At 73.2% G+C, this 57,671-nt stretch carries 48 protein-coding genes (2 of these 48 only partly in view); 35 read left to right on the forward strand and 13 right to left on the reverse strand.

The features are described from left to right. The 3 genes from H1226_RS06825 to H1226_RS06835 form a co-directional block, all read left to right on the forward strand. Positions 1-8 carry the 3' end of a hypothetical protein gene (locus H1226_RS06825; protein ID WP_258347928.1) on the forward strand. It extends 1,837 nt beyond the left edge of the window, so 8 of the gene's 1,845 nt are visible here — the last part of the coding sequence; its start codon lies off the left edge, out of view; it ends in the stop codon at positions 6-8. 194 nt (positions 9-202) lie between these two features. Continuing rightward, a complete protein-coding gene (locus tag H1226_RS06830) occupies positions 203-832 on the forward strand; it encodes a methyltransferase domain-containing protein (protein WP_258347930.1) in 630 nt (209 codons plus the stop codon). A 364-nt stretch (positions 833-1,196) separates the two neighbouring features. After that, complete coding sequence (locus H1226_RS06835; RefSeq protein ID WP_258347931.1) at positions 1,197-1,937, forward strand: hypothetical protein; 741 nt, start codon at positions 1,197-1,199, stop codon at positions 1,935-1,937. Positions 1,938-1,993: 56 nt separating this feature from the next. Here H1226_RS06835 and H1226_RS06840 read toward each other — a convergent pair whose 3' ends face one another. After that, a complete protein-coding gene (locus H1226_RS06840; protein ID WP_258347933.1) occupies positions 1,994-3,577 on the reverse strand; it encodes an alpha/beta hydrolase in 1,584 nt (527 codons plus the stop codon). A 145-nt stretch (positions 3,578-3,722) separates the two neighbouring features. Continuing rightward, on the reverse strand, positions 3,723-4,466 hold the full coding sequence (locus tag H1226_RS06845; RefSeq protein WP_224959824.1) for a lysophospholipid acyltransferase family protein: 744 nt from the start codon (positions 4,464-4,466) through the stop codon (positions 3,723-3,725). Between the two features lie 236 nt (positions 4,467-4,702). Between H1226_RS06845 and H1226_RS06850 the strand changes: the two genes are divergently transcribed. Then, positions 4,703-7,189, forward strand: coding sequence for a DNA translocase FtsK (locus H1226_RS06850; protein WP_258347935.1), 2,487 nt, complete (start codon positions 4,703-4,705; stop codon positions 7,187-7,189). A 143-nt stretch (positions 7,190-7,332) separates the two neighbouring features. Beyond that, positions 7,333-8,664, forward strand: coding sequence for a sialidase family protein (locus H1226_RS06855; RefSeq protein WP_258347937.1), 1,332 nt, complete (start codon positions 7,333-7,335; stop codon positions 8,662-8,664). 253 nt (positions 8,665-8,917) lie between these two features. Here the strand turns inward: H1226_RS06855 and H1226_RS06860 are convergent, their stop codons facing one another. From H1226_RS06860 to H1226_RS06870, 3 genes are all read right to left on the reverse strand, one after another. Then, the gene (locus H1226_RS06860; RefSeq protein ID WP_258347938.1) at positions 8,918-10,132 is read right to left on the reverse strand and encodes an alpha-hydroxy acid oxidase; all 1,215 of its coding nucleotides are present in this window, start codon (positions 10,130-10,132) and stop codon (positions 8,918-8,920) included. 190 nt (positions 10,133-10,322) lie between these two features. Next, positions 10,323-10,889: a phospholipase gene (locus H1226_RS06865; RefSeq protein WP_258347939.1), complete on the reverse strand. Its 567-nt coding sequence runs from the start codon at positions 10,887-10,889 to the stop codon at positions 10,323-10,325. 280 nt (positions 10,890-11,169) lie between these two features. Next, a complete protein-coding gene (locus H1226_RS06870; protein WP_224961162.1) occupies positions 11,170-11,703 on the reverse strand; it encodes an amino-acid N-acetyltransferase in 534 nt (177 codons plus the stop codon). A gap of 207 nt (positions 11,704-11,910) precedes the next feature. Here H1226_RS06870 and rimO point away from each other — a divergent pair, with 207 nt between their 5' ends. The 7 genes from rimO (at position 11,911) to H1226_RS06905 (ending at position 18,632) form a co-directional block, all read left to right on the forward strand. Next, positions 11,911-13,350 (forward strand): 30S ribosomal protein S12 methylthiotransferase RimO, encoded by a 1,440-nt coding sequence (gene rimO / locus H1226_RS06875; protein WP_258347942.1) that lies wholly within the window; start codon positions 11,911-11,913, stop codon positions 13,348-13,350. Continuing rightward, positions 13,347-13,964: a CDP-diacylglycerol--glycerol-3-phosphate 3-phosphatidyltransferase gene (gene pgsA, locus H1226_RS06880; protein ID WP_258347943.1), complete on the forward strand. Its 618-nt coding sequence runs from the start codon at positions 13,347-13,349 to the stop codon at positions 13,962-13,964. Before rimO ends, pgsA begins: the two co-directional genes overlap by 4 nt. After that, on the forward strand, positions 13,961-14,425 hold the full coding sequence (locus H1226_RS06885) for a CinA family protein (protein WP_224961168.1): 465 nt from the start codon (positions 13,961-13,963) through the stop codon (positions 14,423-14,425). The genes pgsA and H1226_RS06885 overlap by 4 nt, the downstream gene beginning before the upstream one ends. A 190-nt stretch (positions 14,426-14,615) precedes the next feature. Then, positions 14,616-15,110, forward strand: a complete 495-nt coding sequence (locus H1226_RS06890; protein ID WP_224961170.1) for a helix-turn-helix domain-containing protein — start codon at positions 14,616-14,618, stop codon at positions 15,108-15,110. 358 nt (positions 15,111-15,468) lie between these two features. Further along, entirely contained in the window at positions 15,469-16,287 is an 819-nt protein-coding gene (locus H1226_RS06895; protein ID WP_258347944.1) for a PspA/IM30 family protein, read from the forward strand. 12 nt (positions 16,288-16,299) lie between these two features. Continuing rightward, entirely contained in the window at positions 16,300-17,139 is an 840-nt protein-coding gene (gene pspM, locus H1226_RS06900) for a phage shock envelope stress response protein PspM (protein WP_258347945.1), read from the forward strand. Positions 17,140-17,318: 179 nt separating this feature from the next. Then, positions 17,319-18,632, forward strand: coding sequence for a uracil-xanthine permease family protein (locus H1226_RS06905; RefSeq protein WP_258347946.1), 1,314 nt, complete (start codon positions 17,319-17,321; stop codon positions 18,630-18,632). Here the strand turns inward: H1226_RS06905 and H1226_RS06910 are convergent. Next, positions 18,593-19,372 carry an Fpg/Nei family DNA glycosylase gene (locus tag H1226_RS06910; RefSeq protein WP_258347947.1) on the reverse strand — a complete coding sequence of 260 codons (780 nt, stop codon included), beginning with the start codon at positions 19,370-19,372 and terminating at the stop codon, positions 18,593-18,595. The two genes, H1226_RS06905 and H1226_RS06910, sit on opposite strands and share 40 nt — an antisense overlap. After that, positions 19,372-20,253, reverse strand: coding sequence for a ParA family protein (locus H1226_RS06915; protein WP_224961178.1), 882 nt, complete (start codon positions 20,251-20,253; stop codon positions 19,372-19,374). The genes H1226_RS06910 and H1226_RS06915 overlap by 1 nt, the downstream gene beginning before the upstream one ends. Positions 20,254-20,355: 102 nt before the next feature. Here H1226_RS06915 and H1226_RS06920 point away from each other — a divergent pair, with 102 nt between their 5' ends. Continuing rightward, positions 20,356-21,081 carry a class I SAM-dependent methyltransferase gene (locus H1226_RS06920; protein WP_224961180.1) on the forward strand — a complete coding sequence of 242 codons (726 nt, stop codon included), beginning with the start codon at positions 20,356-20,358 and terminating at the stop codon, positions 21,079-21,081. A gap of 222 nt (positions 21,082-21,303) precedes the next feature. Further along, positions 21,304-21,723, forward strand: coding sequence for a DUF3040 domain-containing protein (locus H1226_RS06925; RefSeq protein ID WP_224961181.1), 420 nt, complete (start codon positions 21,304-21,306; stop codon positions 21,721-21,723). 350 nt (positions 21,724-22,073) lie between these two features. Here the strand turns inward: H1226_RS06925 and H1226_RS28085 are convergent, their stop codons facing one another. From H1226_RS28085 to H1226_RS06945, 3 genes are read right to left on the reverse strand one after another with little or no spacing between them, the layout of a single operon-like run. After that, positions 22,074-24,332 (reverse strand): transglutaminase family protein, encoded by a 2,259-nt coding sequence (locus H1226_RS28085; protein ID WP_309148786.1) that lies wholly within the window; start codon positions 24,330-24,332, stop codon positions 22,074-22,076. After that, positions 24,329-25,579: a DUF58 domain-containing protein gene (locus tag H1226_RS06940; protein ID WP_224961185.1), complete on the reverse strand. Its 1,251-nt coding sequence runs from the start codon at positions 25,577-25,579 to the stop codon at positions 24,329-24,331. Before H1226_RS06940 ends, H1226_RS28085 begins: the two co-directional genes overlap by 4 nt. A 4-nt stretch (positions 25,580-25,583) precedes the next feature. After that, complete coding sequence (locus H1226_RS06945) at positions 25,584-26,648, reverse strand: AAA family ATPase (protein ID WP_309148787.1); 1,065 nt, start codon at positions 26,646-26,648, stop codon at positions 25,584-25,586. A 523-nt stretch (positions 26,649-27,171) separates the two neighbouring features. On the opposite strand from H1226_RS06945, the gene mraZ reads away from it, so the two are divergent. The 4 genes from mraZ (at position 27,172) to H1226_RS06965 (ending at position 31,558) form a co-directional block, all read left to right on the forward strand. Next, positions 27,172-27,603, forward strand: coding sequence for a division/cell wall cluster transcriptional repressor MraZ (gene mraZ, locus H1226_RS06950; RefSeq protein WP_224963322.1), 432 nt, complete (start codon positions 27,172-27,174; stop codon positions 27,601-27,603). A gap of 336 nt (positions 27,604-27,939) precedes the next feature. Continuing rightward, a complete protein-coding gene (gene rsmH / locus H1226_RS06955) occupies positions 27,940-28,932 on the forward strand; it encodes a 16S rRNA (cytosine(1402)-N(4))-methyltransferase RsmH (RefSeq protein WP_258347948.1) in 993 nt (330 codons plus the stop codon). Beyond that, on the forward strand, positions 28,929-29,717 hold the full coding sequence (locus H1226_RS06960) for a hypothetical protein (RefSeq protein ID WP_258347949.1): 789 nt from the start codon (positions 28,929-28,931) through the stop codon (positions 29,715-29,717). Before rsmH ends, H1226_RS06960 begins: the two co-directional genes overlap by 4 nt. Continuing rightward, positions 29,717-31,558, forward strand: coding sequence for a peptidoglycan D,D-transpeptidase FtsI family protein (locus H1226_RS06965; RefSeq protein WP_258347951.1), 1,842 nt, complete (start codon positions 29,717-29,719; stop codon positions 31,556-31,558). The genes H1226_RS06960 and H1226_RS06965 overlap by 1 nt, the downstream gene beginning before the upstream one ends. Before the next feature lie 58 nt (positions 31,559-31,616). Here H1226_RS06965 and eccCb read toward each other — a convergent pair whose 3' ends face one another. Both eccCb and H1226_RS06975 read right to left on the reverse strand, forming a co-directional pair. Continuing rightward, positions 31,617-35,777, reverse strand: a complete 4,161-nt coding sequence (gene eccCb / locus H1226_RS06970; protein ID WP_258347953.1) for a type VII secretion protein EccCb — start codon at positions 35,775-35,777, stop codon at positions 31,617-31,619. A gap of 6 nt (positions 35,778-35,783) precedes the next feature. Next, entirely contained in the window at positions 35,784-36,161 is a 378-nt protein-coding gene (locus H1226_RS06975) for a hypothetical protein (RefSeq protein WP_258347954.1), read from the reverse strand. Between the two features lie 906 nt (positions 36,162-37,067). On the opposite strand from H1226_RS06975, the gene H1226_RS06980 reads away from it, so the two are divergent. The 16 genes from H1226_RS06980 to H1226_RS07055 all read left to right on the forward strand — a co-directional run bounded on the left by H1226_RS06980 (position 37,068) and on the right by H1226_RS07055 (position 55,704). Continuing rightward, a complete protein-coding gene (locus H1226_RS06980; RefSeq protein WP_258347956.1) occupies positions 37,068-38,678 on the forward strand; it encodes a UDP-N-acetylmuramoyl-L-alanyl-D-glutamate--2,6-diaminopimelate ligase in 1,611 nt (536 codons plus the stop codon). Further along, positions 38,675-40,189 (forward strand): UDP-N-acetylmuramoyl-tripeptide--D-alanyl-D-alanine ligase, encoded by a 1,515-nt coding sequence (locus tag H1226_RS06985; protein WP_258347957.1) that lies wholly within the window; start codon positions 38,675-38,677, stop codon positions 40,187-40,189. Before H1226_RS06980 ends, H1226_RS06985 begins: the two co-directional genes overlap by 4 nt. After that, positions 40,186-41,262, forward strand: coding sequence for a phospho-N-acetylmuramoyl-pentapeptide-transferase (gene mraY / locus H1226_RS06990; protein WP_224959306.1), 1,077 nt, complete (start codon positions 40,186-40,188; stop codon positions 41,260-41,262). The genes H1226_RS06985 and mraY overlap by 4 nt, the downstream gene beginning before the upstream one ends. Positions 41,263-41,303: 41 nt before the next feature. Next, on the forward strand, positions 41,304-42,698 hold the full coding sequence (gene murD / locus H1226_RS06995) for a UDP-N-acetylmuramoyl-L-alanine--D-glutamate ligase (protein WP_258347958.1): 1,395 nt from the start codon (positions 41,304-41,306) through the stop codon (positions 42,696-42,698). 5 nt (positions 42,699-42,703) lie between these two features. After that, positions 42,704-44,128 carry a putative lipid II flippase FtsW gene (gene ftsW / locus H1226_RS07000; RefSeq protein WP_373690023.1) on the forward strand — a complete coding sequence of 475 codons (1,425 nt, stop codon included), beginning with the start codon at positions 42,704-42,706 and terminating at the stop codon, positions 44,126-44,128. Further along, a complete protein-coding gene (gene murG, locus H1226_RS07005) occupies positions 44,125-45,246 on the forward strand; it encodes an undecaprenyldiphospho-muramoylpentapeptide beta-N-acetylglucosaminyltransferase (RefSeq protein WP_224959311.1) in 1,122 nt (373 codons plus the stop codon). Before ftsW ends, murG begins: the two co-directional genes overlap by 4 nt. Continuing rightward, positions 45,243-46,697, forward strand: a complete 1,455-nt coding sequence (gene murC, locus H1226_RS07010) for a UDP-N-acetylmuramate--L-alanine ligase (RefSeq protein WP_224959313.1) — start codon at positions 45,243-45,245, stop codon at positions 46,695-46,697. The genes murG and murC overlap by 4 nt, the downstream gene beginning before the upstream one ends. After that, positions 46,694-47,437, forward strand: coding sequence for a cell division protein FtsQ/DivIB (locus H1226_RS07015; RefSeq protein WP_258347959.1), 744 nt, complete (start codon positions 46,694-46,696; stop codon positions 47,435-47,437). The genes murC and H1226_RS07015 overlap by 4 nt, the downstream gene beginning before the upstream one ends. A gap of 405 nt (positions 47,438-47,842) precedes the next feature. Next, entirely contained in the window at positions 47,843-48,274 is a 432-nt protein-coding gene (locus tag H1226_RS07020; RefSeq protein WP_258347960.1) for a hypothetical protein, read from the forward strand. Further along, on the forward strand, positions 48,271-48,804 hold the full coding sequence (locus H1226_RS07025) for a DUF3558 domain-containing protein (RefSeq protein ID WP_258347961.1): 534 nt from the start codon (positions 48,271-48,273) through the stop codon (positions 48,802-48,804). The genes H1226_RS07020 and H1226_RS07025 overlap by 4 nt, the downstream gene beginning before the upstream one ends. 65 nt (positions 48,805-48,869) lie before the next feature. After that, entirely contained in the window at positions 48,870-50,303 is a 1,434-nt protein-coding gene (locus tag H1226_RS07030; RefSeq protein WP_258347962.1) for a PPE family protein, read from the forward strand. 419 nt (positions 50,304-50,722) lie between these two features. Next, positions 50,723-51,535 carry an ESX secretion-associated protein EspG gene (locus H1226_RS07035; RefSeq protein ID WP_258347963.1) on the forward strand — a complete coding sequence of 271 codons (813 nt, stop codon included), beginning with the start codon at positions 50,723-50,725 and terminating at the stop codon, positions 51,533-51,535. Positions 51,536-51,620: 85 nt separating this feature from the next. After that, the gene (locus H1226_RS07040; RefSeq protein ID WP_224977793.1) at positions 51,621-52,946 is read left to right on the forward strand and encodes an ABC transporter substrate-binding protein; all 1,326 of its coding nucleotides are present in this window, start codon (positions 51,621-51,623) and stop codon (positions 52,944-52,946) included. Then, complete coding sequence (locus H1226_RS07045) at positions 52,943-53,827, forward strand: carbohydrate ABC transporter permease (RefSeq protein WP_258347964.1); 885 nt, start codon at positions 52,943-52,945, stop codon at positions 53,825-53,827. The genes H1226_RS07040 and H1226_RS07045 overlap by 4 nt, the downstream gene beginning before the upstream one ends. Next, positions 53,820-54,623, forward strand: a complete 804-nt coding sequence (locus H1226_RS07050) for a carbohydrate ABC transporter permease (protein WP_258347965.1) — start codon at positions 53,820-53,822, stop codon at positions 54,621-54,623. The genes H1226_RS07045 and H1226_RS07050 overlap by 8 nt, the downstream gene beginning before the upstream one ends. 55 nt (positions 54,624-54,678) lie before the next feature. Next, on the forward strand, positions 54,679-55,704 hold the full coding sequence (locus H1226_RS07055) for a helix-turn-helix transcriptional regulator (protein WP_258347966.1): 1,026 nt from the start codon (positions 54,679-54,681) through the stop codon (positions 55,702-55,704). On the opposite strand, the gene H1226_RS07060 is transcribed toward H1226_RS07055, so the two are convergent. Beyond that, positions 55,647-56,555 (reverse strand): SDR family oxidoreductase, encoded by a 909-nt coding sequence (locus tag H1226_RS07060; protein WP_258347967.1) that lies wholly within the window; start codon positions 56,553-56,555, stop codon positions 55,647-55,649. The two genes, H1226_RS07055 and H1226_RS07060, sit on opposite strands and share 58 nt — an antisense overlap. 442 nt (positions 56,556-56,997) lie before the next feature. Here H1226_RS07060 and ftsZ point away from each other — a divergent pair, with 442 nt between their 5' ends. Further along, positions 56,998-57,671, forward strand: the start of a protein-coding gene (gene ftsZ / locus H1226_RS07065) for a cell division protein FtsZ (RefSeq protein WP_224959325.1). 691 nt of this gene lie beyond the right edge of the window; the window shows 674 of its 1,365 coding nt (coding positions 1-674); the start codon lies at positions 56,998-57,000; its stop codon lies off the right edge, out of view.

A 57,671-nucleotide genomic window follows, 5' to 3' on the forward strand; every position in this document is an offset into this window, starting at 1 on the left:
CGAACTGAGATGAACCTTGCGGCGAACGGTCCGTCGACTCTCATGGCGAGCGGGCCGGTCGCACCCAGGTGAGCGGCCCGCCAGCCCGACCTCGCTGGGCGAGTGGGCCGCTCACCTGGAGGGAATTTGCTGGAACGGCAAGGTTTCGTGCGGGTTTTGCGCGGCTGGGGTGAGACTGGCGCTCACCGACGAAAGGGCACCGATGAGCAGCACTGAAGCGCACGCGTTCTGGGACGACGTGTACGCCGCGCGAGCCGAGCAGCAGCAGCCGAAGCCGAACCAGCGGCTCACCGAGATCGTTCCCGGGCAGGCACCCGGCGACGCGCTGGACCTCGGGTGCGGAGGCGGCGGCGACGCGCTGTGGCTCGCCGAGCAGGGCTGGCGGGTCACCGCCGTGGACATCTCGGCCGTCGCCGCCGACCGGCTCACCGCGCTGGCGAACGCGCGCGGGCTCGGCGACCGGATCACCGCCGCTCGGCACGACCTCGGCGCCGGATTGCCTGCGGGCGAGTTCGACCTGGTCTGCGCGCACTACCTGCACACCCCGTTCGACCTCGACCGGGCGAGCGTGCTGCGCGCCGCCGCGCACGCGCTGCGCGCAGGCGGGCGGCTGGTGGTCGTCGACCACGGATCGATCGCGCCGTGGTCCTGGGACCAGAACCCGGACCTGCGCCACCCGCCGCCGCAGGAGGTCGCCGCCGACCTCGCCCTCGACCCGCGGGCCTGGGCGGTCGAGCGCGCCGACTCGCCGCGGCGCACCGCCACCGGGCCGGACGGCAGCACCGCCGAACTCACCGACCACGTGCTGGTCATCCGCCGCGCCGACGGCTGAACCGGGCAGGGACACCGGTGTCGGGGCCGTCCTCGCGAGGGAGCCGCGGAGAACCCGCGGGTGGGTTGATCGGGTGGTCGTCGGCTCAGCGGTTCCGCCGCTGACGAGCCGCGGACACGACCCGCGGCTCAACTTCCACGACGGACCGCGAGCGCGGAGCAGCGCACTGGGCCGAACGCGGCGGAACCGACCCGCCGCACGGCCCCGTGCGCTGCTCTTTTCGTGTCATGACGGGGAAAAGTGGTGATCTCCGCAGCCCGCCCCCGGAACAGTGAGCGCCGCGCTCCCGCGAGCACCGAGCGGGAGCACCGGATCTCGCCGACGCCGCCCGGAGATCCAGCGAGCGGCACACCGAGGGGTGCTCATGTTCCGACCCGGCAGGGCGCTGCCCGCACTCGCGGCAGCCGGACTGCTCGCCGCAACCGCGTGCGGCGACGTCGACGTTCCACCGCGCGAGCGGGACGGACTGCTGCTGCGGATCCGCACCGAACCGCCCGGACCCGGCAGCACGTCCGTCCCCGACTACAGCCTCTACGGCGACGGCACCGTGATCACACCGGGCGAACCGGTCGGATCGCTGCGCCCCTTCGCGGTCACCCGCCTCCGCGACACCGAGGTGGACCAGCGGTACCGGGCCGCGCACGAAGCGGGCCTCGCCGCCGACGAGACGCACGGCGACGCCGCCGTCCCCGGCGCCACCAGCATCCGCGTCGACCTCCGCTCCGGCGGCGAGGAACACCGCACCGAACTGGTCTTCACCGACCGGCCCGCCGGGCCACCGGAGCTCGTCGACTTCGTGCAGCGGCTCCGCACCGCGCCGCCCGCCGGCGCCGAACCGGCCGCGGACCGGATGGCCGTCATCGCCCACGACACCGACAGCGCGCCGGGCGGACGACCGTGGCCGTTCCCGTCCCCGGCGGCCGGATCGCGGGTGCCCGGCGGTCGCTGCACCGTGCTCACCGGTGGCGACGCGGCCACCGCCGCGACCTGGGCGCGCGAGACCGATCCCGGCACGCGGTGGGGGAGCGGCGGCGTCGGCTTCCGGCTGGTGTTCCGGCCGCTGCTGCCCGACGAAACCGGCTGCGCCGACCTCGACCCGCGCTGACCCGGAGGCGGACGCGCCCTCCGTCCGATGTGGACGGAGGGCGCGCGGTCACCGGATCAGCGCCAGTGGCGCAAGGCGTCCTGCAGGATCCGCGGCTGCTCCGGGCGCTCCGGGGCGATCGTCTCCGCACCCTCCGGCGTCGGCTGCGGCAGCGGTTCGCAGGTGACGTCCGGGCCCGCGCCGGGCTTGCGCTCCGGGAGCGCACCGGTCGTCAGGTACTCGGCGATGCGGTCGTCCACGCAGGCGTTGCCGGACAGCGAACCCGAATGCGTCGTGCCACCCGGCAGGCTGATCAAGCTCGCGCCGGGGAAGCGCTTCCGGGCCTCCAGCGCGCCGGGGAACGGGGTCGCCGCGTCCAGTTCCTCGCTGATCAGCAGCGCGCTGTCGACCTCCCCGCCGTCCACGTCCACCGGCTTCCCGGCGGGTGCGGGCCAGTTCCGGCAGGAGGCGTTGTACCAGGCGTTCGCCCACGTCTCGAACGGCGCCTGCGCGTGCGTCACCCAGTTGTCCGCGCGCCAGCGGCCCCACTCCCGCGGCCACTGCACGTCGGTGCACTGCACCGCGTTGTACACCGCGAAACCGTTGTCGTCGCCGGGAGTGTTGCTCGCGTCGTAGATGTCCACCAGCGGCTGCCACTCGCCGCGGTGCACCCAGCCCGCGAACGCCTTCGCCCGCTTGTCCCAGCCGGTCTGCCCGTAGCCCGCCGCCAGGAACAGGTCCGTCCACTCCGAGGAACCGATCTCCCCGCCCGCGGGCTGCGCCTCCAGCTTCGCGCGCTGCTCGTAGAACAGCCGCTCCACCTGATCACCCGTGGTGCCCAGGTGGTACACCGAGTCGTAGCGGGCCACCCAGTCGAAGAAGATGCCGATGTTGCGGTCGAACGCCACGTCCTGGTTCAGGTTCGCCCGGTACCAGACGTCCTCCGCGTTCACCACGCCGTCCAGCACCACGCGGCGCAACCGCTCCGGGTGCAGCGTGCCGTACACCTGCGCCAGGTAGGTGCCGTAGGAGAAGCCGTAGTAGTTCAGCCGCTCCTGGCCGAGCGCCTTGCGGATGCTCTCCATGTCCTCGACGGAATCCGTCGTGCGCATGTGGTCCAGCAGCTCGCCGCCGGTGTTCCCGCACGCCGCCGCGTAACCGTCGGTGCGGGACAACCACTCCCGCTCCTTCTCCGGCGTCGTCGGCAGGTAGTCCGGCCGGTCGTGCGCGAAGTAGTCCGGGTCGCAGGACAGCGCCGGAACGCTCGACCCGACCCCGCGCGGATCGAAACCGACCCAGTCGTAGGCCGCGCCCGCCCCGTGCGGCACCGACTCGCCCAAGCCCGCCAGGTACAGGCCGGAACCACCGGGCCCGCCCGGGTTCAGCAGCATCACGCCCTGGTACTGGTTCTCGGGCACGGTGTGCCGCACCCGGGACACCGCCAGCGAGATGTGCTCCCCGCCGGGATTCGCGTAATCCAGCGGAACGTCGAGCATTCCGCATTCCGCGCCGGCCTCCTGCAAGGACTCGTCCTCGCACGGGCCCCAGGAAACGGGTGCGGGTTCGAACGGGGGATTCGGTGCGGCGGAAGCCGCCGGTGCGCACAGCAGGCTCGCGGCCAGCAGGCCGGTCACCGCGGTCGCGGTCGCTGATTTCTGCACTTCGGTCCTCGATGTCCGTTTCCGGCGTCCGCTGCGGATCGCCGATCGGGCCAGTCTGCTCAGCGGACTCGCATTCCACCAGCGGTTTCCCGTATCCGCACGATTGCGTCCATTCCCAGTTGAACGGAATCCGGTGGGAAAGGGCTCACGGCCGCCAGGGGCTGCGCTGGTCGGTGATCGGGCGGGTGGGGTCCTCGTGGCTCGGGACGTCCGGCTCGTCCGCGCGCAGCGGGACCAGGCCCGCGGTGATCGCGCGCATGATGCGGTCGCGGGCGCGGCGGGCGTCACCGGGCCGGTGCGCGGACAGGTCGCTCAGGTCCACCGGGTCGCCGAAGTGCACCCGCAGCACCGGGCGCCGCCGGATCGCCGCGAACCAGGAGGACAGCAGCACCCGCACGTCCCGGAAGCCCTCGATGCGCAGCATCCCGTAGCACATCGCCTCGTGCGCACCCCACTGGCTGACCGGGATCACCGGTGCCGTCGAAGCCAGCGCCATCCGCGCCACACCGGTCTTGCCGCGCTCCGGCCACAGACCGGGCTCCAGGCTCAACCGGCCCTCCGGGTACACCAGCACCGGCCGCGGGTCCTCCTCCAAGGAGCGCACCACGTCGTCCAGCGCCTCCGCCGCGTTCGCCTTGCCGCGGTTCGCGCGGAGGTGCCCGCAGCGCCGCAGCACCGGACCCAGCACCGGCGCGTCGAACAGGCCGCCCGTCGCCAGGAACCGCAGCGCCAGCCGCCTGCGCCCGCACGCCGCCATCAGCACCAGCGCGTCGATGTTGCCGATGTGGTTCGCCGCCAGCAGCAGCGGCCCGCCGCGCAGCTCGTCCGGCACGTCGCCCGTGACCCGCAGGCGACCCGTCAGCAGGATCAGCGCCCGGTCGATCCGCAGCAGCACCCGCCACAGCAGCGGTGCCTGCGCGAACGAGCGCGCCCGGGACCGCCGGGACGCGCGCGGGGCACGAGGACTCGGCTCCAGAGGGCCAACGGGCTGGGCGACCATGACGACAGAGGATCGCACAAGCACCACCGGCACGAGCGCGGGACGTGAACATCCGAGGCAGATCGCCCGCGTGACCCCTGTGCCGCTTGTGACGCGAGGGGCACCGTCGAGATAACGTGAGACCCATGGCGGGCCGGACCACGAGCGGTGCCCAGCGCAAGAACCAGTCACAACAAGGTTCGAGGAGCCGGGCCCAGAGCTCACGACGAAGCTCAAGCGGCACCACGGGTGCGAAGAGCCGCAAGACCACCTCCGGCGGAGGCGGGCGCGGCTCCACCCACGCGCCGCGCCGCACCCCGGCGAAGAAGAGCACCCAGCCCCGGGTCGGCGGCGTGCTCAGCCGCGCCAAGGACATCGACCCGGCGCACGGCCGGACCGGGCTCGCGATCATCGCGCTCGCCGCCGCCGTCATCACCGCCGCCGGGATCTGGTGGCACGCGGGCGGACCCGTCGGGCAGTGGCTCGACTGGGGGCTGCGCTTCGTCATCGGTGACGCCGTGCTGGTGCTGCCGGTCGTCGTCGCCGGTGTCGCCGTGTTCTTCGCGAGCACCGACCACAACCCGGAGGCGCGGCCGCGCGTCGTGCTCGGGTCCGTGCTGCTCGGCTGGAGCGCGCTCGGCGTGCTGCACATCGCCGAAGGCGCGCCCGGCGACTGGCTGGTCTGGCCGGAGGCCGGGGGAGTGCTCGGGTTCCTCGCGGGCGGGCCGCTCGCGCAGGGCCTCACCGGCTGGGTCGCGGTGCCCGTGCTGGTGCTCGTCGGCCTGTTCGGGCTGATGCTGCTCACCGACACCACGCTCGCCACCGTCCGCACCAAGCTGCTCGGCAGGCCCGTCGAGGACGGCGAACCGCTCACCGAAGAGGTCCAGCCGGAGACGGTGAAGCTGCGCCGCCCCTCCCGCCGCCGCCAGAGCTCCACGCCCGTCGACGACGAGGACACCGCCGCCGCCCCCAAGAAGGGCAAGGGCGGGACGAAGAAGATGGAGCAGCTGTCCCTCGACGACGTGCCCGAGGAAGCGCCCACGAAACCGCGCGGCAAGAAGGCCGCCGAAGTCCCCGCCGCCGCCGAAGCACCCGAAGAGCCGCCCGCCGACAACGGCAAGCTCACCATCAGCCGCGCCGTCGAAGGCGACTACAAGCTGCCGCCGCTGGACGCGCTCACCGGCGGCGACGCGCCCAAGACCCGCAGCAAGGCCAACGACTCCATGATCGAGGCCATCACCGCGGTCCTGGAGCAGTTCAACATCGACGCGCAGGTCACCGGCTTCGTCCGCGGGCCCACCGTCACCCGCTACGAGGTCGAGCTCGGGCCCGGCGTGAAGGTCGAGAAGATCACCGCGCTGACCAAGAACATCGCCTACGCCGCCGCCACCGACAACGTGCGGCTGCTCGCGCCCATCCCCGGCAAGTCCGCCGTCGGCATCGAGGTGCCCAACAGCGACCGGGAGATGGTGCGGCTGGGCGACGTGCTGCGCTCCACCACCGCCTCCGGTGACGAGCACCCGCTGGTGATGGGGCTGGGCAAGGACATCGAAGGCCACATGGTCACCGCGAACCTGGCGAAGATGCCGCACCTGCTGTGCGCGGGCTCCACCGGCTCCGGCAAGTCCAGCTTCGTCAACTCGATGCTGGTGTCGCTGCTGGCGCGGGCCACGCCGCAAGAGGTCCGGATGATCCTCATCGACCCGAAGATGGTCGAGCTCACCCCCTACGAGGGCATCCCGCACCTGATCACGCCCATCATCACCCAGCCGAAGAAGGCCGCGGCCGCGCTCGGCTGGCTGGTGGACGAGATGGAACAGCGCTACCAGGACATGCAGGCCAACCGGGTGCGCCACATCGACGACTTCAACGCGAAGGTCCGCTCCGGCGACATCACCGCCCCGCCCGGCAGCGAACGCGAGTACCGGCCGTACCCGTACATCCTCGCCATCGTCGACGAGCTCGCCGACCTGATGATGACCGCGCCGCGCGACGTGGAGGACGCGATCGTGCGGATCACGCAGAAGGCGCGCGCCGCGGGCATCCACCTGGTGCTGGCCACCCAGCGGCCCTCGGTGGACGTCGTCACCGGCCTGATCAAGACGAACGTGCCCTCGCGGCTCGCGTTCGCCACGTCCTCGCTCACCGACTCGCGGGTCATCCTCGACCAGCCCGGCGCGGAGAAGCTGATCGGCATGGGCGACGCCCTGTACCTGCCGATGGGCGCCGGACGGCCGCAGCGCGTGCAGGGCTCCTTCGTCAGCGACGAGGAGATCCACCGCGTCGTCTCCTACACCAAGGAGCAGGCCGAACCGGACTACACCGACGGCGTGACCGCCGCGAAGCCGGGCGAGCAGAAGGAGGTCGACTCCGACATCGGCGACGACCTCGACGTGCTGCTGCAGGCGACCGAACTCGTCGTCACCAGCCAGTTCGGGTCCACCTCCATGCTGCAGCGCAAGCTGCGCGTCGGGTTCGCCAAGGCCGGGCGGCTCATGGACCTGCTCGAATCGCGCAACGTCGTCGGGCCGTCCGAGGGGTCGAAGGCGCGCGACGTGCTCGTGAAACCCGACGAACTCGAAAACGCGCTGTACTCGATTCGTGGCGGACCGCCACCGGATTCCGAGGAGTGAGCGACGGCCCCGCCGAATTCCGGCGGGGCCGTCGTCGTTCCAGCGGTGATCTTCCTCTCCGAAATGGTCCCGACGTGTGCTTTTCACCGGCACGACACCGCCGTTCAGGGGAGTGGTGGAAATGTGCCAACGGGGTTCACGTCGTGATCACCGTCGGATATGTTCTGCGCCGCTCCTCGATCGAAGGGTTCGCGATGAACGGCAAGAAAGCACGAGCCGGTGCCGCCACCGCGCTGTCGGTGCTGCTGCTCGCCGGCTGGTACCAGGCGAGCGCCTGGGCAGACCCGCCGGCCACCGACCCGGTGCCGATGGACGTCTCGAAGGGCGAGATGTTCCGGCAGGGCGGCAGCAGCTACCCGCGGCTGGTCCGGCTGGAGAACGGCGGCCTGGCGAACGGCCGCGTCCTGGCCAGCATGACGACCTACGTGGACAACGCCGGACGTGCGGTGATCTACGAGAGCACCGATGACGGGAAGTCCTTCCAGCCCGTCGGCGAGATCCGCGATCCGGCGGGCGAGAACGCCAAGGGCATGTGCTGCTCGACCCTCTACGAGCTGCCCCGCCAGGTCGGGGACATGCCCGCGGGAACCCTGCTGTGGGCGGGCACCGCGGGCGTCGGCGACGACGAGGAGACCCGCACCAGCAGCGTCCGGCTGTGGCGCAGCGACGACCACGGCCGGAACTGGACCTTCATGTCCGACGTCGTGGCCAAACCGCCGGGTCCGGGAATCTGGGAACCGGAGTTCACCGTCTCCGCGGAAGGCGATCTGGTCGCCTTCTACTCGGACGACATGGACCCGGCGCACGATCAGAAAATGGTGCAGGTCCGGTCGAAGGACGGCATCACCTGGACCGACGAACGCGATGCGATCAAGCAGGACGAATTCCGGGTCCGGCCGGGCATGGCGGGCGTTCGGCAATTGCCGGACGGCACCTACGTGATGACCTACGAGATGTGCAACTTCGACCCGGTGCACACCTGCACGGTGTGGATGCGGACCTCGCCGGACGGCTGGGACTGGGGCGACCCCTACGACCCCGGTACCGAGATCGTCTCGGACACGGGTGGGCAGCCGCTCGGCACGCCGACGATCACCTGGGCGCCGGGCGACGACCCGAACGGCAGGCTCGTCCTCGCCTACCAGATGCTCGGCGGGGACGAAGGCGGCTGGGCGCCCGGCAACGGCCGCACCCTGATGGTCAACGACCACCCGTCCGACCTGTCCACCGGCTGGCGCGAGATCGACGCCCCGGTGCACATCGACCACAACCAGGGCAGCACCTGCCGCGGGTTCAGCCCGTCCGTCCTCCCCACCGAGGACGGGAAGTCGCTGATCCACGTCGTCACGGACTTCGAGAAGTACATCGGCGGGCCGTGCGAGGCGTTCTTCGGCACCGGGCCGATCGACGGCGACGGCGACGCGGCCACCGCGAACACCGGCCGCACCCCGCTGGACCCGCGCCCCGGGCGCTGAGTTCTCCGGTATCCCCGCCTGTTGCGTGGTGCGCGGGTGGCGGAACCTCGGCGGTTCCCCCGCTGCGGGATCGTTTTCACCGGTGGCTCCGCCACAGGCGAAAACGCTGTCCCCGCGGGGGAACCGCCGAGAACCCGCGGGCGGTCCGGTTGCTTTGGTGGTCGCTGCTCAGCGGCGTCGCCGCTGACAGGAGAACGACGCTCCCGCAGCGCAGGGGCGAGGGCCGGTGCGTCCACCCGGAACCCCGCTGCGATCAGGTGCGCAGCGTCGCGTGGGACTCGGTCAGCTCGGACAGCGAGGTGACGCCGAGCAGCCGCATCGTGCGCTCCACCTCGGTGCGCAGGATGTCCACCGCGCGCTGCGCGCCGCGCTCCCCGCCGGCCATCAAGCCGTACAGGTAGGCCCGCCCCACCAGGCAGGAGTCCGCGCCCCGCGCCACCGCGGCGACCACGTCCGCACCGCTGAGGATCCCGGTGTCCAGCAGGATCTCCGCGCGGTCCCCGACGGCCTCCCGCACCCGCGGCAGCAGCTCCAGCATCGTCGGCGCCCGGTCCAGCTGGCGGCCGCCGTGGTTGGACAGCACCACCGCGTCCGCGCCCAGCTCCACGACCTTCGCCGCGTCGGCCGCGTTCTGCAGGCCCTTGATGACCAGCGGTCCGTCCCACAGCTCCCGCAGCCACTCGACGTCGGCGAAGCTCAACGAGGGGTCGAACATCTCGTTGATCAGCTCGGCGACGGTGCCCTCCCAGCGGTGGAAGGAGGCGAACGACAGCGGTTCGGTGGTGAGCAGGTTGATCCACCACGCCGGGTGCAGCGCCCCGTCCGCGATCGTTTTCACCGTCAGCGACGGCGGGATCGTCAACCCGTTGCGCACGTCCCGCAGCCGCGCGCCCGCCACCGCGGTGTCCACGGTGAGCATCAGGGCCTCGTATCCGGCGGCCTGCGCGCGCTGCACCAGGTCGCGGCTGGCCGCGCGGTCCCGCCACACGTACAGCTGGAACCACTTGCGGGCGCGCGGCGCGGCGGCGGCGAGGTCCTCGACGGAGGTGGTGCCCATCGTCGACAGGGCGTACGGGATGCCCGCGCGCTCGGCGACCCGCGCCACCGCGGGCTCGCCCTCGTGGTTCATCATCCGGGTGAAACCGGTCGGGGCCAGCGAGAACGGCAGCGCGGAGCGCTCGCCCAGCACCGTCGTGCTCGTGTCCACCGTGGACACGTCGCGGAGCACGGAGGGGTGGAACTCGACGTCGTGGAACGCGCGCCGGGCCCGCCGCAGGCTCGTCTCGCTCTCGGCGGCGCCGTCGGTGTAGTCGAAGACCGCGCGCGGGGTGCGGCGCCGCGCGATGGCGCGCAGGTCCGCGATGGTGTGCGCGTTCGACAGCCGCCGCTCGGTGGGGTTCAGCTTCGGCGGCTCCACCCGCAGCAGCGGGCGCAACTCTGACCAGCGGGGGATCTGCCGCCGCACCATCGGGCACCGTCCTTCCACGTCGTCGTGATCGACGTGGCCGACCCTATCCGGCGGCAGCGCCCGGAGGCACCGCCGAAGACGAGCGGGCGCGGCCACCTGGTGACCGCGCCCGCTCCTCGCCCGGGCCTCGATCAGCACCGCCGATCGAACCTCGATCAGCTTGCCGACCAGGTCCCGGGCCACCCGCCGATCAGGCCTGGAACAGCACCCGCTCGCCGCTGCGCGTCTTCGACTCGAAGCCGATGACGCGCCCGGAGTCGGCCTGCACCGGGGTGATCTCGGCCTGCTCGACCGCGTCCGCGGTGGAGGTGCCCGCGCCGCCGAACTGGCGCACCGCCGCGTAGTAGACGTTCGCGGCCGCCTTGCACAGCCCGTCGTCGGCGCAGACCGAGTACATGTCCGCCTTGAAGTTGTCGTCGACGCGCAGCCGGCCGTCGTCGGTGAACCGGTCCTGCGCCTTGTAGTTGCGGTAGCCGAAGTCGTGCCGGTCGCAGCTGGTGGAGAAGTCGAAGCCCAGCGGCTCGTCCGGCGAGTAGGAACAGCTGTCCGAGGACCAGTCCAGCTGGTCGGCGTGCGGCTGCTCGGACCGCAGGTCGACGAAGTCGTCCAGCGAGGTCTCGAACAGGTACTGGTCGGTGATCTGCCGCAGCTCGCCGTCGGACAGGTCCGCGTGCGCGGTACCTGCGGACAGCAGCAGCACGGCGCCCGCGGCAGCGGAAGCGACGAGGCCGCGGCGGATTCGTGCGGAACGGAACACGAGAGCTCCTCGGGTCAGGGTGGGGCCTGCACAGATCACCCAGTGTTATAGCGGTTGCACGCGGTGCGCGCGGGACTGATCGGGTTTTCAGCAGGTGAACCGGGGATGTCGCGACGGCCGGAGCGGCCCGGCCGGCGGTCGACGACTTCGCCGCGGACCTGGCCGACGCGCTGCCGACCGGGCTGGACGTGCTGACCGGCCACTCGCTGGGCGGCGCGCCACGGCTGGGACGTCCGCCGCCTTTCCGGCCTCACCCACGAGCTCTGGCTGGAAGCTGGGGTCAGCGGGGGAGTTCGAGGAGCATCCGGGTGTTGCCGAGGGTGTTGGGCTTGACGTAGGGGAGGTCGAGGAATTCGGCGACGCCTTCGTCGGCGGAGCGGCGCATCTCGTCGTAGACGTCGGGGGAGACCGGGGCGCCGTCGATCGGGCGGAAGCCGTGGCGGCCGAAGAACGAGGTCTCGAAGGTGAGCACGAAGACCCGGGCCAGCCCGAGCTCGCGCGCCAGGCCGACGAGCCTGCCGACGACCTGGTGGCCGACGCCGCGGCCGCGGGCCAGCGGGTCGACGGCGACGGTGCGGATCTCGGCCAGGTCCTCCCACAGCACGTGCAGCGCCCCGCAGCCCACCAGGCGGGGCGCCCCGGCCTCGCCGGCCAGTTCGGCGACCCAGAACTCCTGGACGTGCTCGTAGAGCGTCACGAGTTCCTTGGCCAGCAGCACCTTGCCCGCGTACGAGTCGACCAGGGCCTTGATCCCCCGGACGTCGTCGACCCGAGCACGCCGAATCGATATCGCCCCAGTCGCATAGTCATGCATGGCGGGAATGCTACCTTTCCCGCGCCACGCGGGTCGACGCTCCGCGACGAACGCGACGCGACCGCACACCGGCCCGCCGCGGGGCGAGGTCATCACCCGGCGTGAACCCGATCCCGGGCCGCCGCCCGCCGGTGCGCTCAGCGGACCTGCAGGCCGCTCGCCGGGCGCGGGCGCAGGGCCGCCGGACCCGGCGGCTAACCTCGGGTCATGCCAGCAGGGTCCACACCGCGCCGAGTGTCCATGGTCACTCTGGGTTGCGCGCGCAACGAAGTCGATTCCGAAGAGCTCGCGGGAACCCTGCACGAGCACGGGTGGGACCTCGTCGACGGCGCCGACTCCGCGGACGTCGTGGTCGTCAACACCTGCGGATTCGTCGAATCCGCCAAGAAGGACTCGGTGGACACGCTGCTGGCCGCCTCCGACACCGGCGCGAAGGTCGTCGCCGTCGGCTGCATGGCCGAGCGCTACGGGCAGGAGCTCGCCGAGCAGATGCCGGAAGCCGACGCGGTGCTCGGCTTCGACCACTACGGGCAGCTCGCCGAACGGCTCGACGACGTGATCGAGGGCAAGCCCCTCGCCTCGCACCAGCCGCGGGATCGCCGCACCATGCTGCCGATCACCCCGGTCGCGCGGCCCGCCGCCGCCACCGAGGTCGCCGTGCCGGGCCATGGCTGGGTGCCTTCCACCCGGGTGAGCAGGCGCAGGCTGGACAACGCGCCGGTCGCCTCGCTCAAGCTCGCCTCCGGCTGCGACCGGCGGTGCACCTTCTGCGCCATCCCCGCCTTCCGCGGTTCCTTCCTGTCCCGCAAGCCCGACGAGATCCTCGGCGAGGCGGCTTGGCTGGCCACCCAGGGCGTGCGGGAGCTGTTCCTGGTCAGCGAGAACTCCACCTCCTACGGCAAGGACCTCGCCGACCCGCGCGCGCTGGAGGCGCTGCTGCCGCGACTCGCCGGGATCGAGGGCATCGACCGGGTGCGGGTGTCCTACCTGCAACCCGCCGAGACCCGGCCCGGGCTGGTCCGCACCATCGCCACCACGCCCGGCGTCACCCCCTACTTCGACCTGTCCTTCCAGCACGCCAGCGAGACCGTGCTGCGGCGGATGCGGCGCTTCGGCTCCACCGAGTCCTTCCTCGGGCTCATCGAGCAGATCCGGGAGCTCGCGCCCGAAGCGGGCATCCGCAGCAACGTGATCGTCGGGTTCCCCGGCGAGACCGAGGAGGACTACGCGGAACTGCGCGACTTCCTCACCAGGGCCCGGCTGGACGCCGTCGGCGTGTTCGGCTACTCCGACGAGGACGGCACCGAGGCCGAGGGCTTCGACGGCAAGCTCGACGAGGACGTCATCGCCGAACGCGTCACCGAGCTGTCCGCGCTCGTCGACGAGCTCACCGACCAGCGCGCCGAAGACCGCATCGGCGAGCAGGTGCGGGTCCTGGTCGAGCGCGGCGCCGACCACGAGGACGGCTGTGCGGGCCGCGCGGAGCACCAGGGGCCCGAGGTGGACGGCGAATGCCTCGTCGTCGATCCTGGGAACGTCGTCGTCGGCGACGTGCTCCGCTGCGAAGTGGTCGGCAGCGAAGGCGTGGACCTCGTGGTCCGCCCGACCGGCGACGCCGAACGGCAACCGTCCGGGGGAACGACATGAGCGCCGACGGCGCGGCTTCGGGAGCGGCGCCCGACACCCGTCCGGTGCCGCTGCTCAACATCGCCAACGTGCTCACCGTGTCCCGGCTGCTGCTGGTCCCGGTGTTCCTGGTGGCGTTGCTGCGGGAGGACGGCCACCAGCCGCTGTGGCGCTGGGTGGCGCTGGCGGTGTTCCTCGTCGCCGCCATCACCGACCGCATCGACGGCGAGCTCGCCCGCAGGCGCGGCCTCATCACCGACTTCGGCAAGATCGCCGACCCGATCGCGGACAAGGCGCTGACCGGAGCCGCCCTGGTCGGGCTCAGCCTCGTCGGCGACCTGCCGTGGTGGGTCACGCTGTTGATCATCGCACGTGAGCTCTTCGTCACACTGCTGCGGTTCTGGGTGATCCGGCACGGCGTGATCCCGGCCAGCCGCGGCGGCAAGCTCAAGACGCTGCTGCAGGCCATCGCGATCGTCGCCTACCTGCTGCCGCTGGGTGAGCTGATCGACCCGCTGCGCTGGGTCATCATGGGCGCCGCGGTGCTGGTCACGGTCGTGACCGGGCTCGACTACGCGGTGCGGGCCTGGCGGCTGCGCGCGCTGGGCAGGCGCACCGGGGGCGCGGGCTCGTGAACGCCGCCGCCGAACTCCTCGGCCTCCTCCGCGACCGCGGGGAGACCGTCGCCACCGCCGAATCGCTCACCGCGGGCCTGCTCGCGGTCACACTCACCGACGTGCCCGGCGCCAGCGACGTGGTGCGCGGCGGGCTGATCGTCTACGCCACCGACCTCAAGGAACGGCTCGCCGGGGTGGACGCGGAACTGCTGGCCCGCGGCGGTGCCGTGCAGCCCGCCGTCGCCGAACAGCTGGCCACCGGCGCCCGCGAGCGCTGCGCCGCGACCTGGGGCGTCGGCCTCACCGGAGTCGCCGGGCCCGATCCGCAGGACGGCGCGGAACCCGGCACCGTGCACCTCGGATTCGCCGGCCCGAACGGGACGAACGTGCTGTCCACCAAGCTCGCCGGTGATCGCGCCGGAGTGCGGGCGGCGGCCGTTCGAGTGGCGTTGGAACACTTCACGACAGTGCTGCGTTGAACGTCCCGGACGTGTCCGCGCGCCCCAGCGCTGCGGAATCGTCGCCGAACCGCGCACGCGTGGTGACGCCGAGAACGTTCGCCCTCGGCGGATTGGCGGATGATCGCTCTCGCGACGGCGTTGCGATGAGTAACGTAGGGGGCGTTGACGCGTAGCGCACGATGTAAGCGACGAAGGAGGGAGGCGCGCGATGACCGTGTTGTTGCGGGAAGCAGTCGGTGAAAGGCTGCGCCGCGCCCGGACCGCTCAATCTCGTACGCTGCGAGATGTCTCGCGCGCCGCCCGGGTGAGCCTCGGCTACCTCTCGGAAGTGGAGCGGGGACGCAAGGAGGCTTCGAGCGAACTGCTGGCCTCGATCTGCGGCGCATTGGACCTGCCGCTGCCCGAACTGCTCGTCACGGTCGCGGGTGACCTCGACGGGTCGGGCACCGTGCTCACCCCGGCGATGGTCGAACAGCGCGGCGCCGCCGACTTCGACGGTGGCCGCCTGGTGCCGAGCCTGATGGGTGCCGACCTCGCCGACACCGAGCTGTCCGGTGCCGACTTCGCCGACGCCGAAACCGCGGGCGTCGAGGCGCAGCTCTCCAGCGAGGACCTCACCGAGGAGCACCGCCTGCAGCCGGTGCTCAGCCAGCGGATCAGCGCACCGGTGCGCAGTTCCGGTGGCGTGGTCGTCGCCGCCTGACATCCGTGGTCGCGCGGGGTGGTGCACCCCACCGCCCCGCGCGCGGCGGAACCTCCTCGCGCCCTCGTGCGTTGATCGGGTGGACCGCGTGGAACCGCGGCCGCGACCCGGGCGCGGGCCCGGTCGGCGGTGCTGGTTCGATCATGGCGTGACCGCTCGGGGGTCACCGGGGGAAAATCCCGGAGATCTTCGCATCCTGGTGGAACCGGACACCGCGCCCTGACACGATGGGTTCGGCGGCACCATGAGAATGGGACACGACACGGCTGGGACCGGCACGCGCCGGGCATCGGGTCGAGGTCCGCGGTCGCGACACGCGCACGGGCAGCACCGGCAGGAGAGAAGGCAGGCGGAGGAGATGGCCAATCCGTTCGTGAAGTTCTGGAAGTACCTGATGGCGTCGTTCTCGTCGAAGATCGACGAGAACGCCGATCCGAAGGTGCAGATCCAGCAGGCCATCGAGGATGCGCAGCGCCAGCACCAGGCACTCTCCCAGCAGGCGGCCTCGGTGATCGGCAACCAGCGGCAGCTCGAGATGAAGCTCAACCGCCAGCTCGGCGAAGTCGAGAAGCTGCAGTCCTCGGCCAGGCAGGCCCTGGTCATGGCTGACCAGGCGCGCGCCGAAGGCGACCCGGCCAAGGCGCAGAAGTACGAGGAGACCGCCACGCAGCTGGCCAGCCAGCTGGTCACCGCCGAACAGGGCGTGGAAGACCTCAAGACCCTGCACGACCAGTCCCTGCAGGCGGCCGAGCAGGCCAAGCAGGCGGTGGACCGCAACTCCCAGATGCTCCAGCAGAAGATCGCCGAGCGCACCAAGCTGCTCAGCCAGTTGGAGCAGGCCAAGATGCAGGAGCAGGCGTCCAACTCGCTCAAGCAGATGAGCGATCTCGCCGCCCCCGGCAACACGCCCTCGCTGGACGAGGTGCGGGACAAGATCGAGCGGCGCTACACCACCGCGCTCGGCGAGGCGGAGCTGGCGCAGAACAGCGTGCAGGGCCGGATGATGGAGGTCCAGCAGGCCTCCCTCGACGCCGCGGGCTCGAACCGGCTGGAGCAGCTGCGCGCCTCCATGGGCGGTGGCCAGCAGCAGGTCACCAGTGGCGAGCAGGCGGGCGGCCAGACCGCGGAACCGGCGACCCGGCCGCAGCAGCAGAACCCGCAGACCGGGCAAGCCTGATCGAGCCGGACGATGCCACCGCGGAAGAACGAGCTCGCGGCATGGGGCGAGGCCGCGCTGCGCGAGCTGCGCGGCCCCGTCGTCGGTGAAGTGCGCCGCAAGCTCGCGCAGTGGCGCGACCCGCGCGCGCGGCTGCTGCGCAAGCGCAAGCGGGCGAAGCAGAACGCCACCGCGGGCACCGTCGGCACCGGAGTGCTCGGCGTCGGCGCGTACGGGGCGTACGCGCCGCACGCGTTCGGCCTCCCCGTCGGCGCGGGCGCGCTGGAGACGATGCTCGACGTCGCCGCGTTCGGCGTCGGCGGAGTCGCCGTCGCCGCGGCGTTCGGCACCGTCGCCGAATGGCGGCGCTACCGGCGGCTGCTCCGGACCCCGTTGCCCGAAGCCGCCCCGGAACCGGTGGAGCTGCCGCCGAACGGCTCGCAGGCCCGGGAACCGATGCGGCTGCTGCGCGACGCCGAGCAGAGCCTGCACCAGGCGTTGACGCAGCTCGGCGGCGGCGGGTTCGAGGAAGCCACCGACGCGCGGGCCACCGCGGACCGCGCCGCGACCGCGCTGCGCGAAGTCGCCTCCCGCCTCCAGGCGGTCGAAGCGGCGTTGCCGCACGTACCCGCCACCGAGCAGGCCGACCTGCGCGCGGACGTGCGGCGGCTGCGCGCCGAACTCGACGAGGGCGTCGAGGGCTACCGCTACCTGGTCGCCGCCGCCGGGCGGGCCGTCGCCGCGAGCGGCGCCCCCGAGCAGCGCCACGCCGTGCAGGACGCCACCGACCGGCTCGCCGGGCTCGCCACCGCGCTGCACGAACTCGGCTGGGGCAGCGGAACCGCCGGATCGGCGGACCAACCTCGCACCTGAGCGGCGAAACCGCAGGTCGCGAACCCGGACGATGACTCCACGTGGCCCCGGGTGACTCATCTCTTCACCCGGATGACCCCGTTACGGGTTGATTATGTGATGCCGAATAGTAATCTTCCCAGCGTCGCTACGTTACGTGGCGGCGATCCCCGCGGGTGGGGACAGTCGGGGAGGGCGATGTGGCGTTGTGGACCGTGCACGGCAACGGTCGTCAGCTGGTCGACGACGCGGTCGTGGGGTCCGGTGAACGGCTCAGCTGGCCGTTGACCTTCGGGTTCGGGTTCCAGCACCTGATCGCCATGTTCGGCACCACGACCCTCGTCCCGCTGCTCACCGGTTTCCCCGCCTCCACCACGCTGCTGCTGTCCGGCCTCGGCACGCTGCTGTTCCTGCTCGTCACCCGCAACCGGGTGCCCGCGTACCTCGGCGCCTCGGCGGCCTTCGTCGTCCCGATGGGCGCGGCCGTCGACCACGGCGGAGCCACCCCGGGCGCGCTGCTCGGCGCGATCATGATCGTGGGCCTGGTGGTGTTCACCTTCGGGGTCGCGGTCAAAGCGCTCGGCGTGCGGCTGCTCGAATCCGCGATGCCCCCGGTGGTCACCGGGGGCATCGTGCTGATGATCGGGCTCAGCCTCGCGCCGCAGACGGTGAGCTCGTTCAGCGCGCAGCCCGTGCCCGCCGCGATCACCCTCGCCGTCGTCGTGCTCGCCACCGTGCTCAGCCGCGGCATGCTGCGGCGGCTCGCCGTGCTGCTCGGCGTGCTCGCCGGCTGGACCTGCGCCGCGCTGCTCGGCCAGGTCGACCCGGCTCGGCTGGACGCCGTCGCCCGCGCCCCCTGGTTCGGGACGCCGGAGTTCGTCACCCCGCAGATGCACCTGTCCGCGGTGCCGTTCGTGGCGCCCATGGTGCTGGTGGTGCTCGTCGAACTCGTCGGCAACGTGAAGGCCGTCGGGGCGATGAGCGGGCGCAACCTGGACGGCCAGGTCGGGGACGCGCTCATCGGCGGTGGGCTCGCCACGGCGCTCTCCGGAGCGGGCGGCGGTTCGGCGCTCAGCAGCCACGCTCCGAACGTGGGGGTGATGGCCGCGGCCCGCGTGTACTCCACCGCCGCGTGCATGATCGCCGCGGTCGCCGCCGTGGTGCTCGCGTTCTGCCCGAAGTTCGGGGCACTGCTCGGCACCATCCCGGTAGGCGTGCTCGGCGGCGCGCTGCTCGTCGTCGTGGGCGTGCTCGCGCTCGTGGGGGTGCGGATCTGGAGCGAGGCGGGCGTGGACTTCGCCGATCCGGTGAACCTCGCGGTGCTCGGGACGGCCCTCGTCGCCGGGGTCGGCGACCTGACGCTGTCGCTGGGGGCGCTGCGCTTCACCGGGCTGGTGTGGGGTTCCATCGGCATCGTGCTCGTGTACCCGGTGCTGCGGGGACTCGCCGACGCGGTCTCCGCGCGCCGGGATGCTCAGCGGCCGGGGAGGGGCTGGCAGCGGGGGCAGTGGTAGGTGACCCGCTCCGCACCGCCATCGCGGTGGACCGGGCCGCCGCAGCGCAGGCAGGTCCGGCGGCCGTACACCCAGTGGCGGGCGTCCCGGCGGAGGTCGCCCGTGGTGGACCGCTCCGGGCTCCACGCGTTGCGCAGCAGCAGGTCCCGGCACAACCGCACCGCCCGCTCCGCGTCGACCTCCGCCACCGGGGAGTGCGGGGAGCGGCGCAGCAGGAAGCACACCTCGGTCCGGTAGATGTTGCCGACACCGGCCAGCACCGACTGGTCCAGCAGCGCCGCACCGATCTCGCGCGCCGGGTCCGCGGTGAGCCGCCGCACCGCCTCCGCCGCCGACTCCGGACCCCACTCCGGTGACAGCAGGTCCGGGCCCAGGTGGCCGACCAGCGAGTCCTCGTCGGCGGTGCGCACCCAGCGCATCCCGCGCAGGTCGAACCCCACCGCGGTCCGGCCCGGTACCTCCAGCACCGCGCGCGCCCGGTGCGCCGGGCGGCGCCATCGGCCACCCGGCGAGTACAGGTGCCACGCGCCGTCCATGCCCAGGTGGCTGTGCAACGTCCGCTCACCGGTGAAGCGGATCAGCAGGTGCTTGCCGACCGGGCGCGCCTCGCGCACCACCCGGCCGCGCAGCTCGACCTCGGCCAGGCGCGGATGGCGCAGCTCGCCGCGCACCACCTCGGCCCCCGCCAGCGCCTCGTCGAGGCGCCGGCAGGTCAAGAACACCGTGTCGCCCTCCGGCATCAGGCTCCCGGCCGGGCGTCGCCGTCGAACTCGTCCAGGTCCTGATCGCCCGGGTCGTCGTCGAACGAGTCGTCCGGCAGCGGATCCCGGCGGCGGCCGGCGCGCAACGTGCGGGCCAGCAGCAGGTTGAAGCCCAGCGCCACCTCCCGGGCACCCGGCGTCCCCCACTGGTGGATCGGCATGCACGCGCCCTGCGCCTGCTGCACCGCGAGCCGGTCCGGCAGCGCCACCGGCATCACCAGCGGACCGAAGATCTCCCGCAGCTCCTCGATGCGGAACTGGTGCTCGTGCGACCGCGGCCGCACCCGGTTCACCACCACGCCCAGCGGTTGCAGGCGCGGGTTGTTCTCGGCCCGCTCCGCCTGCACCGCCTCGAACGCGCGCTGCACCCCGGACACCGCGAAGATCGTCGGCTCGGTCACCAGCAGCGCCCGGTCCGCCGCGATCAGCGCCGACCGGGTCAACCGGCCCAGCGACGGCGGGCAGTCCAGCAGCACCAGCTGGTACGGCAGCTCGCCCTCCGCGATCAACGCGTCCAGCGTCGACAGCGCCTCGGTGAGCTTCGCCAGATCGCCCCCGCCGTCGTGCGGACCGCCGTTGTGCAGCTCGGCGTCCTCCGACCCGACCAGGACGTCGACCTCCGCGCCCCACCCGCTCGGCGCCACCGCCGCGCGCAGCACCTCCGCCCGCGGATCGGACAGCACGTCGCTGAGGCCCAGCCGGGTCTCGTCCGGCTCCAGCGCGGCCGTCGCGTTGCACTGCGGATCCAGGTCCACCACCAGCGTCCGAGCGCCGCGGCGCATGGCCGCCGAAGCGAGCCCGAGCACCACGGTCGTCTTCCCGACACCGCCCTTGAGGCTGAGCACTGCCACCGTTTGCACGCCCGTAGCCTACGGAACCGGACCGATCACGTGTGCTGCTGCGCCCACCGTCCCGCCCCGCCGGTGCGTCGCCCGGTCTGACCCGCCATTACGCTGCTGGCCATGAGATCCGACGCCGTCGACCGGGTGCTGGAAGAAGAGATCACCGAAGCCCGAACGCGCCGGGACGGCCGCCCGCCCCGAGTCCTCGACGTGGGCGGCGGCAGCGGGGTGTGGGCGGTGCCGCTGGCGAGCGCGGGCTGCGAGGTGACCGTCGTCGACCCCAGTCCCAACGCGCTCGCCACCCTGCAGCGCCGCGCCGCCGACGCGGGCGTCGACCGGCTCATCACCGCGTTGCAGGGGGACACCGAGGCGCTGCACGCCTTCGCGCCGCCCGGTGGGGCGGACCTGGTGCTCGGCCACGGCCTGCTCGAATACGTCGACGACGTCGCCGGATCGCTGGCCTCGCTCACCGCGGCCACCGCGCCCGGTGGAGCGGTGTCGGTGCTCGTGTCCAACCGGTACGCCGCGGTCCTCGCCAGCGCTCTCGCCGGGCGGCCGGCCGACGCGCTGCACGTGCTCCGCGACCCGGACGGCCGGTACCGGGGCGGCGGCGACACCGTGCTGCGCCGCTTCGACGGCGACGAGCTCGCCCGGCGGATGCGCGAGGCGGGGCTCGACGTGGAACTGGTCCAGGGGCAGGGGGTCTTCACCGACCTCGTGCCGGGGTCCGTCGCCGAGGGGCAGGGTGCCGACGCGCTCGCCGAACTGGAACGCGCCGCCGCGGCCACGCCACCGCTGCGGGACGTCGCCACCCGGCTGCACGCCGTCGGACGGCTCCGCGGCTGACCCCGAAATCCCACGTCGCACCGGGGGATTGCGCCGATCGGTTGATCCGACGGGATGATGTCGGCAACCTCCGAGGCGCGACCTGACCCCTGCGGGTAGTCGTGACGTCGCCGGAACCGTATCCTCGACGGTGACGCCCCCAAGCGTTCGCCGGGTTCCCACTCCGGAGGCCTGTCCTCCGGGTTCCGGCGCCACTGAGTTACCTGTGCCGGAGGAGGAGCCATGCCACTCTCCGAGCACGAGCAGCGACTGCTCGACCAGATCGAGCGCGCGCTCTACGCCGAGGATCCGAAGTTCGTCTCCACCGTGCGTGGCGGCCGGTTGCACCGACCGTCGCGGCGGCGTCGCCTGCAAGGGATCGCCGTGTTCGTGCTGGGGTTGATCCTGCTGGTGCTCGGCGTGGTGATACCGGTCAAACCGGCCGATATCCCCGTGGTGAGCGTGGTCGGCTTCCTCGTGATGTTCGGCGGAGCAGTTCTGGTGCTGTCCGCGATGCGTGGTGGCAGCCAGGAAGCGGAATCCGAGGGGGAGGGGAGCGCAGGCCCGGCGTCCGGTGGAGACCGGAAGAAGTCCGAGCCGCGAGCGCGCGGTTCCTTCGCCCAGCGGATGGAAGAACGCTTCCGGAAGCGGTTCGAGCAGTAGTCCCGACAGGGACGGCGGAGGCCGGAGATCGTCGACCTCAGGGTCGGCGATCCGTCCTCATCACCTAGCCCGATGGTCCTTCGACCGTCGGGCTGGTTTCGTTTCCGGGGGTGTTCGGGAGCCGTCGCCGGGGCTTGGCTCCAGGCGAGGGGTCCGCAGCGGGTGGCCGGGAGCCGGGCGATCGCCGCGTCCGCTCCGGACATCGGCCTGATCACCCGGCGGATCGAGGTTCGGTCGATCAGGTTCGTGGCCTGATCCGGAGCCCTCGATCAGGGTCTCCGCTCGGTCGGGGCAGTGATCGGTCAGGGAGTGACCGGTCAGCGAAGTGGTCGGTCAGGACTCCGGCCCGATCAGGACTCCGCCCGATCGCGGCGGGCCGCCGGCAACACCGACCGCGGGACCAGGCGGTGCCGCCAGGGGAGCGGCGCACCGTCCCGCAGCGCCGCCAACGCCCGCGGGAGCGCCTCGGCGGGCGCGGCGACCCCGGTGACCACCGAGTGCCCGGCCGGGGCGTACCACTCGTGCTCCACCGCCGTCACCAGGTCGTGGATCGAGCGCGCCGCGTCCTCCGGCAGCTCCGCCGACTCGACGAGCGAGGTGGCGGTGGAGCGGACGGTGCCGGAGGCGTCCGGGCGGTGTCCGCTGCGGTCGGTGTGCTCGTCGAGCAGCTCGTCCCACGCCGCGCTCGCCGCACCGGCGGCACCCGCCCGCACCACGGCGAGCCGCCGCCTGCGGCGGAACTCGCGCAGCGCCAGCGGAGCCGCGCCCAGCGCCAGCACCGCCAGCAGCACCGCGCCCACCGCGATCCACGCGCCGGACCCGCCGGGCCGGTCCGCCTCCGGAGCGGGCGGCTGCTCCGCGTCGCCGGGGGCGGGGGTCTGCGACGGGGCCGTCGAGGGCTCCGGGGACGGCTGCTGGGACTCGCCGGGCGCCGGGGCCGGGGACGGTGCGGGCGCGGGCGGGCTCAGGTACTCCGGCAGTGCGGTGCGGCCGTCGGCCAGCGGCGTCGGGTCGAACGTCACCCAGCCGTAGCGGGGGAAGAACGCCTCCACCCACGCGTGCGCGTCGTTCGTGGTGATCACGCGCTCGTCGCCGTCCCGGTGGCCGGGGGTGAAGCCCACCGCGACCCGAGCCGGAACGCCCACCGACCGCAGCAGCACGCCCATCGACGAGGCGTACTGCTCGCAGAAGCCCCGCTTGCCGCGGAACAGGAAGTCCTCCAGCGCGTTCCCGCTCGTCGACGGCGCCGTGCTCAGGTCGTACCGGAACCCGTTGGACCGGTCCGTGAAGAACCGCTGCAGGGCCGCGGCCTTGTCGAAGTCCGTCGGGGCGTCCGCGGTGATCCGGCGGGCCAGGTCCGCGATGCGCGGCGACACCCCGCTCGCGTCCGAGTAGGCCGGGTCGACCGACGCCGGGCCGCTCGCCGCGCGCAGCTGCTGCGGCGACGGGGACGGCAGCGCCACGTCCTCCACGTAGGGCCTGCTCTCCTGCCGGACCTGGGTGAACACCACGCCGCTCGTCGGGTCGTAGTTCCACTGCAGGCCCATGCCGGTCACCCCGCGCGGCACCCCGAAGATCGGCAGCCACGGGTCGCGGTAGCCGACCGGGTCGATCCGCACCGTCGCGGACGGGCCCGCCGCCAGCGTCTCGGTGCCGTCCGGCAGCGGCAGCGGGTGCTGCCCGGCGTCCACGCCCGAGGTCAGCTTGCCCAGCTCCCAGCCGCGGCCCGGGTCGAAATGCTGCAAGGTCATGGCCCGCAGGTAGGTGGGCTGCGGCAATCCGCTCACCCGGAACAGGTCCACCGGGTCGTCCCGGTCCAGCTGCCCGCGCAGCGACGTGAACGGCCGCAAGCCGATGCCGCCGTTCGCCGAGCCGTAGCCGGTGGACGCCCCACCCGGCAGCCGGCCCTCGGTGCCGACCCCGGTGAACACCACCCCGCTCAGCACCGCCAGCACCCCGGCGGCCGCCACCAGCACCACGCCCCGGTGGTCGAACCGAGCCAGCGGCGAGGAGGCCGACGCGGCCTGCCGGTGGCTGCCCGCGCACGCCAGCAGCAGCGCGAAACCCGCCGCACCGGCCGCGAACGTCCACCACGGCAGCATGTTCGGCGCCAGCGAAGCCGGGATGGCCACCACGCACAGCAGCACCAGGCCGGCCACCGCGGGCACTCCCGCGGCCACCGCGATCACGTCCACCAGCAGCGCGACCACACCGAGGCCGAGGCACAGCAGCGCCTGCAGCGGGGGCTCCGCCGGAACCGGCGGCACGCCCTCCCTGGCCACCTGCATCGCCTGCCCCAGCAGGCCGGACAGCTCGCCGAACGCCGCCGGTCCGGGCAGGAACCCGAGCACCGCCTGCCCGGTGAACAGCGCCGAGAGCAGCACCACCAGCGCGCACAGCTGCGCGAGCACCACCAGCGGCGGCCACCAGCGCAACGTGCGGCCCAGCAGACCGACACCGGCCACCACGGCCACCGCCAGCGCCACGGGCAGCACCCAGCGCGCATCGCTCACGATCCCGGTGAACCCCGTGGACACCGCCAGCGAGGACACCGCGGCGGCCGTCGTGGCCACCGCCGTCGTGCCCGCCGGACGCACCCGGGTGCTCACGACACCACCCCCGGAGCGGCCGAGGCGACCTGGCACAACCGGCCCCACGCTCCCGCCATCGACGAGCGCGGACCGTCGACCACCACCACCGACCAGCCGGACGCGCGCAGCCGGTCCGCGGTGCGCTGCGGGGAGAAGGAACCGTCCGCGGGATCACCCGCCCACGTCCGCACGTCCAGCAGCAGCGCCAGGCTGCGCGCGCGCTCCGGGCGCAGCCGGGACAGCTCCTGCACCCCGGCGGTGCTGGTGGCGCCCAAGATCGCGATCAGCTCCTGCCCGCTGCCCGGGTCCTGCGGGCACACCAGGTCGCGCTGCGCGGACGGCCGCACCGCCGCCAGCGCGTCCAGCATCGCCGCGTCGTCGTGGCCGCCGTCGAACGGGCCGGGGCCGCCGCTGAGCGTCGCCGCGTCCTCGGTGACCAGCCGCACCTGCTGGCCGTGCGCGTGCAGGTGCGAGCAGATGCTGGCCGCCGCCGACACCGCCCACTCCAGGCTCGCCGCCGCTCCCGTGCCGCGGTGCGCCGCGGACCGCCGGTCCAGCAACACCGTCACGCCGCCGTGCCAGGGCCGTTCCTCGACGCGCACCATCAGCTCGTCCCGCTTGGCGGTGCTCTTCCAGTGCACCCGGCGGATGTCGTCGCCGTGCCGGTACTCCCGCACCATCGTGTCGTCGTCGCCGTGCCCGGCGCGCAGCCGCGTCGAACCGTCCTCCCCGGTGCCGAGGCCGGAACCGGCGGGCAGCCCGCCCAGCGGCACCACCTTCGGCACCGCGACCAGCCTGCTGCGCCCGGCGAGCTCGTGCTCGAACTCGGTGAGCCCGAACGGATCGCCGATCCGGGTCCGCAGCGGGCCGATCTGGTGGATGCCGCGCAGCCCCGGGCTCGCCGGGTACTCCAGCACCGCACCCGACCTGGGCACCGACTCCAGCCGGAACCGCGGCCGGCCGCCCAGCGCGTGCGGCACCCCGTCCTCCAGGCGCAGACCGCCCATCGGCACCGCGGACGTCCCCGTCAGGTGCAGGCGCACCGAAGCGTTCCCGCCCACCGGGACCCGGCCCGGCAGCACCTCGCGCCGCGCCCGGATGCCGTGCTTCACCCGGCCCGCCAGCAGCAGCGCCAGCAGCGGCAGCACCACGACGAACGCCGCGATCCGCAGCAGGTCCCGCTCGTCGAGCACCACCGAGCACACCGCCGCGGCCAGGCCCGCCGCCAGCAGGCAGCGACCCCGCACCGTCAGGCCGGACAGCACGCGACTACCGCCGGGGCCCGGAGTCGCCCCGCGGCACCTCGACCCGGCGCAGCAGCGAGCGCACCAGGTCGGAAGCGGAACGCCGGGTCGCGCGGGCCTCGCTGGTCAGCACCAGGCGGTGCGCCAGCACCGGCACCGCCACGTCCTGCACGTCGTCCGGCACCACGTACTCCCGGCCGGACAGCGCGGCCTGCGCGCGGGCCGCGCGCACCAGCTGCAAGGTCGACCGGGGCGAGGCGCCGAGCCGCAGCTCCGGCAGGGTGCGCGTCGCGGTGACGAGCTCGATCACGTAGCGGCGCAGCTCGGTGCTGACGTGCACGTCGCGGACCGCTCGCAGCAGCCCGCGCACCTGGTGGGCGTCGGTGACCGGCCGCAGCTGGTCCATCGGATCGCGGCCCGCGTGCTCGTCGACCATCGCGAGTTCGGCCTGCTGGTCGGGGTAGCCGATGGACACCCGCGCGGTGAACCGGTCGCGCTGCGCCTCCGGCAGCGCGTAGGTGCCTTCCATCTCGATCGGGTTCTGGGTGGCGATGACCATGAACGGCGCGTGCAGCTCGTAGGTCTCGCCGTCGACCGTGACCTGGTCCTCCTCCATGCACTCCAGCAGGGCGGATTGGGTCTTCGGGGAGGCGCGGTTGATCTCGTCGCCGACGACGATGTTCGCGAACACCGGGCCGGGCCGGAACTCGAACGCCTCCGCCTGCCGGTTGTAGAGCGAGACGCCGGTGATGTCGCTGGGCAGCAGGTCGGGGGTGAACTGGATGCGGTTCACCGTGCAGTCGATGGAGCGGGCGAGGGCCTTCGCCAGCGAGGTCTTGCCGACGCCGGGCACGTCCTCCACCAGGAGGTGGCCTTCGGCGAGCATGGTCACCAGCGCGATCCGGACCACGTCGGGCTTGCCGACGAGGACCTGCTCGACGTTGGCGGCGATGCGCTGCACGGTGCCGTGCAGCGCGGCGATCGTCGCGGGTTCGGACTCCCGCACGTACCCGCCGCTGCCGCGGGAAGCCGCGTCGGCGTGCCCGCCACCGGCGAACGCGGTGCCGGACGTGGGCATGTTGGGCGTCACGAAACCTCCAGGTGTTCGCTGAGCGCCGCGGCGGGCCGCCGTCCGCGTCGACGAGGGCCGCCGACTCCGTCGACCGGTGACGGGGGCTCGGCGATCGCGCGCTCAGGTGCCTCCGCAGTGTGCCAAACCGCAGGCGGCCGCCGTACCGGTGCCGGTGGCCTGGGGCGTTCCCCACGTTCCCCCACCGGAGCCCCCGGACGCCCCGCTCGCGGCCGGCCGGTCGGCGTTCCGGCTCGCCGGGCGGCCTGCCGGCGGGTGCGCCGGGCCCGGCTCCCCCACCCGCCCCCCACCCGGGGCGGCTTTCCTTCAGAGGGCCGCTAGCTGGGCAAACGTCCGACTCGCCGCGGCGTGTCGGACGGTGTTCCAGGTTGACGGTGGAGTGGAGTGGGGTACTGTGGCGCTCGGTGGGGCAGACGGGGGCTCCGCCCGGCTCCGGGGAGTCCGGGGTGGTCGGCAGCGCCGGTCTCCCGGCAGGACGGAGTCGTCGGACCCGGAGCGGTCCGGGAGGGGGAGGTGGACCGGGATGTTCCTCGGCACCCACAACCCCAAGCTCGACGACAAAGGGCGTTTGACGCTGCCGGCGAAGTACCGGGACGCACTGGCAGGGGGGCTGATGGTCACCAAAGGACAGGACCACTGCCTGTACGTCTTCCCGCGCGCCGAGTTCGAGCAGATGGCCCGCAAGGTCGCCGAGGCCCCGCTGACCAACGAGTCCGTCCGCGCCTACCAGCGGTACCTGTTCGCGGGCACCGACGAGCAGCGCCCGGACGGGCAGGGGCGGATCCCGATCGCGGCAGAGCTGCGCCGGTACGCGGGCCTGGAGAAGGAATGCGTGGTCATCGGCGCGATCAACCGGCTGGAGATCTGGAACTCCGAGAGCTGGCAGAGCTACCTCGACGCGCACGAGGAGAGCTACGCGCAAGCCCGGGAGGAGGTCCTGCCCGGGATCTTCTGACCGTCCCGGTGGCGTGAGGCCTCGGTCCGCTCACGTGTCCTGGTGCACCTTCCCCGGCGCCAGAACACCCGGAGCGGACTGGGACCTGGGGCCACCGGTCGCGGTGGATCTCGACGGACGGACGTCGTCCACAACGGACAGCAGTGGCCGCCGCGCTCCGGGAGCGCGGCGGTGGTGATCGGGCCGGTGCGCGCACCGGCCCGGCTCGTACCGGCGGGAGCCGGAACGGGCGGCAGGGCCCGCCGGGGAGGGCGGGGAGGACCGGGCCGGGGCGAACCCGGACCAGGACGAAGGAGCGCGGTGGCCGTGAACGGTTCGCGGGAGGGAGGGACCGCCGTGGCGGAGGACGACGTGCCGGAGGGCACCGGCGGGGGTTCCGCCCGGGACCGGCACGTGCCGGTCGCGCTGGACCGGACGCTGGAACTGCTGGCGCCCGCGCTGTCGCGCGGCCCGGCGGTCGTGGTGGACGCGACGCTCGGCATGGGCGGCCACGCCGAGGCGCTGCTGAGCGCGCACCCCGAACTCACCCTCGTCGGGCTCGACCGGGACCCGCAGGCGCTGCGGCTCGCGGGGGAGCGGCTCGCCGCCCACCGGGACCGGCTGCACCTCGTGCACGCCGTCTACGACGAGTGGGCCGACGTCCTCGACGACCTCGGGCTGCCCGCGGTGGACGGGGCGCTGTTCGACCTCGGCGTGTCCTCGTTGCAGCTCGACGAGGCCGACCGCGGGTTCGCGTACGCGCAGGACGCGCCGCTGGACATGCGGATGGACCCGGGCGCGGAGCGCACCGCGGCCGACGTGCTCAACACCTACCCGCCCGGCGAGCTGGCGCGGATCCTGCGCCAGTACGGCGAGGAGCGGTTCGCCTCGAAGATCGCGGGCGCGATCGCGCGGGAACGGGCCAAGGAACCCTTCGCGAACAGCGACCGCCTGGTCCAGCTGCTCTACGACACCGTTCCCGCGGCCAGCCGCCGCACCGGCGGGCACCCCGCCAAGCGCACCTTCCAGGCGCTGCGCATCGAGGTCAACGCCGAACTGGACGTGCTCGGCCGGGCGCTGCCCGCGGCGCTCGACTCGCTCGCGCCCGGCGGGCGGATCGTCGTGCTCGCCTACCACTCGCTGGAGGACCGCATCGTCAAGCGCGGGCTGGCCGAGCGCGCCACCTCCCGCACCCCGGTCGACCTGCCGGTGGAACTGCCCGGGCACGGACCCGAACTGCGGCTGCTCACCCGCGGCGCCGAACTCGCCGGTGAACAGGAACGCGCGGACAACCCGCGGGCCGCCTCGGTGCGGCTGCGCGCCGCCGAACGGATCAAGGAGTCGGCATGACGGCACCCGCACGCGCCAAGACCTCGGCCTCGCGCACCGGCTCCGCCGCGAAGAAGAAGGAGCCGGCGAAGCGGAAGGCGGCCTCGACCACCGCGACGGCGCCGCAGACCAAGACGCAGAAGAAGACCCCGGCGAAGGCGCGCGGCCGGTCCGCCGCCGCCGAACGCGCCTACGCGCGCCGCGAGGAGCGCCGGGACCGCACTTCCCGGGAGACCGCGGAGCGCAGGCCGCGCCGCCAGCGCCAAGCCGCCGAGCAGCGCCAGCCGCGGCAATGGCGGCTCGCCGCGGTGCGTCCGCGCGCCCGCCAGCTGCAGGCGAAGGTCGCGACCTCGCGGGTCCCGCTCGTGGTGGCCGTGATGGCGGTGCTCGGCGTCGGGCTGGTGGCGACGCTGTCGCTGTCGATCGCCGCCGTCGGCGGTTCGTACCAGCTGCAGCAGGTCGAGCAAGAGGTCACCGCGCTCAACGAGCACCGGGAACAGCTGCTGCGCGAGGTCAGCAACATCGACTCGACGCCCGCGCTGCAGCGCAAGGCCACCGAGCTCGGCATGGTGCCGCCGCCCGGGCCGCCCGCGCACCTGGTGGTGAACCCGGACGGCACCATCCGCGTCGTCGGTGAACCGCAGCAGGCCAGCGCCCCACCCGCGCCCCCGGCACCGAAGCCGCCGGCGCCCGCGGACGCCCAGCAGCCTCCCGCGGCACCGAACCCGCCCGTCGAGCAGGGCGCGCCGCAGCCGGACCCGGCGCAGCGGCAGGCAGCGACGATCCCGGCGGTGGAGGGCGACTGATGGTCCGCAGGGGGACGCGGGCCGCGGGGGGAAAGCGGACCGCGCGCACCGACGTGGCCGGTAGCGGCAGGCGGCTGCGCATCGGCCGGTTGTTACTGGTGATCGCGCTGGTGCTCACCGGCACCAAGCTGATCCTGGTGCAGGGCTTCGACGCGCAGCAGCTGTCCGCGGCCGCGGCCCGGCAGCGCACCACCAGCGACTCGATCCCCGCCGAACGCGGCTCGTTCACCGACCGCAGCGGGAACGTGCTCGCGTTCAGCAGCGAAGCGCGCCAGCTCTACGCCACGCCGCGGCGGCTCGCCGAGGAGCAGGACAAGGCGCACGCCGAGGACCCGAGCGAACCCACCTCCGACCAGTACAAGCGGGAGATCGCCCGGTTCATCACGCAGACCCTCGGCGACCGGGTCCGCGAGCAGGACGTGCTCGCCGCGCTGTTCGCCGACACGACCTACACCACCATCGGGCCGCTGATCGAACCCGCGCTCGCCCGCACGATCACCGAGAAGTACCCGCAGATCGGCCAGGAGTACCGCGCCACCCGCGAATACCCGGCGGGGGAGAACGGGGCGAACGTGCTCGGCGGCGCCCGGTGGAGCCAGGACGCGCGCAAGATCCAAGGCCGGCTCGGGCTGGAGAGCTCGCTGGACAAGCTGCTCGCCGGGACCGACGGCAAGAAGGTCTCGGACACGGCGATGGGCAGCGACCTGGTCATCCCCGGCACCGAGCGGGAGCTGGAACCGGCCATCCCCGGGTCCGACGTGGAACTCACGCTCGACTCCGACCTGCAGTACATGGTGCAGAACAAGCTGTCCGACTACGCGGGCAAGACCGGGGCGCGCAGCGCCAGCGCCGCCGTGCTCGACGCGCACACCGGCGAGGTGTACGCGCTCGCCAACGACGAGTCCTTCGACCCCAACGCGCCCGCGTGGGGCCCGGACGGGCTCGGCAACCCGGCGGTGACCAACCCGTTCGAACCCGGCTCGGTGAACAAGGTGATCACCGCGGCCGGTGCCATCGAGGACGGGCTGGTGCGCCCCGAGACCGTGCTGCAGGTGCCCGGCAAGATCAAGGTCGCGGACCGGACCGTCGGCGACGCGTGGGCGCACGGCACCATCCCGCTCACCTTCACCGGCGTGCTCGGCAAGTCGTCCAACGTGGGCACCCTGATGACCGCGCAGCGGCTCGGCGAAGACCGGTTCAACGACCTGGTGCACAAGTTCGGGCTCGGGGAGACCACCGGCATCGGGCTGCCCGGCGAGAGCGCCGGGTTCGTGCCCGCCCGGGAGGACTGGTCCGGCAGCACCTTCGCGAACCTGCCCATCGGACAGGGCCTGTCGATGACCGTGCTGCAGATGGCCGGGATGTACCAGGCCATCGCCAACGACGGCGTGCGGGTGCCGCCGCGGGTGATCGCCGCCCAGACCGGCCCGGACGGAGTCCGGGTGCCGCGGCCTCGGCCGGAGGGGGTCCGGGTCGTCAGCCCGGAGACCGCGCGCACCGTGCGGGACATGATGCGCGCCGTCGTGCAGGACGCGCCGCAGCAGCAGGGCACCGGCAAGGCCGCCGCGCTCGACGGCTACCAGATCTCCGGCAAGACCGGCACCGCGCAGCAGATCGACCCCGACTGCAAGTGCTACAGCAACGACACCTACTGGATCACCTTCACCGGGATCGTCCCCTCGGACAACCCGCGGTTCGTGGTGGCGCTGATGCTGGACGCGCCGGGCGGTGGGGCCTCCGCGGCGCCGCTGTTCCACGACGTCGCCGCCTACCTGACGCAGCGGTACAAGATCCCGCTGTCGCCGGCTCCGGCACCGGTGCAGACCCTGCAGGTCCGGTGACCTCCGGGCCGTTCCGCTGCTGCGGCACGGCCCGGCGCCCGCCCTCCCCGGGGACCGCTCACTCGGCCCGGATGTGCGCGGTCTGCACCAGCTGCGGGCCGCCCCGCGACGCCCGGCTGACCAGGGTGCCGCGGCCGGGCGGCAACCGGGTCGCGGCGACCCGGCCGATCAGCTCGCCCTCGGCCTCGTCGGCGCTGAGCAGCAGTCCCGGCGCGGCGGCCGCGCGCAACGCCACCAGCAGCGGGTCGTCCCAGTCCTCGCGGGCCCCGCTCGCCTCGCGAGCCAGCACCAGGTGCAGCCCCAGCTCGGCGGACTGCGCGACGAACTCGGCCAGCGGTGCCAGCGGGTTCTCGTCCGGCGCGGACAGCAGCTCGTAGTCGTCGACCACGACGAACAGCTCCGGTCCCGACCACCAGGACCGGTCGCGCAGCTGCTCCCGGGTCAGGTCCGGGCCGGGGCGGCGCGCGCGCAACGTCGTCACCAGCTCCCGCACCGCCGCCCGCACCTGGTCGACGTTGACCGCGTGCTCCGCCAAGTGCTCGGTGCGCAGGAAACCGAGCAGTGCGCGCCGCAGGTCCACCAGGACCACCGCCGCCTCCTGCGCGGAGTAGCGGGTGGTGATGCCGCGCAGCACCGTCCGCAGCAGCGAGGTGCGACCCGAGCCGAGCTCGCCGAACGCGTAGAAGTGCGGCTCCGCCCGGAAATCCAGGTAGACGGGGTCCATGCCCTCCTCGTTCACGCCGATCGGCACCAGCGACGGGCGCGGCTGCTGCTCCGGCGCGGGCAGCCGGTCGTACTGCAGCACCAGCGGCAGCAGCCGCACCCGCGGCGCGCGCACGCCCGGCCAGGTGTCGCGCGTCCGGGCGCGCAGCGCGGCGACCGCGGCCGCGGAGCCCTCGCCCACCGGGTGCGGCAGCGCGGTGAACATGTGCAGCTTCGACGGGTGCAGCCCGCGGCCGGGCAGGTCCGCGGGCACCCGGGCCGCGGCCTCCGGGGAGACCTCCGACTCCGCCGGATCGGCCAGCCGCAGCTCCAGCCGGGTGCCCAGCAGGTCCTTGAGCGCCGGGCGGATCTCCGACCAGCGGTCCGCGGTGACCACCACGTGCAGGCCGAACTCCCAGCCCTGCGAGGCCAGGTTCACCACGTCCCGGTCCGCGCCGTCGAACTCGCCCTGCAGCGCGGGCCACCCGTCGATGATCAGGAACACGTCGCCGTACTGGTCGTCGTCCGCGGCCCCGTCGTCGCGGCGCCGCGCCCGGTAGCCGGCCATCGAATCGATGCCGTGCTCGATGAACCGCGCCTCCCGCCAGGCCAGCAGCGAGCGCAGCTGGGCGATGGTGCGGCGCAGCACGTCCGGATCGCGCGGCCCCGACACGGCGCCCACGTGCGGCAGTTCGCGCAGGTCGTGCAGCCCGCCGCCGCCCAGGTCGAGGCAGTAGAACTGCACCTCCTGCGGGGAGTGGGTCAACGCCAGCGACAGCAGCAGCGTGCGAACCGCGACGGACTTCCCGGAGCCGGGCGCGCCGACGATCGCCACGTGCCCCGAACCGCCGGACAGGTCGACCCGCACCGTCCGCTGCTGGTGCTCGAACGGCAGGTCCAGCGTGCCGATCGGGGCGTGCAGCCGCCGCCCGCGCAGCCGCTCCGCGGGCGGCGGCAGCAGCTGCTCCAGCGCGGGCGGTCTGCGCAGCGGCGGCACCCAGATCCGCCGGGCCGCCGGACCGGTTCCGCGCATCCGCCGCACCGCGAACTGCAGCTCGCTCGGCGCGTCCGGGCGCCGATCGCCGTGCACCGGGTCCGAGACGTGCGCGGTGCGGAACCGGACCAGGCCGGTGGGGTGGCGCAGGTAGCCGTGCCCGCCGCCCGCGGGCAGCTCGGCGGCGTCCGGGGAGCCGATCGCGGCGCTCGACTCGGCGACGCTGCCGGTGCGCAGCGCGATCCGGTAGGTGAGGTCGTCCGCCAGGCCGCGCAACCCCGGTTCGGTCGCGCTCTCCCCGGCCAGCAGCAGCTGCACCTGCAACGACCGGCCCACCCGGACGATGGTCTGGAACAGCTCGGCGAGCGCCGGGCGCACCCGCAGCAGCTCGGTGAACCCGTCGACCACCACGAACAGCATCGGCAGCGGCGGCAGCGGCTGCTTCAAGCGCAGTTCGCGGTACTCCCACACGGTGCGCGTGCGGACCTCGTTGAGCCGGGTCTGCCGGTGGTGGATCTCCCCGGACAGCGCGTCGTGCAACCGGTCCACCAGTTCCGGGTCGCCGGCCAGGTCGGTGATCAGCGCCGAGACGTGCGGGGCGTCCTGGAAGTCGGCGAAGGCGGTGCCGCCGACGGCTTCGACGAGCACCACGTTGAGCTCCTCGGGGGAGTGCGTGGCCAGCAGCGACAGCACCGCGGTCCGCAGCAGCTCCGACCTGCCCGAGCCGGGGGCGCCCACGCACAGCCCGTGCGGGCCCGCGCCGCCCAGCGCCGTCTCCTTCAGGTCCAGGACCACCGTGCCGTCCTCCCCGCTGCCGAGCACCGCCCGGTAGCGCCGCGACACCGGGCCGGGCTGCCAGTCCACCGCGGGGTCGAACGCGGTGACGTCCGACCGGGCCAGCAGCGGGAACAGCCCGGGCGGTGTGCCGGGCCGGGCCGCGGCGGGCGGCGGTGCGGGCGGGAGGTCGGTTCCGGTGGAGATCGAGGCGACCAGTTCGGTGATGTCCTCGTCCGCCACGTCGTCGAGCTTCGGCTGCGCCACCTGGAACGCGCGGCCCGCGTGCAGCGCCCACCCGGTGGCGGGCAGGCTCGCGGACAGCTCGGGATCCAGCAGCGACTCGGACGGTTCCGCCAGGGACAGCTCGACCCGGCCCGGCACGAGCTCCAGCAGCTGCTCCGGCAGCTCGGACCAGCGGCGGGCGGTGACCAGCACGTGCACGCCGAACTTCAGGCCCTCGGCGATCCGCACGACCGCCGCCGCCAGTCCCGGCACCCACCCGGCGAACCAGGACCAGCCGTCGATGAACAGGAAGGTCTCGGAGTGGTCGGCGTCGGGCAGCGCGTCCGGCCGCTCCCGGCGCAGCCTGCGGTACCGGTCGATGGTGCCGATGCCGTTGGCGAACAGCTTGCGGCGCTCGTCGATCCGCGCCTCCACCTGGGCGAGCAGCTCCGCGACCGACTCCTCGGTGTGGTCGGCGGCGGACACCTGCGGGAGCGCGGCGATCCCGCCGTCCGCGTCCAGGCACTGGAACTGCAGCTGGTCGGCGCCGAAGGTCGCGGTGAGCCCGAGGACCAGGGTGTGCAGCAGCGTCGACTTGCCGGACTGGATCCGGCCCACCACGGCCACGTGCCCGCTGCCGCCGAACAGGTCCAGCCCCATCACCCGGCCGGGGCCGCGGTTCACCTCGTGGGCGCGCCCCAGGGGCACCGGCATCGTCGGCGGACCGTCCTCCGCGCGTTCATCGAGGAGTTCGCCGATCCGCAGCGGCGTCCGGCCGGGCCGCAGGAACCGGGCGCCGCGGACCCGGGAGAACATCATGTCGCCGTGCTGGGTGCCGCTGCGGGTCGGAGTCTGCCTGCCGTCTTTGGTGACCTCCTGGTGCACGAACTGGTAGAGCTCGTTGAAGGTCATGACGCCGTCGCCGTCCACGTCCGGGGCGCCGGAGGTGATCGCCTCGATGATCGCCGCGGTGAAGCGGGAACCGGGCCGCACGTCCGCGGCCGGTCTGCGCTCGTAGGAGTACTCGATCTCGTTGGTGGCGGTCATGGTGAACCGGCCGCCGCCGAAGTGCTCGACCACGTTCACCGGCTCCCCGCCCCGGTGCGCGGCGCCGTGGTTGAACACGCCGCTGTAGCAGCAGTCCAGGAAGATCGCCTTCCACCCGGCTTGGGATTCGGTGACGATGCGGTCCACGACCTGCGCGGGTACCGCCGTCGAGTACGGCAGCTGCGGCTCGGTGTCGGTGGCGGCGAAGAACAGCTGGTCGTCGTCGTTGGTGATGCCGTGCCCGGCCAGGTAGAGCAGCACCAGGTCGTCGGGGTCCTTGTTCTGGAAGAGGCTCTCCACCCGGCGCTCGATCTCCGCCTTGGTCCCGTTGAGCACGGTGTGCGCGGTGTCGAAGGCCCCGTGCTCCTGGTCGGCGAGCAGCCGCCGGAGCTCCTCGGCCTCCTCCACGGTGTGCAGGTCGCGCAGTCCCGGGGCGAAGTACTCCGAGGTGGCGACCAGCAGCGCGTACCTACCCACGGCCGGTCACCCGCGGTCCTCGGCGCGCAGCCGGTGCAGCACCGCTTCGGCCTCCACGGGCGGGGTGCCCGCTTCGATGCGCCGCAGCACGCCTTCGCAGCGCAACGTGATCGCGCGGTGCTCGCCCCGGTCGACCCAGCCGGTCAGCACGGTGGAGAGCGTGGTGATCGAACCGGTCGCCAGCGTCCCGCCGAGCACCAGTTCGGCCAGCAGCGCCCCGGTGCCGCGCCCGTCCGGCGGCGGTTCCTCCCGGAGCCGGCGCACCGCCAGGCCGCGGACGCGGCGCAGCTCGCCCTGCAGCAGGCGGGCGGCGCGGTGGAGCCGTTCGGGCGTCGCGTCCGGTGCTTCGAGCGAGAGGTGGACCTCCGGGCGGATCTCGGGCATGCGATCTCCCAGCTCAGCGGAGCAGTGATCACGACCGGTATACCAAACGACGACGATCGGTAGTGGGGTTTCGGCGCGGCGCGACCGTGGTGCGCGATCCCGGACGCGCACGGGCCGCTCGCGCCACGGCCCGTGCACGTCCGGACGGCTCAGACCGGGATGCGCGGGCCGCAGGACCCGGTTGGATCGTCGAGAACCGAAGGCGACGGCACCCGCTGCGTCGCCGCTCCGGCGGTGCTCACGGCCGCAGCCGTCCCCCGCCCGAGTCGTTCTTCCACCGATCCGCCGAAATCCGCGGAATCACCGACCTGGCAGTAGGAACGCTAAACGACGTCCGCCGGTGCGCACCACGATCCGGCGGAAGTTGCACGAGACGGACCAGTGCTCGCCAGCGAACGGCCCCGGCCGCAAGTAGGTGCTCGCGCTCGCGGGGCCGGACCGCATTTTCCAGGCGGCACGACCGGCGTCGCGCGGAACGGCCGCGGACCGGCCGAACCCGGGTTCGTCGCTGGTCAGGGAGCCTGGCCGACCGTTCGCGGGTCGGTGTCCCCGCGCCGCCGGGCCGGATCGCGCCGAGCCCCGGGGAGGCCCGCGGGAAACCGGCGCGGGGTGCGCGGACCCGGTTCTGCGCGATTCCTCGGCGCCGTCCGGACGGCGGTTCCACGCGACCGGGGCCACCCGCGCGGGCACCGGTCCCGGACGCCGGACGCGGGCCGACGCGCTCGCGCGCGAGGCGTTCTACTGGACGCCGGGCCGCTGCGCGGTGTGCTCCGAACGGCCCAGTCCGAAAACGCGGTGTGTGCAGAGGTGACCATGAGCATGACCCGTCAAGTGGTACCGGTAGCCTTGCGCGACGTGCCTTCCGCGCTCGCGACAGCCCCGCCTCGACCCGCTCTGGTCGAGCCGGTGCAGATCCACCAGCTCGCCGGGACGATCGGTGCGCGGGTCATCGACATCCCTGGTCACACCCCTGGTGAAGGGGTGGTGACCGGAGCGACCCTGCGAGCTCAGCACGTGCGCCCCGGCGATCTGTTCGCCGCCCTCCCGGGAACCCGGGTGCACGGAGCCGACTTCGCCGCCGACGCCCTCACCGCCGGCGCCACCGCCGTGCTCACCGACCAGGCCGGCGTGGACCGCGTCGCGCTGCTCGACCACCCGCGGGTGCGGGCCGGGGAAGTGGCGCTGCTGGTGCACGACGACCCGCGCGGCGTGCTCGGCTCCGCCGCCGCCCGCATCTACGGCGACCCGTCGCAGAAGCTCACCATCCTCGGCGTCACCGGCACGTCCGGGAAGACCACCACCAGCTACCTGCTGGAGTCCGCGCTGCGGGCCGCCGGGCACACCACCGGGCTGGTCGGCACCGTCGAGACCCGCATCGCCGGGGAACGCCTCGACAGCGCCTTCACCACGCCCGAGGCGCCCGATCTGCAGGCGCTGCTGGCCGTCATGGTCGAGCACGGCGTCACGCACGTGCCGATGGAGGTCTCCAGCCACGCCCTCGCGCTCGGCCGCGTCGGTGGCACCCGGTTCGCCGTCGGCGCGTTCACCAACCTCTCGCAGGACCACCTCGACTTCCACCGCGACCTGGAGGACTACTTCCAGGCGAAGGCGCTGCTGTTCGACGGCCGCTCCGAACGCGAAGTGGTGTGCGTCGACGGCGAGTGGGGCCGGCGGCTGGTCACCGAGGACACGATCACCGCGTCCACCACCGGCGACGCGAGCTGGACCGCCACCGACGTCGAGACGTTCCCGACCGGCGAGCAGCGCTTCCGCGCGCACGGTCCGGACCGGACGCTGGACGTGCGGCTGCGGCTGCCGGGGCCGTTCAACATCGCCAACGCGCTGCTGGCCGCCGGAGTGCTCACCGCCGCCGGGATCCCCGCCGACGCGATCGAACGCGGACTGGCCGAAGTGGACGTGCCCGGCCGGATGGAGCGGGTCGCCCTCGGGCAGGACTTCACCGCCGTGGTGGACTACTCGCACAAGCCCGGCGCCGTCTCCGCGGTGCTCGACGCGGCCCGCGCCCAGGTCATCAACGGGGGCGGCCGGGTGCTCGTCGTGCTCGGCTGCGGCGGTGACCGGGACGTGGCGAAGCGGCCGCTGATGGGCGAGGCGGCCGCGCGCCGCTCCGACCTGCTGGTGGTCACCGACGACAACCCGCGCAGCGAGAACGCCGCCGACATCCGCGCCGCCATGCTCGCCGGGGCGCTGGAGGTGCCCGAGGCCGAACGCGGCGAGGTCGTCGAAGCGGGCGACCGGCGCGAAGCCATCGCCGAAGCGGTGCACCGAGCCCGGGCCGGGGACGTCGTCGTGATCGCCGGCAAGGGGCACGAGACCGGCCAGGAGGTGGCCGGGGTCGTGCACCCGTTCTCGGACCGGGACGAGGTGGCGGCGGCGCTGCGGCGCAGGCTCGACACCGGCAGCGCCCGGATCGGGGACGGCAGTGGGGGAACGCAGAACACGGGGGAACCCGCGCCCCCGGCCGGTGGCCGGGGCGGCAACGAGGAGGCAAGGTGATCCGGCTCAGCCTGGCTGACATCGCGGAAGCGGTCGGCGGCAGGCTCCACCACGCGGACGGCACCGAGGTCGTGACCGGTTCCGTCGAATTCGACTCGCGCAAGATCGGGCCGGGCGGGTTGTTCGTCGCGGTCCCCGGCGAGCGCGTCGACGGGCACGACTTCGCCGCCCGCGCCGTCGCGGACGGAGCCGCCGGCGTGCTCGCCGCGCGCGAAGTGCCCACCGCGGACGGACCGATCCCGACCGTGATCGTTCCGGAGCTGTCCGAACACCACCCGAGCCGGGCCATGGCCCTAGCCGGGGACGTCGACGGCAGCGGCGCCGCAGTGCTCGCCGCCCTCGCGCGGCTGGCGCGCGCGGTGGTGGACCGGCTGCCCGAGCTCGCCGTCATCGGGGTCACCGGTTCGTCCGGCAAGACCTCGACCAAGGACCTCATCGCGCAGGTCCTCGAACCGGCGGGCCCGACCGTGGCGCCGCCCGGGTCGTTCAACAACGAGCTCGGGCACCCGTGGACCGCGCTGCGCGCCGACGAGCACACCCGGCACCTCGTGCTGGAGCTCTCCGCCCGCGGTCGCGGCCACATCGCCGCGCTCTGCGAGGTCGCCCCGCCGCGGATCGGCGCCGTGCTCAACGTCGGCAGCGCGCACCTCGGCGAGTTCGGCTCGCAGGAGGCCGTCGCGCAGACCAAGGGCGAACTCGTCGAAGCGCTGCCCGCCGCCGCCGACGGCGGGGTCGCCGTGCTCAACGCCGACGACCCGCTGGTCGCCGCGATGGCCGAGCGCACCCGGGCCCGCGTGGTCCGGGTCGGGCAGAGCCCGGCCGCCGACGTGCGCGCCGAGGACATCGAGCTCGACGAGCAGGCGCGCGCCGAGTTCACCCTGGTCACCGCCACCGGCTCCGCCCGGGTGAAGCTGCCGCTGCACGGCGAGCACCACGTCAGCAACGCGCTCACCGCCGCCGCCATCGCCGTGGAGCTCGGCGCGAGCGTCGAGGAGGCCGCCGCGCGGCTCGGCTCGGTGCGGCGCGTCTCCGCCCGGCGCATGGAGGTCACCGAGACCCCCGGCGGCGTCACCGTCATCAACGACGCCTACAACGCCAACCCCGAATCGGTGCGCGCGGCGCTCAAGACGCTCGCGTCGATGACCAGGGGCAAACCGGGCCGCGCCTGGGCGGTGCTCGGAGTCATGGGCGAACTCGGCGATGCCGAGGTCGCCGCGCACGACGAGATCGGGCGGCTCGCCGTCCGGCTCAACATCGACCGCCTCGTGGTGGTCGGTGACCAGGCACGGGCGATGCACCAGGGTGCCTCGCTGGAAGGGTCATGGGGAGAGGAGTCGGTTCTGGTGCCGGATGTCGATGCCGCTGTCGCGCTGCTGCGCGACGAGCTGCGTCCCGGTGACGTCGTGCTCGCCAAGGCGTCCAAGGTCGCCGCGCTGTGGCGCGTCGCCGAACAGCTGACCGAGCAGGTCACCGATCGATCCGCCACCGAACGAGCCGGGGGTCAAGCGTGAAGAGCATCCTCGTCGCCGCAGCGGTGGCGCTGGTCATCTCCATCCTGTTCACCCCGTACCTGATACGGATCTTCTCCAAGCAGGGCTTCGGCCAGGAGATCCGCGAAGAGGTGCAGAAGTCGCACGCCGCCAAGCGCGGCACGCCCACCATGGGCGGCATGGCGATCCTCGTCGCCATGTGGGCCGGGTACCTGATCACCCACCTCACCGTCGCGGAGGAAGGCCCCACGGTCTCCGGCCTGCTGGTGCTGGGGCTCACCACCGCGCTGGGCATCGTCGGCTTCCTCGACGACTTCATCAAGATCCGCAAGCAGCGCAACCTCGGGCTGAACAAGACCGCGAAGCTCGTCGGGCAGCTGGTCGCCGCCGTGCTGTTCGCGATCCTCGCGATGCGGTTCCCCGACGACAACGGCATCACCCCCGCTTCCGAGCACCTGTCGTTCATCCGCGACATCAGCATCGTGTCGTTCGGCGCCATCGGGTTCGTGATCTTCGCGTACGTGGCGATCAGCGGCTGGTCCAACGCGGTCAACTTCACCGACGGCATGGACGGGCTCGCGGGCGGTACCGCGGCGATGGTGCTGGCCACCTACGTGCTGATCTCGTTCTGGCAGCTGCGCTACGACTGCACCGGCGGGGGCGGCTCCGGGCCAGCCTGCTACACGGTGCGCGACCCGCTGGACATCGCGATCGTCGCCGCGGCCGCCATGTCGGCGTGCATCGGGTTCCTGTGGTGGAACGCGGCACCCGCGAAGATCTTCATGGGCGACACCGGTTCGCTCGCGCTGGGCGGTCTCGTCGCCGGGCTGAGCATGGTCACCCGCACCGAACTGCTGATGATCATCATCGGTGGGCTGTTCGTGGTGGAGGCCCTGTCCGTCGTGCTGCAGATCGTCGTGTTCCGCAGCACCCGGCGCAGGCTCTTCCGGATGGCACCGTTCCACCACCACTTCGAACTCGCCGGGTGGGCGGAAACCACGGTGATCATCAGATTCTGGGTGCTGGCCGGGATCAGCTGCCTGTTCGGCGTCGGGCTGTTCTACGCGGACTGGCTCAGCCTCTACGGCGGCTGACGATCCCGGCGGCCACGCCGCCGGCAGGAGAGGAGAGTGCGGTGACCCGAACGTTGCGGGACCGGCGGGTGCTGGTCGCGGGTGCCGGGGTGTCCGGCCGCTCGGCCGCCGAAGCGCTGCTGGCGGCCGGTGCCGAAGTCACCGTCACCGACGCGTCCGAAGAACGGCTCGCCGCGCTCGACTCCGTCCGCGCCGGCGGCGGTCGGCTCCTGCCCGGACTGCTCGAACCGCCCGCCGGGACCGACCTCGTCGTCACCAGTCCCGGCTGGCGGCCCGGCACGCCGCTGCTGGCCGCCGCCGCCACCGCGGGCATCGAGATCATCGGCGAGGTCGAACTCGCCTGGTGGCTCGACCGGGCGCGGCCCGAACCCGCCGACTGGCTCGCCGTCACCGGCACCAACGGCAAGACCACCACCGTCACCATGCTCGAATCGGTGCTGCGCGCCGCCGGGCTCGACGTCGTCGCCTGCGGGAACGTCGGGCTGCCCGTCGTCGACGCGGTGCGCGCCGGGCACCGGGTGCTCGCCGTCGAGCTGTCCAGCTTCCAGCTGCACTGGTCCCGGTCGCTGGCCGCGCAGGCCGGGGTCGTGCTCAACCTCGCCGACGACCACCTCGACTGGCACGGCACCCTCGACGCCTACGGCGCCGCGAAGGCCAAGGTGTACGCGGGCAACGTCGTCGCGGTGCACAACGCCGACGACGAGTGGTCCACCCGGCTCTCCACCGGCGCGGGGCGACCCGTGTCCTTCACCCTCGGCGCACCGGAGCCCGGCCAGCTCGGCATCGCCGGCGGCACCCTGCTCGACCGGGCCTTCGCCGACGACCCGGCCGGGGACGTGCTCGCCGACGTCGCCGACGTGCACCCCGGCGGGCCGCACAACCTCGCCAACGCGCTCGCCGCCGCCGCGCTCGCCCGCGCCCACGGCGTCCCCGCCGACGCTGTCGCCCGCGGCCTGCGCGCGTTCGAACCCGGCGCGCACCGCTCCGTCGTCGTCGCCGAAACCCGCGGCACCACCTGGGTCGACGATTCCAAGGCCACCAACCCGCACGCTGCCGACGCCGCGCTGCGCGCCCACGAGCGCGTCGTGTGGATCGCGGGCGGCCTGCTCAAGGGCGCCGACGTCGACGAACTCGTCGCGCGCAACGCCGGGCGGCTCGCCGCCGTCGTGCTCATCGGCCGCGACCGCGCCGCGTTCGCCGAAGCGCTCGCCCGACACGCCCCGCACGTGCCCGTCGAGCAGGTCTCGGCGGGGGACGATGCGGGCATGTCCCAGGCCGTCACCAGGGCCGCCGCGCACGCCGCACCCGGCACCGCGGTGCTGCTCGCCCCCGCCGCCGCGTCCATGGACATGTTCACCGACTACGCGCACCGGGGGCGGGCCTTCGCCGACGCCGTGCGGGCGCTGCCCGCCACCGCCCCCACCACCGGCGGGTGATCGCGGTGACCACCTCCGCAGCGACCGCGCGCCGGCCCCGCCGCACCCGCAAGCCCACCGGGCTCGCGGCCATCACCACCCCGCTGACCGCGTGGCTCACCCGGCCGCTCGCCTCGTTCCACCTGCTGCTCGCCGTGTTCGGCCTGCTCACCGTGTTCGGGCTCGTCATGGTGCTGTCGGCGTCCAGCGTGGACTCGTTCACCAGCGCCGGGTCCTCCTACGACATCTTCATCCGGCAGGTCATCTACTGCGGCGCCGGACTCGTGCTGTTCTACGGGGCGCTGCGGCTGCCGGTGCGGCAGATGCGCAAGCACAGCCTCACCGTCTTCGGCGGCTGCCTGCTGCTGCTCCTGCTCGTGCTCACCCCGCTGGGCAGCGTCCGCAACGGCGCGCAGAGCTGGTTCGTGCTCGGCGGGATCTCCTTCCAGCCCGTCGAGTTCGCCAAGATCTCCTTCGCGCTGTGGGGCGCGCACGTGCTCGTCACCAAGCGCGGGCTGCTCGCCCAGTACCGGCACCTGCTGGTGCCGGTGGTGCCCGCGGCGATGCTGATGTTCGCGCTCGTCATGCTGCAGCCCGACCTCGGCTCCACCATCACGCTGTTCATCGTGCTGCTCGCCCTGATGTGGTTCGCCGGGGCGCCGCTGCGGTTGTTCGGCGTCTCCGTGCTCGGCGCCATCACCGCCGCCGTCGTCCTCGCGATGGTCGCGCAGTACCGGATGGACCGGATCACCACGTTCCTCGACCCCGCCTCCGATCCCACCGGCCGCGGCTACCACGCCCGGCAGGCGCTGTTCGCGCTCGCCGACGGCGGGCTGTTCGGCCGCGGGCTCGGCCAGGGCTGGTCCAAGTGGCAGTACCTGCCCAACGCGCACAACGACTTCATCTTCGCCGTCATCGGCGAGGAGCTCGGGTTCGTCGGCTGCGTCATCGTGCTCGTCCTGTTCGGCACCACCGCCTACGTCGGGATGCGCATCGCCGCCCGCAACACCGACCCGTGGATCAGGCTCGTCGCCGCGACGCTCACCGCCTGGCTCGTCGGGCAGGCCGCGATCAACGTCGGCTACGTCGTCGGCCTGCTGCCCATCACCGGGCTGCCGCTGCCGCTGATCTCCTCCGGCGGCTCGTCCGTGGTGACCAGCATGCTGGTGTTCGGGCTGCTGGCGAACTTCGCCCGGCACGAGCCGGAAGCGATCGCCGCGCTACGGTCGCTGGGGCCGGGCCGCGTCGGGAAGCTGCTGCGCCTGTCCACGCCCGAGCCCTACCGCCCACCGGCGAAACGCCGCCCGGCGCGCACCGCGCCCACCAGCCGCCCCGGAGCGCGCAGCGCAGGGGCCCAGCCGACCCGCCGGGGATCACCGGACGCGCGGAACCGCACCGCGGCCCGCGGCAAGACCGGATCCCGGGCACAGACACGAGGAGGACACCGTTGAGCGGGCAGCACCCGGCCCCCGGACACCCCGCCCGGCGCGGCCTGTCGGTCGTCGTCGCAGGCGGCGGCACCGCCGGACACATCGAGCCGGCCCTCGCCCTGGCCGACGCCGTGCGCAGGATGCGCCCGGACGCGCGCATCACCGCGCTCGGCACCGAACGCGGACTGGAGAACCGGTTGGTGCCCGCACGCGGCTACCCGCTGGAACTGGTGCCGCCGGTGCCGATGCCGCGCAAGCCCAGCACCGAACTGCTGCGGCTGCCGCTGAAGGTGCGCGACTCGGTGCGCAAGACCAAGGACGTGCTCGAACGCGTCCAAGCCGACGTCGTCGTCGGGTTCGGCGGCTACGTGTCGCTGCCCGCCTACCTCGCCGCGCGCGGGCGCACCCCCATCGTCGTGCACGAGGCCAACGCCCGGGCGGGCATGGCGAACAAGGTCGGCGCCCGGTTCGCCGAGCGCGTCCTCGCCGCCACCCCCGACAGCGGGCTCGCCGGGGCCCGGCCCATCGGCATCCCGCTGCGCGAATCCATCACCAGCCTCGACCGCGCCGCGCTGCGCATGCAGGCCCGGCAGTTCTTCGGGCTGCACCCGCACGCGCCGACCATCCTCGTGTTCGGCGGATCGCAAGGCGCCCAGACGCTCAACACCGCGTTCTCCGGGGCCGCGCAGGCGCTCGGGCGCGCGGGCATCGGCGTGCTGCACGCGCACGGGCCGAAGAACACCCTCGCCGTGCAGCAGGTCCCCGGCGCCCCCGTCTACAACGCGGTGCCGTACCTGGAGCGGATGGACCTCGCCTACGCCGCCGCCGACCTCGTGGTCTGCCGCTCCGGCGCCATGACCGTCGCCGAGGTGTCCGCCGTCGGGCTGCCCGCCGTGTTCGTCCCGCTGCCGCACGGCAACGGCGAGCAGGCCCTCAACGCGCAGCCCGTCGTCTCCGCGGGCGGTGCCCTGCTCGTCGCCGACGAGGACATGACGCCGGACAAGGTCATCAACGAGGTCCTGCCCCTCGGCCGCGACCCGCAACGGCTGCACATGATGAGCCGTGCCACGCTGGGAACCGGACACCGGGAAGCCGACCAGGTGCTGGCCCGGATCGTGGTGGAGGTGGCGGGCCGGTGACCGAAGCGCAGACCGCGGAACGCAGCGGCACCGACGACCTGCTGTCCCGCGTCCACCTCGTCGGCATCGGCGGCGCGGGCATGAGCGGCATCGCCCGCATCCTGCTCGCCCGCGACCGGCAGGTCTCCGGTTCCGATGCCCGCGACTCCCGCACCGTGCTCGCCCTGCGCGCCCAAGGCGCGCACGTCGCGCTCGGGCACCGCGGCGAGAACCTCGACCAGCTCGACCAGGACCCCACCGCCATCGTGGTGTCCACCGCGATCCGGCCGGACAACCCGGAACTCGTCGAGGCCCAGCGCCGCGGCGTCGCCGTGCTGCGCCGCGCCGAAGCGCTCGCCGCGCTCATGGCCGAGCACCGGGTCGCCTGCGTCGCGGGCACGCACGGCAAGACCTCGACGACCTCGATGCTCACCGTCGCGCTGCAGCACTGCCGGCTCGACCCGTCGTTCGCCATCGGCGGCGACCTCAACGAGTCCGGCGCCAACGCGCACCACGGCGAGGGCGGCGTGTTCGTCGCCGAGGCCGACGAGAGCGACGGATCGTTCCTCGTGTTCGCGCCCTCGGTCGCCGTCGTCACCAACGTCGAACCCGACCACCTCGACCACCACGGCACCCCCGAGGCCTACACCGAGGTCTTCGACGAGTTCGTCCGCCGCATCGAGCCGGGCGGCGTGCTCATCGTCAACGCCGACGACCCCGGATCCGCCCGGCTCGCCGGGCAGGCCGCCGCCGGCGGGCTCCGCGTCCGCCGCTACGGGCACACGGCGGGCGGGCCCGGCGACGCGCGCATCGTCGACTACCGGCCCGAGCACGGGGCCGGTGTCGCCGTCGTCGAGCTCGACGGGCAGCGGATCGACGTGCAGGTCTCGGTGCCGGGCGAGCACATGGCGGGCAACGCCGTCGCCGCGCTGCTCGCCGGGCTGGAGCTCGGGGCACCGCTGGACGAACTGCTCGACGGGCTCGCCGCGTTCGGCGGCGTGCGCCGCCGCTTCGAGTTCAAGGGCCAGGCCGGCGGGGTGCTCGTCTACGACGACTACGCCCACCACCCCACCGAGGTCGACGCGCAGCTGCGCGCGGCCCGGCCCGTGGTCGGCGACGGCAGGCTCATCGTGGTGTTCCAGCCGCACCTGTTCTCCCGCACCGCCGCGTTCGCCGCCGAGTTCGCCACCGCGCTGGGGCTCGCCGACGAGATCGTGGTGCTCGACGTCTACGGCGCGCGGGAGGACCCGCAGCCCGGCGTCACCGGGGCGCTCATCGCCGACCAGATCCCGGGATCGGCGGACCGGGTGCGCTTCGAGCCGTCGCTGACCGACGCGGCACCGCTCGTGGCCGGGCTCGCCGCGCCGGGGGACCTGGTGCTCACCATGGGCGCCGGTGACGTCACCATGCTCGGGCCGGAGATCCTCGGGGAGCTCGAACGGGCCGCGGGTACCGGAGGTGCGGCGGAGTGAGCGCGGCAGGGCGGTCGTCGAACCGGCCGGGGGTGCGCAGCACTCGCGGCCGGCCGGTGCGCGGCGGGATCCAGCGGTCCCCGCGCCGCTGGCTGCTGCCGGTGGCGATGTCCGTGGTGACCGTCCTGGTGCTCGCCCTCTACTACAGCCCGATCCTCGGCGTGCGGTCCGTGCAGGTCGACGGGCTCGCCGCCGTGCCGGAGCGGACCGTGCTGGACACGGCGGGCATCGAGCTCGGCAACCCGATGCTGCAGGTCGACTCCGAGGCCATCCGGTCCCGGCTGGGCGCGGTCCCGGAGATCGCCGATTCGGAGGTCCACCTGCAGTGGCCCTCCACGGTGCGGCTGGAGATCACCGAACGCGTCGCCGTGGCCTACGTGCCCGCCGACGGACCTGGTGAGAGCGGGGTGCGGTTGATCGACGCGGCGGGCGTGCCGTTCCGCACCGTGCCCCGCCCGCCCGCCGGGCTCGCCCAGCTGCGGCTCGGCGACGACCGGGCCGACGGCGTGCGGACCGCGATGATCGCGCTCACCGCGCTGCCCGCCGACCTGCGGGCGCAGGTCACCGAGGTCCGCGCCGAACGGCCGCAGAACCTGTTCCTGGTGCTGGCGGGGGGCAGGCAGGTGCACTGGGGCGAGAGCACGGCCGCGGACCGGAAGGCCGCGATCCTGGTGCCGCTGCTGACCCGCTCCGGGCAGGTCTACGACGTGACGAGCCCGGATCTGCCGACCGTGGCGTGATCGCCCGGCTGCCGGGGTGGCGCCGTGATGGGGTCGGCTGCGGCGGTGCCGGGCGTGCCTTCGCCGGGCAGGTCGTTCGGCGGGTTCGCCGTTGTCCGGCGAAGGTGGAGCCGATGACGGCCATCCGGGTGCGGTGATCACTCTAATGGCGGTCGACCATTGGGAAGAGCGAATCCGTCCGATCGCGGATTTCCCCCGCGACGTGGTCGTGCGCACGCCTGGAATTCGAGTGATCGCGGAATAAGACAACAGGAATATCATCTTCGGCGACTTTGCCGAGCACGCTCCGTGGCCGCTGTCCGACTTTCAGGTGGAAAAACGCGTGACGGCCATTCAATTCGACCGAATTGACCGGCCGGATCGATAACGTTTCCCCATCCGATCAGATCGGAGCGAGGAGGCGAAGTGACCGACGGTGCAGGGCCGGTGCGAGGCGGTGGTGGCTCGCTGGAGGCCGTTTCCGCGCAGCTGGCCGGAATCTCGGCCCAGAACGAGCAGCTCCGCGCGCAAGTGGCGTCCGGTCGGCTCACGATCGACCCGGAAGCGGCGGAGAAGGCGGCGCAGGCTTATGAGCGGGCGCAGCGGCGAGTGCAGCGGCTCAGCCGAAACACCGATCTGCTGCTCAAGGTGCAAGGGCTCGGGGAATACCACTCGGCTGTGCAGCTATCCCGAAAATTCGAAGCCAAAGCCGATGACGGTTCGTCCGGAGCAGTCGCACTGCTCGGGAGATTGAGCGATGAGCTGAAGGAGAAGGCCGAGCTCTTCCGGCAGGCCGCCAAGGATTACACGGCGACCGACGACGCGATCGCGCAAGATCTGATGCGAGGTGAGGGATGAACGCGATCCCGCGCAAGGCAGGGTTGGCGCTGCTCGCGGTCGGGATGCTGGCATCCGTTTCCGGATGTGCGCTGGATTCCCGAGCCGACGGCGAGTCCGCCGTGGAGGAACCGGTGCGGACCGTCGGGTTGGCGAAGGTCGATCCCTGCACGATGCTCACGGAACAGGAACTCGCCGCACGTGGTGGTCGGCCGCCCGGCTATCCGAACAACGACATCGCGGCGGAACCGGGCTGCGACTTCGACGGAGATCCGTTCGGGTACAGCTTCTACAAGAACCAGGAGATGACCGTCGAACGCTACGGCGAGCGGGACGTCTGGTCGCGGTTCGAACGAAGCGAGCTCGACGGCAGACCGGCCGCGATCACGGTCGTCCGAGGCTCGGCCTCAGCGCGGATCTGCTCCACGATGTTCGACGCCGGGGGTGGCGTGATCACCGTGACGGCCCAGGAGACCGACGACGAAGGTCGCGACGAGTGCGCCGAGTCCTGGCAGGTGGCCGAGCTGATCGCGGCGAAGAGCCCGCGCTGATCGCCGGCGCACACGTGCAGCCCCCGCCGGCGACACCGGCGGGCGGCTGCGAACCGGGGGGATGAATGGGATTCGGGGACTGGGCGGAGCGCGTCGCGGAGACGGCGCACGACGCCGGGGCGTCCTGGCTGGGCTACGAGACGACGGCGCAACGCGAGGCGCGGGAACGCGCGGAGGCGGCCGAGCAGTCCGGGGAACGGCGGCGCGACGTGCTGGCCGACCGCAACGACCAGCTGCACGCGGGCGGCGAGTTCGACCCGCCGTCGATCACCGAGCGGGAGAACTGGCAGTCCTACAGCCACCACGAGCTGTACGAGACGAACGAGCGCTCGCTGGACCCGGCGAAGGCGCAGGAGGTCGCGGAAGCGTGGCGGCGCATCGGCACCGCTCTCGCCGAGATCGGCCCGGACCTGGACCGCGAGGCTAGCGGCGCCATCGCGGGCGGGTGGGAGGGCGAAGCGGCCGACGTCGCCACCGCCTCCGCCGAACCGCTCGTGCAGTGGATGTCCGACGGCGGCCAGGCGTTCCAGTTGACCGGGAACAAGGTCGAGCAGGCCGGTTCGGCCGCCGGCCAGGTGAAGGCGATGGTGTCCGCACCGCAGGACTACAGCATCGGCCGCACCCTCGCCGCGGGCATTCCCGGCGGATTCGTCGGCGGCGGCGTGGACGCGCTCGCGCAGATGCGCGAACGGCAGGAGGCGGAACGCGCCGCGCAGGAGACGATGCAGCGCGTCCTCACCCCGACCTACGACGACGTGGACCGGACAGTCCCGGTGTACCCGGGCCTGGACGGGACGCCGCTGCCGCCACCGCCGCCCGCCGAGCCCCCACCGGTCGCCCCGCCACCACCGCCGGTGGACCCGCAGGACCGCGGCCGAAGCGGCGGAAGTTCCGGTGCTGAACGGCCCGGCCACGACCGCAGCGGCGGAGCCGACCGGCCCGGCACCGGGAGCCCGGACGGCCCGGCCGGCTCCGATCCGTCGTGGGTGCCGGACCAGCGCCCCGACGGCACCCCGGAACGAGTACCGCCCGGCGGGCAGCGCGTCCCGCCACCGGTCCTGCCCGGCCCGGTCCCGCTGCCCGGCGGCGGACTTCCCGGCGGTCCCGGTGGCGGCCCCGGGGACCGCGGCGGTGGTCGTGGTGCCGGCGCTCCCGCGCTCGGCGGACCCGGCGCAGGAGGCCGGAGCACCGGCGGCCCGGGCGGCAGACCCGGCGGCGGAACTCCCGGCACCCGCGCGGGCGGCACCGGCGACCAGCCCGGCCCCGGCGGACGGGCCGGCGTCGGAGCAGGTTCCGGCGCGGGCGCCCGCGGCATCCCGGCAGGCGGCCCGGCCGCCGCCACCAGCGGTGCGCGCGGTGGTGCCGGGGGAGCGGGCGCGGCCCGCCGCGGCGAAGGCGGCGAGGACTACGAGCACGAGCGGCCCGGCTGGCTGGAGGAGCAGGACGACGTGTGGATGGAGGGCATGCCGAAGACCGCCCCACCGGTCTTCGGTGAGTGATCTCGGTGGGGCGCCTTGGGAGTGTGTCGGGTGGCGGAACCTCAGCTGCCTTCTCGCTGCGGGATCTTTTTCCCTCGTGGCTCCGCCACGAGGGAAAAAGCTGTCCTCGCGAGAAGGCAGCTGAGAACCCGCGGGTGGTTCTGCTGCGTGCGTGGTCGTTGGCTCAGCGGCTTCGCCGCTGACAGGACACGCACACGAACCGCCGGGCGGGTTCAACGACTGTCGGTCTGCGAGATCGGTTTCATCGGTGGCTTCGCCGTGGGCGGGAGCGCGGTCCTCGTGAGGACTGCGGTCAGCACCGGTGGCGGTGTGGGTGGCTTGGTGGTCGTTGGCTGCGGCTTTGCTGCGGGCGGGGGAGATGGCTGGTGGTGCGGGGTTGTGCGTTTTTTGCGATCGGGGTTTCGGATAGGGGGAACGAGATGGGATTGGTGGGGCGGTGGCGGTTGGCGCCGTTGCACTCGTACCTGGTGCGCCGCTACCTGGGGGTGGATGATCTGGCGCTGCCGCTGGAAGGGGCGGCTTTCGGACGCACGCGGCGGCAGCTCCGCGAGCTGGCGCGCCGGGAGGCCCCCGCGATGCACCGGGCCGGGCTCCTGGTGGACGACGAAGCACCGGTGGAGCTGGCCGAGGCGCTGCGGGTGCTCGCGGGGCCGCAGCTGTGGGTCGACTCGTTGTGGTGCCCGGAGTTCGGCGGTGAGGCCGCGTGGCGCTCGGTGGCCGCGCTCACCGGCCGCGATCGGGTGGTGCTCGGCGTGCAGGAACCGGGGGAGGGCGCGCGGTACGGCGGGGCGCTGACCGTGGAGCTGCACCAGCGGGCGGCGCTGTCGGAGGTGCTGCTGGCGACGCTGCCGCCCGCGCCGCCCGGTACCCGCGGCCGGGTGCGGGTTCCGGAGAGCTCGCTGCGGTCCGGACCGGAGGAGCTCGCCACCGGGTTCCTGCAGCACGTGGCGCCGGTGCGCGGCAGCAGCGGCGACCGGCTGGTCGAGCAGTACCGGAGCATCGGTTCCGGCCCGCACCTGCGGGCGGGACAGTTCGCCGCGTCCGCGCGCGATCCGCGCGGTGCGCGGCGGCGTTCGGCGGTGGTGCGCTGGTTCGACAACGCCGCCCCCGACGGCCGCTACCTGGATCACGCGGAGCGGGGCGGCGCGGGCGAACGGGTGCACGCCCTCACTCCGGCGGACGTGCGGGAGGTCCGCATCCGGTTGGAGGCGCTGGTCGACTCGGTGCGCTGACCCCGGCAGCGCCCCCACCAATGGCGCATTGACCGTCTTCGATCGCCGGGAATAGCGTTCGGCAATCGATTTCTGGGGGAATCAGATGCGCGACGTGCCCGCGATCAGCCGCCGGACCGCCCTCGGGGCGGGTGCGGTGCTGCTCGCGGGTGCCGCCGGGTGCGCCCCGGCGCGGGATCCGCGCGAGATCAGCCTGTGGAACTTCTACGGGCCGGGCGGGCAGAACAAGAGCCAGAGCGACTGGATCAGCAGGCTCGCCGCGGAGTGGAACGCCACGCACGAGGTGCGGGTGCGGCTGCGGTACGTGCCGAACAAGGACTACAAGGCCGGGCCGACCTTGCAGACCTCGTTCAGCGCCGGTGCCGGGCCGGACGTGTTCCTGCTGAGCCCCGGCGATTTCCTGCGCTACTACAACGGGGGCGCGCTGGCCGACCTCACCCCGCACCTCGAACCGGGCGTGCGGGAGGACTTCTTGCCGGAGGTGCTGGCGACGCGGCTGGTCGACGACCGGGTGTACGGGCTGCCGATGGAGATCGAACCGCTGGCGCTGTTCTACAGCGAGGACGCGTTCGAGCGGGCGGGGCTCGCGGAAGGCGACCTGCCGGGGACGTGGGACGAGCTGCTGGGCCTGGCGGAGCGCCTGACCACCCCGGACCGGTTCGGGATGCTGTTCGAGACGAACCCGGGCTACTACCAGAACTTCACCTGGTACCCGTGGCTGTGGATGGCCGGTGGCGACGTGTTCACCCCGGACCTGCGGCGCAGCGCGTTCGACTCGCCGGCCGCGCACCGGGCGATGCGGCTGTGGCAGGACGCGGTGCGCTCCGGTGCCGCTCCGCGCCGGGTGCGCGGCGAGGGCGGCAACGACACGATCTCGAACCTGGCGCAGGGCTACTGCGCGATGCAGCAGCTGGGGATCTGGGGCATCGCCGAGATCGCCGAGCAGGCGCCCGGTTTCCGCTACGGCGTCACGCCGATGCCCGCGCCGCCGGGCGGCACCGCCACCACGGCGCTGGGCAGCTGGGCGATGGTCGCGAACGCCTACGGCGCCAACCCGGAGGCCGCGGCCGAGTTCGTGGCGTGGGCGCTCGGTTCGTCCGACCCGGCGGGGGTGGAGCGGATGCGGCAGTGGAACACCGTGGCGAAGACGGGGATCCCGCCCCGGCGTTCGGTGCGCCGCGCCGCCGAAGCCCAGGGCGCCTTCGACGACGGTCCGATGCGGGTGTTCGCCGACCAGGTGATGGCGCAGGCGCGTCCGGAACCCCGCTACCCGCCGGAGGTGTACCGCGCGATCTCCGACGCGCTGCAGTCCTGCCAGCTCGACGGGGCCGACCCGGCCGAGGCCGCCGGGGCGGCGTCCGAGCAGATCGACACGTTCCTGGCGGGCTACGACGGGGCGGCGATCCAATGAGCGCCCGGCGTTCCGACGGCCGGGCCGCGCTCGGCTTCCTCGCCCCGGACGCGGTGGGGCTGCTGGTGTTCGTGGCGGTGCCGACGGTGCTGGCGCTGGTGGTCGGATTGTTCGAAGTGGACGGTTTCGGCAACGTCGGGTGGGCGGGGCTGGACAACTTCCGGTTGATGGCGGGGGACGGGCTGCTGTGGCGCAGCTTCGGCATCACCGCGCTGTACGCGGGACTGTTCGTGCCGCTGGTGTTCGCGTGCGGGCTGGCGCTGGCGCTGCTGGTGCGGGACCACTTCCCGGGCGTGGGGGCGGTGCGCGCGGCGCTGTTCCTGCCGAACGCGGTGAGCCTGGTGGTGATCGGGCTGCTCTGGCAGTTCCTGCTCACCGACAAGACGGGCCTGGTGAGCCGGGTGCTCGCGGTGTTCGGCCTGGACGGGGTCTCGTGGCTGGGCGATCCGGACCTGGCGCTGGTCACGTTGGTGCTGATCAGCGTGTGGTTCCTGATGGGCTACCAGATGCTGATCTTCCTCGGCGGGTTGAACGACATCCCCGGGGACCTCTACGACGCGGCCACTGTGGACGGTGCGGGCGCGTGGCACCGGTTCCGGCACGTGACCTGGCCGATGCTGCGGCCGACGAGCTTCTTCGTGCTGGTCACGTCGACGGTGAACGCGGTGGCCGGGTTGCAGGCGTTCGACCTGGTCTTCGTGACCACCTCGGGCGGCCCGGCGAACGCGACGTCCACCGTCGTGTACTACGCCTACCAGCAGGCGTTCCAGTTCGGCCGGTTCGGCTACGCGGCGGCGATCTGCGCGCTGCTGGTGCTGCTGCTGGGCGCCATCACCGGGGTGCTGTTCGCCGCGACCCGAGGAGGCCGGTTCGATGCGTAGCGGGATCCGCGGGCGGGCGCTGCTGGCGTACCTGGTGGCGCTGGTGACGATCGCGCCGCTGCTGTGGCTGCTGCTGACGGCGTTCCGGCCGGCGGCGGAGCTGTTCTCGGTGGGCTGGCCGAGCGCGTTGACGCTGGACAACGTGGGGTACGTGCTGACCGAGGTGCCGTTCCTGCGCTACCTCGCGAACAGCGCGTTCATCTCGGTGGTGGTGACGGCGCTGGCGCTGCTGGTGCACTCGATGGCCGCCTACGCCCTGGCGCGGATGCACTTCCGCGGGCGGGGGATCGCGTTCGCCGCGGTGATCGCGACGTTGCTGATCTCGCTGCCGGTGATCCTGGTGCCGCTGTTCCTGGTGGTCCGGACGCTCGGCATGGTCGACACGTACGCGGGGCTGATCGTGCCGGGCGTGTTCAACGCGTTCGGGATCTTCCTGCTGCGGCAGTTCTACCTGGGGGTGCCGCGGGAGCTGGAGGACGCGGCGCAGCTGGACGGCTGCGGGCACTGGCGCACCTACTGGCACGTGGTGCTGCCGCTGAGCAGGCCGATGCTGGCCGCGCTGGCGGTGCTGTTCTTCCTCGCCAACTGGAACTCGTTCCTGTGGCCGCTGGCGGTGGCCCAGGACGAGTCGTTGCGGGTGGTGCAGGTCGGCATCGCCTCGTTGCAGGGGCAGTACGCCTCCAAGCAGCAGTACGTGATCGCGGCGGCGCTGCTGGCCGCGATCCCGACGGTGCTGGTGTTCCTGCTGGGGCAGCGCAAGCTCATCTCCTCGCTGAAGACCACCGGGCTGAAGTGACCGGGCTCTGTCGGGGGCCGGGCGTAGCGTCCTCGGCACCGGCGGAGGGGGAGCGATGCGGGCGGCGCGGTTGATCTCGTTGGTGCTGCTGCTGCAGAACCGGGGCGCGGCGACGGGCCCCGAGCTGGCCGCGGAGCTGGAGGTCACCGAACGCACCGTCGCCCGCGACGTGCAGGCGTTGGCGGAGGCGGGCGTGCCGGTCTACGCGGAACGCGGCCGCAACGGCGGCTACCGGCTGCTCGGCGGCTACCGCACCCGGCTCACCGGGCTGCACCGGGCGGAGGCCGAGGCGCTGCTGCTGGCCGGAATTCCCGGTCCGGCGGCCGAGATGGGGCTGACCGAGGCCGTCGGCAGCGCCCGCCGCAAGATCTCCGCCGCGCTCGCGCCGGGGCACCGGGACGCGCCGGACCGGGTCGCGCGGCGCTTCCACCTGGACGCGCCCGGCTGGTTCCGGGAGACCGAGACGCCGCCGCTGCTGCCGGAGCTCGCCGACGCGGTGTGGCAGGACCGCGCGGTGCGGGCCACCTACCGCCGCCGGGACCGGGAGGTGCACCGCGAGATCGAGCCGCACGGCCTGGTGCTCAAGGCGGGTGCCTGGTACCTGGCGGGGCGCTGCGGCGGCCGGTTCCTGGTGTACCGCGTGGACCGGTTCCGATCGGTGGAGGTGGGCGGTCCGTTCGAGCGGGACGCCGAGTTCGCGCTGCCGGAGTTCTGGGCGCGGCGCGGCGCCGAGTTCGAGCGCGCCCTGCTGCGCGCGGAGATCACCGTCCGGATCGCTCCCGACGCGCTCGCGGCCCTGCACGCCCAGGTCGGCGGCCCGGCCGCGGCGGACGCGCGCGCCGCGGCCGGGGAACCGGACGAGCAGGGCTGGGTGACGACGACCCTGCCCGTCGAGTCCCTGGAGGTCGCGCAGGCGCAGCTGCTCGGGCTCGGCGCGCGGGTCCAGGTGCTGGCCCCGGCGGAGCTGGCCGAGCGGATGGCGCGGACCGCCGCCGAGCTCACCGAGCTGTACCGGTCGGCGGATCAGCGGTACCCGGTGGTGTCCTCCGGCGCCCCCGCTTCGACGACTTCGGCGATGTAGCGCCACGAGTCCGGTCGCGAACCGTCCAGGTCGGTGAACCCGTAGTGCTCCGCGAGCTCGAAGCTGGACACGGTGCGCCCGGCCCAGCGGGACACCTCCGGGTCGGCCGCCAGCGCCGCGACCCCGCGACCGACGAAGTGCGGCGATTCCGAGATCGAGAAGTGCGGTTCGGTGGCCTCGCGCCAGTTCTGCTCGGTGACGCCGAAGTGGTCGAGCATCATCTCCGAGCGCAGCCAGCCCGGGGTGATCGCGAGCGCGGTCCCGCCGTGGGGGCGCAGCTCCTCGGACTGGGCGAACGCCAGCCGGCTCGCGGCGATCTTCGTCACATCGAAGAACGCGCCGCAGTCCGCCCGGTAGCGCCGGTTGTACTCGGTGGTGCCGTCGGTCAGCTCCACCACCAGCCCGCCCGGGGTGCGGGACAGCAGCGCGAGCGCGAAGTGGCTGGTGATCAGGTGCGCTTCGATGCCGGTCCGGAGCCTGCGCAGGCCCAGGTCCAGCGAGTGCTCCCACACCGGTTTGTGCCAGTCCATCAGGTGCTCGCCGCCCATGTCGTTGACCAGCAGGTCCAGCCGGCCGCGCTCCCGCTCGATCCGCGCGACCAGGTCCCGGACCTCCTCCGGGACCTGGTGGTCCACCCGCACCGCGACGCCCTCGCCGCCCGCGGCCGTCACCAGCTCCGCGGTGTCCTCAATGGACTCGGGCCGGTCGTAGTCGGAGCGCGCCTCCCGCGTGGTGCGCCCGGTGCCGTACACCGCGGCGCCCGCGGCTCCCAGCTCCACCGCGATCGCCCGGCCCGCTCCCCGCGTCGCGCCCGCGACCAGCGCGATCTTCCCCCGCAGCGGTCGTTCCATCGTCGTGCCCCTCCGTCGGTTCCGGTTCGTCCCACCGATGCTGGCGGCGAATCCGGACGACCGCGGTCCGGATTTCCGCGCCGTTCTTTTCGAGTGGGCCGCCCGGCACGCCCGGCCGCGCGGTACGGTGAACATCGGTGATCGCGCAGCGCCGATCACCGTGCAGGCGAGAACGACGGTCGAGGCGGATCTGCGACGTGGGTGGCATGACACACCTGGGAGAACTCCCGGCGTGGCTGCTGGACGCGGCGACGCGGGCATGCCTACGGTCCGCACCGGGTACGGGGTTGACCGCGTTTCGATCTTGTGCTCGCACGGGACCACTCCGGCGTCGACCGGTACCCGTGCCGGCCCCGGACTACTGTCCGGTTCCCACGGTGACCGCTCCCGCGGCGGTCCGAGCAACGCAGAGCGCTCAGCCACGACCAGGAAGGCGGACCCGATGACGCCCCCGCACAACTACCTCGCGGTGATCAAGGTCGTCGGCATCGGTGGAGGCGGCGTCAACGCCGTCAACCGCATGATCGAGGTCGGGCTCAAGGGCGTCGAGTTCATCGCGGTGAACACCGACGCCCAGGCCCTGCTGATGTCCGATGCCGACGTGAAGCTGGACATCGGCCGCGAACTGACCCGAGGACTCGGCGCGGGCGCCGCCCCCGAAGTCGGGCACAAGGCAGCCGAGGACCACAAGGAAGAGATCGAAGAGGTCCTCAAGGGCGCCGACATGGTCTTCGTGACCGCGGGCGAAGGCGGCGGCACCGGCACCGGTGGCGCCCCCGTGATCGCCGACGTCGCGCGCAAGCTCGGCGCGCTGACCATCGGCGTCGTGACCCGGCCGTTCTCCTTCGAGGGCAAGCGCCGGGCGAACCAGGCGGAGCAGGGCATCAAGGAGCTCCGCGACTGCTGCGACACGCTCATCGTGATCCCGAACGACCGGCTGCTGCAGCTCGGTGACATCGGGGTCAGCCTGATGGACGCGTTCCGCTCCGCGGACGAGGTGCTGCTCTCCGGTGTGCAGGGCATCACCGACCTGATCACCACGCCGGGTCTGATCAACCTCGACTTCGCCGACGTCAAGAGCGTCATGTCCGGGGCGGGCAGCGCCTTGATGGGCAT

Source organism: Saccharopolyspora gregorii, assembly GCF_024734405.1.
Taxonomy (GTDB): domain Bacteria; phylum Actinomycetota; class Actinomycetes; order Mycobacteriales; family Pseudonocardiaceae; genus Saccharopolyspora_C; species Saccharopolyspora_C gregorii.

Coding starts and splice junctions, on each gene's coding strand:
- pgsA (WP_258347943.1), top strand. CDS start 13,347: ATGAGCGCCGACGGCGCGGCTTCGGGAGCGGCGCCCGACACCCGTCCG.
- H1226_RS07060 (WP_258347967.1), bottom strand. CDS start 56,555: ATGGAACGACCGCTGCGGGGGAAGATCGCGCTGGTCGCGGGCGCGACG.
- rimO (WP_258347942.1), top strand. CDS start 11,911: ATGCCAGCAGGGTCCACACCGCGCCGAGTGTCCATGGTCACTCTGGGT.
- H1226_RS06910 (WP_258347947.1), bottom strand. CDS start 19,372: ATGCCGGAGGGCGACACGGTGTTCTTGACCTGCCGGCGCCTCGACGAG.
- H1226_RS07035 (WP_258347963.1), top strand. CDS start 50,723: ATGGGATTGGTGGGGCGGTGGCGGTTGGCGCCGTTGCACTCGTACCTG.
- H1226_RS07025 (WP_258347961.1), top strand. CDS start 48,271: ATGAACGCGATCCCGCGCAAGGCAGGGTTGGCGCTGCTCGCGGTCGGG.
- H1226_RS07040 (WP_224977793.1), top strand. CDS start 51,621: ATGCGCGACGTGCCCGCGATCAGCCGCCGGACCGCCCTCGGGGCGGGT.
- H1226_RS07055 (WP_258347966.1), top strand. CDS start 54,679: ATGCGGGCGGCGCGGTTGATCTCGTTGGTGCTGCTGCTGCAGAACCGG.
- H1226_RS06860 (WP_258347938.1), bottom strand. CDS start 10,132: ATGGTGCGGCGGCAGATCCCCCGCTGGTCAGAGTTGCGCCCGCTGCTG.
- H1226_RS06830 (WP_258347930.1), top strand. CDS start 203: ATGAGCAGCACTGAAGCGCACGCGTTCTGGGACGACGTGTACGCCGCG.
- H1226_RS06895 (WP_258347944.1), top strand. CDS start 15,469: ATGGCCAATCCGTTCGTGAAGTTCTGGAAGTACCTGATGGCGTCGTTC.
- H1226_RS06965 (WP_258347951.1), top strand. CDS start 29,717: ATGGTCCGCAGGGGGACGCGGGCCGCGGGGGGAAAGCGGACCGCGCGC.
- H1226_RS07050 (WP_258347965.1), top strand. CDS start 53,820: ATGCGTAGCGGGATCCGCGGGCGGGCGCTGCTGGCGTACCTGGTGGCG.
- H1226_RS07030 (WP_258347962.1), top strand. CDS start 48,870: ATGGGATTCGGGGACTGGGCGGAGCGCGTCGCGGAGACGGCGCACGAC.
- H1226_RS06975 (WP_258347954.1), bottom strand. CDS start 36,161: ATGCCCGAGATCCGCCCGGAGGTCCACCTCTCGCTCGAAGCACCGGAC.
- H1226_RS06960 (WP_258347949.1), top strand. CDS start 28,929: ATGACGGCACCCGCACGCGCCAAGACCTCGGCCTCGCGCACCGGCTCC.
- H1226_RS06835 (WP_258347931.1), top strand. CDS start 1,197: ATGTTCCGACCCGGCAGGGCGCTGCCCGCACTCGCGGCAGCCGGACTG.
- H1226_RS06920 (WP_224961180.1), top strand. CDS start 20,356: ATGAGATCCGACGCCGTCGACCGGGTGCTGGAAGAAGAGATCACCGAA.
- H1226_RS06925 (WP_224961181.1), top strand. CDS start 21,304: ATGCCACTCTCCGAGCACGAGCAGCGACTGCTCGACCAGATCGAGCGC.
- H1226_RS06890 (WP_224961170.1), top strand. CDS start 14,616: ATGACCGTGTTGTTGCGGGAAGCAGTCGGTGAAAGGCTGCGCCGCGCC.
- H1226_RS07045 (WP_258347964.1), top strand. CDS start 52,943: ATGAGCGCCCGGCGTTCCGACGGCCGGGCCGCGCTCGGCTTCCTCGCC.
- H1226_RS06850 (WP_258347935.1), top strand. CDS start 4,703: ATGGCGGGCCGGACCACGAGCGGTGCCCAGCGCAAGAACCAGTCACAA.
- pspM (WP_258347945.1), top strand. CDS start 16,300: ATGCCACCGCGGAAGAACGAGCTCGCGGCATGGGGCGAGGCCGCGCTG.
- mraZ (WP_224963322.1), top strand. CDS start 27,172: ATGTTCCTCGGCACCCACAACCCCAAGCTCGACGACAAAGGGCGTTTG.
- H1226_RS06870 (WP_224961162.1), bottom strand. CDS start 11,703: ATGCATGACTATGCGACTGGGGCGATATCGATTCGGCGTGCTCGGGTC.